Here is a 56,434-nt window from a genome sequence, read left to right on the forward strand (position 1 = left end):
TCGAGCTCGTGCAACAGGATCCGACCGTCAGCCAGGTCAAGCTGATCGCCGAGCCGTGGGACGTCGGCCCGGGCGGCTACCAGGTCGGCAACTTCCCACCGCAGTGGACCGAATGGAACGGCAAGTACCGCGACGCCGTCCGCGACTTCTGGCGCGGCGAGCCGTCGACCCTCGACGAGTTCGCCTACCGGCTGTCCGGGTCCGCCGACCTCTACGAGCACACCGCGCGCCGCCCGGTCGCGTCGATCAACTTCGTCATCGCCCACGACGGGTTCACGCTGCGAGACCTGGTGTCCTACAACGAAAAACACAACGAGGCCAACGGCGAGGACAACAACGACGGCGAGAGCCACAACCGGTCCTGGAACTGCGGAGCGGAGGGGCCGACGGACGACCCGGGCGTCAACGCGCTGCGCGCCCGCCAGCAGCGCAACTTCCTCACCACGCTGCTGCTGTCGCAGGGCGTGCCGATGATCTGCCACGGTGACGAGCTGGGCCGCACGCAGAACGGCAACAACAACGGGTACTGCCAGGACAACGAGCTCACCTGGATCGACTGGGCGAAAGCGGACAACGGCCTGCTGGAATTCACCTGCATGGTGTCGGCGCTGCGTGCCAACCATCCGGTCTTTCGCAGGCGGCGGTTCTTCTCCGGCGAGCCGCTGGGCCGCCGCGGCCAGGACGGCCTGCCCGACATCGCCTGGTTCACCCCGGAGGGAACCGAGATGACCGAGGAGGACTGGGGCGCGGGATTCGCGAAATCCGTCGCGGTGTTCCTCAACGGGCACGGCATCCCCGACCGGGACCCGCGGGGGCAGCGGGTGCTCGATGACTCCTTCCTGCTGTGCTTCAACGCCCATTACGAGCCGATCGAATTCACCTTGCCGCCAAAGGAATTCGGTGCCTCTTGGCAACTCGTGGTGTTCACCGGGCCGGAGGAGGAGACGCCCGCGGAGGAGGTGCCCGGAGGAGGCACGCTCACCGTGGACGCGCACACCGCCGTGGTCTTGCAGGCCCCCGACGGTGGCTGACGCGCCGCCCGCCGCCGTCTGATCAGGCGGGCACCGGTGACCTTCGCCCCGAGATTGGTGACCTTTTGCCCCCAGACATCGCATTCCTTCTCCCGCACACTGTCGGTTGCGCGGCCGCGGGGGAAGGAAGGGGCAGCGATGGAGAGGCCGAGCCCCGAGGCGTGCCTGAACGACGTGGCCTGGTGCAGACGGATCGCCCTGGGGATGGTGTTCACCCTCGCCGCGCTCACCTGGGTCGGCTGGGCGGCTGGCATCGACCGGCTGACCCGGATCGATTCGAGCTGGCCGCAGATGATGCCATGGACCGCTGTATGGCTGGCGGTGCTGGCCGCGGCGATTGCAGCGCAGTCGGGACGTCCGTCGCGGCGGCGCGTGTGGGTTGGGCGTGGCCTGGCGGTAGGTGTGAGCGCCCTTGCCGGCATCACCCTGGTGGAGTACGCCACCGGTCGGCCGTCGTCCGGCCTGGACCTGGCGTGGTTCGGGGACGCGGTGCGCGCGTCGCAGCAGACGTGGCCCGGGCGTCCCAGCCCGCAGACGTCCGTGTCGGTGCTGCCCCTGGCGGCCGCCGCGGCGCTGACCCGAGCGGACCGGCGGACCCGCGTGGTGTGGCCGGCATGCATGGCCGCCGGCGCGGCCATCCCGTTCGTCACAGTCGGCGCCTACCTGTTCAACGCACTGGCGCTGGTGGGCTACTCGCCTTCCACCGGCCAGGCGCTCATGACCGCCTTCGCGCTGTTGCTGCTCGCCGCGGCGACGTCCCTGGCGCGCCCCGACCGGTTTCCGGTCGCCTGGCTGCTCGCCCGGCCCGACCGGAAAACACTGCTCCGGTTGGCGGCCCTCCTCGCCGGCTTTCCGATCGTCGTAGCGCTGGCAAGGCCGCTCTTTCTGGGGCTCGGACTGGGCCAGCACGCGGAATGGACCTTCTCGATATTGCTGGGCACCGCCACCGTCGGGGCGATCACGTTCTTCTTCATCCAGCGCGAGCAGAGGCTGCTGATAGAGCAGGAGCTGGTCAGCAAGGAACGCGCCGACGCCGAGATGCGCTACCGCATCCTCGCCGACAATGCGGTTGACATCATCGTGCACCTCCGGGACGGCGAGATTGTGTGGGTCTCACCGTCCGTCGAGGCCGCGTTGGGCCGCCCACCGCAACACTGGACCGGCTCCGATTTCGACCGCCACATCCATCCGCGTGACCTCGAGACGGTCCTCACCGCGCTGGACAGAGTCGCTGCCGGCGAATCGGTCCTGCAACGGTTCCGGGTGCGCTCCGCCGACGGCGATTACCACTGGGTCGAGGGCCATGGAAAACCGTACGTCGACGCCGAGGGCAACACCGACGGCCTGATCGCCGCGTTGCGGATCATCGACGACCAGGTCGAGGCGGAGCAGCGGCTGGAACGGATGGCACGGTTCGACATCCTTACCGGCCTGGTTAACCGGGCGGAGGCCATCAGCCGATTCGAGACCGCGATGCAGACACCACGACCGCTCGGCACATACGTCGGGGTCCTGTTCTGCGACGTCGACCACTTCAAGGAGATCAACGACACCTGGGGCCACGGCGTCGGCGACTGCGTGCTGGCAACGCTGGCCGCGAGGATCCGTGAGAGTGTGCGCAGGAGTGACACGGTGGGCCGGATGGGGGGTGACGAGATACTCGTCCTCCTGCCCGACATCCACAGCATCGACGAACTCGCCCAGATCGCCGAGAAGATTCGTTGCCGTGCCGCCGAACCCATCGGTGTATCCGGGAAGACGCTATCGGCGACGCTGAGCATCGGCGCCACGCTCGCCCTGCCTGGCGAGTCCGTTGACGCGATCACCGGCCGGGCGGACGCGGCCATGTACCGGGCCAAGCTGGGGGACCGGAACACCGTCGTTCACAACTAAGTCGCCGAGCCCTCGCCCTGCGACGAGTGATATCCGGTAGGTTTTTGCCGACGGCAGCTCGTTACAAGAGAGGGCAAATATGTCAAGGACAGTGGTGGTGGGCGCCTCGAGCGGACTCGGTCGCTGCATCGGCGTCGGCCTCGCCCAGCGCGGCGATCAGGTCGCGCTGTTGGCCCGGCGCCGCGAGCGCATCGAGGCGGCGGCCAGGGAGGCCGGCCCGGGCGCGATCGCCATCGAGTGCGACGTCACCGACGAGGCGTCGTGCCGGTCGGCGATCGCCGCCGCCGCCGACGCCCTCGGCGGCATCGACAACATCGTCTACACCCCCGCCGTCGGGCCCCTGGTCCGCATGGTCGACACCGACGCCGCGACCTGGCGGCGCATCTTCGACACCAACGTCGTCGGCGCGGCGCTGGTGACGGCCGCGGCGGTACCGCACCTGACGGTCTCCGCGGGCAAAGCGGTCTACTTGTCCTCCGACGCGGGCACGTTCGGGCCGCCATGGCCGGGGCTGGGCGCGTACGGGGTGAGCAAGGCGGCGCTCGAGCGGATGGTCGACGCGTGGCGGGCCGAACACCCGGACATCGGCTTCACCACCTTCATAGTCGGGGAATGCCCGGGTGGCGAGGGGGACGCGGCCACGGGAATGAACATCGGCTGGGACATGGACCTCGCCATGAAGGCCGTGCCGCTGTGGGCTTCCCGCGGCTGCATGCCCGGCAAGCTGATGCCGGTCGAGGATCTCATCGACGTGGTGCACACGATCCTGCGGACGAACGCCGCGACCTCGATGCCGGTGGTGGTCGCCAGGGGCGCCCCCGCCAGCCCCGCCGCGTTCGCGGATTCCGCACAGTCCTAGCTTCGGGTCGCCGCCGTCAGTCCTAGCGGCCCAGCTTCTCGCGGACCAGGTCGGTCAGGAAACGCCTGGCCGAGGTCGGCCGGAAGGCGCGGGCCGCCCCGGTGAGCGCCTCGCGCGCGTCCGGTGGCAGCTCGATGTCGGCGGCGGCGACGTTGAACTCGAGCTGCTCGACGCTGGACGCGCCGGGGATCGCGACGACGCCCGGATAACTGATCAGCCAGGCCAGCGCCACCTGAGCGGGCTTGGCGCCTACCGTGGTCGCGACGTCGCGGAGCGTTTGCAGCAGCGGCTCGACGCGGCGCAGGTTCTCGGTGCCGAACAGCGAGTTCAGCGCCCGAATGCCGCCCGGACGGTTGTCCGGGCCGTACTTGCCTCCCAGCAGGCCCTGCTCGAGCGGGCTGTAGGCGATCACGATGCGGTTCTCCCGCTCGGCGAAGGGCACCAGGTCCTCCAGCGCCCCGGCGTGGGCCAGCGAGAAGTGGACCTGGTTGCTGACGACCGGCCGCCCGAGCGCGGCGTCGGCCTTCCGCCACCGCTCGAGCGAGTAGTTGGAGACGCCGACCGCGCCGATCTTGCCGCTGTCGAGCAGGTCGCGCATGCCCGGCATGATCACCGTGTCGGGGACCAAGGGGTTGGACTGGTGGATCTGGTAAAGCGGGATGCGGTCCAGCCCCAGTCGCTGCGCGCTGGCGCGCTCGCGCTGCCTGATCACCGCGGGGAAGGGCGCGACGGGCATGATCTTGCTGGCCACCGCGACATCGGCGCGCTCGTCACCGAGCGCCTCGCCGAGGATCCGCTCGCTCTTGCCCAGCCCGTACACCTCGGCGGTGTCGAACAGCGTCACCCCCAGGGCGCGGGCCCGGCGCACGATGTCACGGGCGGCGCCCGCCGCGTATCCCTCGCCGTAGCCCCATTCGCGTGACCCGAATTGCCAGGTGCCCAAGCCGATCCGGCTGACCCGGCCCACTCCTTCGACTTCGAGATACTTCATGCGCCCACCCTAGCCAGGGATCTTGCCCAGCACGTAGTTGGCGATGCCCACGCCGGCCAGCCGCGGTTGGCCGCTGTCCGTCGTGCCGCTGCAGGAGACCATCAGGTCGACGATGACGTTGGCCTTGGCCGCGATCGCCCGGGCCGAGCGGATCTGGAGTCCTCGTGGCGTCAGGTCCAGCGTGGTGATGCCGTTGGCGGCGTCGGCGGGTGTGCCCACCGAAAACGGGAGCGCCTCGCCGTTGGCCGGTGTCAGCGTCACGGTCAGGCCGCCGCACCGTCGCCATCCCGATTGCAGCGCCCCAAGCTGCGCCTGGGCCGCCGCCGGGTCGCGGAACGCCACCACCGCCTCGATGACCTGGGTGGACTTGAGGAAGCTGCGTGAGTCCCGGAACTCCGCCGCGCGGTATCCGGCCACGCCGGCGCCGGCATAGGCGTCCGGTGTGCCGGGGGCGACGCTGCCCCAGCACTCCGGCCGGTCGATGGCCCCTTCCGCGTTGGAGCGGCCCATGTTGTCCCACGTCTGGCCGGCCTCGAGGTTCTCGTCGGTGGTGAGGTTCTTGAGGGCATCGGCGCCGGGGAGAAGCGCGGCCAGGTCGTCGGGCGCGACCGGGCCGGGGGCCGCCGGAGGCGCCGCGCTCGTGGAGGTGGTGGCCGGCGCCGCGGTCTGGGTGGACGGGGCCCCGCCCAGCGTGGCCCACGCGGTCAGGGCGACCACGGTGACCGCGATGAATGCATACGACAGTGCCAGCCCCGCCAGCGCGCGGTCGCGGCCGGGCTCGCCGGTACGGCGGATCTGCGCCAGCCCGGCGTGTCCCAGGATCGCCCCGACGGGCGCGAACACGAACGCGAACACCAGCGACAACGTCGCCAGCACGTTGACGGGCGGGCGGTAGGGCGCCGTCGGCGGCGGTGTGAAGACCGGCGGCTCCATCGGGGGCGGTGCGGGCGGGACCCGGCCAAGCGGGTCGTACGTGTACGGGTTCTGCCAATACGAGTCCTGCGGGTCGGTCACGCCAGCGCCTCCTTACCGGCCGCACCTGCCCGCAATGTAGCCGACGATGCGACGCAGCGTCACAGCCGCGGCTTGGCGACGCTGACCACATACGGCGCGTCGGCCAAGGTCAGGTACACCCGATGCGGCCCGATCGCCATGCCGGACACGGGCGCCGCCTGGGCCGCCGGCGGCAATCCCGCCCGGTAGCCGATGACGCGGATCACCGGGATGCTGCGCGCCGGGAAGCCGGTGAAGCTGGCCGTCTCGAGCACCACCACCTCGTGGTCCGTGGCGGCGTAGATCCGGGTGTCGTCGGTGCCCAATTCGCGGACCGGGGACGGCAGTCGGGTGCTGGCCAGCACCGTCAAGCCCTCGCCGCCCCGGCGCGAGTCCACCGCGTACAGCGTGTTGTCGTCGTGGCCCGCGACATAGCTGCGCGTCACCGCGGCGCCGTCACCCGCCGAGACCGCGACGTTCATGCGCAGCGAGCCGCGCTCCTCGGCGGGGGACGAAGACCCTTTGTAATGCCGGATTCCGGACGGCGCATACACGTGGTAGTCGAGCTCGCGGCCGCGGTTGGCGCCGTCGATGGTGTCCGCGGGATCACCGGCGACCGGGGCGGTGGGCAGTTTCCGGAAGCCGTACTGATCCACCGGCGTCACCGACCTGCCATCCGACGACAGCGCGAGCAGCGTCCGCAACCCGGCGTCTTCGGACAGGTACGCCGGGGCGGGTCCGGCATCGAAATCGCCGACCTGGCGCAGGCTTTCGAGGTCGACCTCGGCGACCCGGCCGCGCTCGGGTTGCGGCACGAACACGATCCGGTCGTCTTTCTGGCTGATCTGCAGATTGCGCCCGACCGCCATGGGCGCCGACATCCGCGTCTTGGCGTCGCCCGGGCGGTCACCGGCGGTGACCTCGGCCAGCCGGTGATCGCCGGTGAGCCCGACGAGGGCATGCGCACGATACGACCAGACCGGATCGCGCAGGGGCGCGGCGACCGACCAGATCGCGACGTCGGGTTCGCTCTCCAGCGACGCTCCCGGGGCCGCGCAGCCGGCCGTCACGATGAGCGCGCCGAGGATCGCCGCCCGACTGCGGAAACCGGTAGTCACAAGCGTTCTCCTTCTTTATGACTTGGTGGGGAACTACCCACTGGTGGGCGGCCGTACCCGTTTGGTCGCGGATTTCGTCGGGTAGCCGCAAGAGAGCGCGCAACAGCCCGCGCGCCGAAGCCGAGATGGGAAGGACACCATGGCTGAGACCGCCATCAAGTCGCCCACCGATGTGGTCGACTTTCTCGTCAGTCAACACCAGCAGATCAAGTCGTTGTTCGCCGAAACCCTGGCGGCGTCGGGGAAGGAACGCGAGCAGGCGTTCGTCGAACTCCGGCGACTGCTGGCCGTGCACGAGACGGCCGAAGAGGAGATCGTGCACCCGCGGGCCAAGCGGAAGCTTTCCGAGGGCGCCGCGGTGGTCGACAAGCGACTGCACGAAGAGCACGAGGCCAAGACCGTCCTGCAGAAGCTGGAGAAGCTCGACGTGGACAGCCCGGAGTTCACGCAGGTGCTTACGAAACTGCGCGACGCGGTCGTCGATCACGCCGAGCACGAGGAGCACGACGAGTTCTCGAAGCTGGGCCAGGAATTGAGCGGCGAGGAGCTCGAACGGATGGGCCGCGCGGCCAAGCTCGCCGAGGCGATCGCACCGACGCGGCCGCACGCCGGTGTCGAGTCGCCGGCGGCCAACCTGGCCGCCGGACCGTTTGCGGCGATGCTGGACCGGGCCCGCGACGCCATCGTCGGCAAGGGCTAGCACGACTCACGGGGTGCCCCCACTCGGAGGGGAGGGGCACCCCGCCCCGCGTTGAGGGGAGCACCATGACCGCGACCAAGGCGCCGGGCGCCGAGCGCTACCTACCTGAGCCCGAGCAACGGGGACTGGACGCGCTGCGAGCGGCGGCCGAATGTTGTCGCGGTTGCCAGCTTTTCGCCGATGCCACTCAGACGGTGTTCGGCGACGGAAACGCGGGAGCGCCCATCATGCTGGTCGGTGAGCAGCCGGGCGACCAGGAGGACCTCGCGGGCGAGCCGTTCGTCGGACCGGCCGGGCGGCTGCTGGACCGGGCCCTCGAAGACGCGGGGATCGATCCGGGGCTGGCGTACGTCACGAACGCGGTCAAGCACTTCAAGTTCACCCGCAAGGGCGGCAAACGACGGATCCACCAAAAGCCCGGCCGTACCGAGGTGGTCGCCTGCCGCCCCTGGCTCATCGCCGAGATCGAGGCGGTGCGACCGCAGGTCATCGTGTGCCTGGGTGCGACCGCCGCGCAATCCCTGCTGGGGGCCGACTTTCGGGTGTCCGCCCAGCGGGGCCGCGAAGTGCGGCTGCCCCCATCCCTCGTTGATGTCGACCCGGAGCCGACCGTGGTGGCGACGGTGCACCCGTCGGCCGTGCTGCGCGACCGCAGCGACCAGCACGACGAGGCCTATCGGCTTTTCGTCGACGACCTGCGCAGCGCGCGCGCCGGCGTCGTTCGCTGACGGACCGCTGCTCATCCCTTCTTGTGCGGCATGAACTCCTGCGCCTTGGTTTTCAGGCCGACCTTGACGAAGCCGACGCGGTCCTCGTCGCCGGATAGCACCGCGGTGGTGGCCGACTTGAACTGGTCCCAGGTGGCGTGCGGCGGGATGGGCGGCATGTCGGCGTCGGTGAAGACGTCCATCACGGTGGGACGGTCGGCCGACAACGCATTGCTCCAAGCGCCTTCGAGTTGGTCAGGGTCCTTGATCGTCATCGCGTTCAGCCCCAGGCTGGCCGCGAACGCGGCGAAGTCGACGTCCGGAAGTGCCTGGGATTCATGGAATTTCGGTGACCCCGCCATGGCCCGCATCTCCCAGGTGACCTGGTTGAGGTCGTTGTTGTGCAGGATCGCGATGATTAGCCGGGGGTCCGCCCACTCCTGCCAGTACCGCTTGATCGTGATCAACTCGGCCATGCCGTTCATCTGCATGGCGCCGTCGCCGACGAACGCGATGACGGGCCTGCGCGGATGGCCGAATTTCGCGCCGATCGCGTACGGCACACCGGGTCCCATGGTGGCTAGGGTGCCGGACAGCGAGCCCCGCATGTTGCCGCGGAAGCGCAGGTTGCGGGCGTACCAGTTGGCCGCCGACCCGGAGTCGGCCGTGACGATCGCGTCGTCCGGCAGCTTCGGGGAGAGCTCGGAGTACAGGCGCATCGGATTGATGGGGTCCGCGCTGACGTGCGCTTCCTTGTCCATCGTCTCCCACCAGCGCGTCACATTCTTCTCGATCTCTTCGCGCCACGACCGGTCCTCTTTGCGGCGCAGGTGCGGAATCAGGGCCTTCAGCGCGGTCTTTGCGTCGGCGACGAGGTTGACCTCGTACGGGTAGCGCATGCCGATGAGCCGGCCGTCGACGTCGATCTGCACGGCCCGGGCCTGCCCGAATTCGGGCAGGAACTGCGTGTACGGGAAGCTGGACCCCACGGTGAGCAGCGTGTCGCAGTCCCGCATCAGCTCGTAGCTCGGCCGCGTTCCCAGCAGGCCGATAGAGCCGGTGACCCAAGGCAATTCGTCCGACAGCACGTCCTTGCCCAGCAGGGCCTTTGCCGCTCCGGCCCCGAGGAGGTCGGCGACCTGCGCCAACTCCTCGTGCGCCCCGCGCGCGCCGGTGCCCACCAGCATGGCCACCTTCTTGCCCGCGTTGAGGACCTCGGCCGCCCGCGCGATGGCCCCGTCGTGGGGGGCGATCTCGGGGTACTCGATGCCCAGGCTGGAGGGCACCATCTTGAACGCGTGCTCAGGGGGCGAGTACGGCAGCTCCTGCACGTCGCTGGGGATGATCAACGCCGTGGGCGCGCGTTGGGTCATCGCGATGCGGATCGCGCGGTCCAGCACGTTGGGCAATTGCTCTGGGACGGTGACCATTTGGACGTAGTCGCTGGCGACGTCCTTGAACAGGCTCAGCAGGTCGATCTCCTGCTGGTAGTTGCCGCCCATCGCGGTGCGGTTGGTCTGCCCGACGATGGCCACCACCGGAACGTGGTCGAGTTTGGCGTCGTAGAGGCCGTTGAGGAGATGGACCGCCCCGGGCCCAGACGTGGCCGCGCAGACCCCGACCCGGCCGGTGAATTTCGCGTAGCCGACCGCCTCGAAGGCGCTCATCTCCTCGTGGCGCGACTGGATGAATTTCGGCTTGTTGTCGGCGCGGGCCCACGCGGCGAGCAGGCCGTTGATGCCGTCGCCGGGGTAGGCGAACACATGCTCGATGCCCCACGTCCGCAGTCGCTCGAGTAGATAGTCCGAGACCTCTTGCTTAGCCATTGATGTCCTCCCAGACAGACGGTTTCGAATGATGTTCGCTAGGTGCGCCGGGCCGCGCAGGAGCCACGCTGACGCGTGGCTTGCTGCGATGACCCGCGGCCGTCTGTTTCGACCGCAACCTGGCACGCATGGGCCACCAGGGCAATTCCCACACGTCCGGCATACCCACGATCGCCGCGCTTAATCGTCGGTTTTGTCTACCCGGCCCGGGCTGCGAGCCACCCGTCCAGCTTGACTCACGCGCTCTTGGGCAGCGCGGACGATCCGGACGCGCTGTGGCCCTTGGCCACCCGCCGGATCAGCATGCGGGTGGCTTTGTCGAGGATCTCCTGGGCCCCGTCGGGGTTGCGGGCGCGTTCGGCGCGCCGCGTCGCGGCGGCGATCGTCAGCCCCTGCTCGTAGCCGGTCACGACGCGTGGGTCGACGTAGGAACCACGGGCCACCGCCGGGGTGTTGCCGAGCTCCTCGGCGACCTCCTTCATGACCGCGGATTCCACGCGTTTGGCCACCCGCCGGGAAACGGCCGGATCGGCGTCGGCAAACGCGGTGGCGGCCAACACCGTCCCGTGCCAGGTCCGCAGGTCCTTGACGGTGTATTCGTCGCCGACGAGCTCCTTGAATCGGGCGTTGAGGTCATCGGATCGCACGTCTATCCAGCCGGATGCTGTGCGGCACACCAGCAGTCGTTCCGTTCGGTTGGGCCGGCGCATCAGCGCACGCACCGCCCCGACCACTTCGGGGTCCTCGATCTCCACGGTGCGCCGCACGCCGCTCTTGGCGGGAAAGTCGAATTCGACCGCGTCGCGCCGAACCACCACGTGATCGCACAGCAGGGTCGCCAGGCCGTACGACTCGTGCTCCTCGGCATACTGCTCCCCGCCGGCGCGAAAATACCCGCGATCTAGAAGGCGCAATGCGAGCGCCAGCACCCGTTTGCGGGTCAACCCGCTGCGCTTCAGGTCTTTCGCGATCACGGCGCGCCACTGTGGCAACCGGGTGGACAATTCCAGGACGCGGTCGAACTTCTCCTCGGCGCGCTCCTGCTGCCATGCGGTGTGGTAGAGGTACTGGCGGCGGCCGGCGGCGTCCACGCCGACAGCCTGAATGTGCCCGCTCGGGTGCGGCGAGATCCACACGTTTTTCCAGGCCGGTGGAATGACCAGATCCTTGATCCGCTGCAGGGTTTGGGGGTCGGATAACGGTTCGCCGTCGGGTCCGTAATACGCGAAGCCCTTGCCCCGACGCTTGCGCGCGATGCCGGGCTTGCTCAGAACGCTGCGACGCAGCCGCATCATGTCCCTCCAGTTACGTTCGCTGACCGGACAATTACCCGCAGCGGGAACCGTTCACACGTTGCAGGGAAACGACCCGCCACAGCCTCGTGACGGGTCGTTTCTTCATCGCAGCGGAATCAGCCGGCCATGAACTCCTGGTAGGCCGACTCCAGGGTCGGCGGCAGCGCCTTGACATTGCACTGCCGTTCGGTGTCGCCGATCGGTGCCAGGATGCCGCGCAGGTCGTAATACTCCTGCGGATGGGCCGTGAAGTAGCCCCGCAGATTCGACTCGGCCTCCGGACGCGGCTGGCCGTAGGCGGCGGTGACCACCTGGTTGGCGCCCGGGTGCGCGGCCAGGTATTGCTCGGCCGAGCCCTGCACGGACGAAACCGTGGCGTTGACCCCGCCGGGGCTGCAGTCGGGCGCTGCGACGGCCGACGGAGCGCCGACGAGACCCATGGTGATGCCCCCGAGCAGGCAGCCTGCACTGATGCCGGCCAGGCGCCGGCGCGCGACGATACTGCTGATTTTCATGATCAGTGTTGTCCTTCAGAATTGCGAATTCACTTCGAACGAGGCTCCCGATCCTCGAAACCCAAAGTAGCGGAAGTGGAAAGTGGTCGTGTTCGCTCAGGACGAACGGAGGACCTAAGCCCACCGACTTGGCCACGGAACGCGCGCGTTCACTAAGTGAACGATCAAATCCGCTCGCCAACGCTGAGAATTCTTACGGAAAACGTGGCGGTTCTTAAGCAACCGTAATAAAGATCGTGACGGAATCGTGACCGTATACCGCCTTCACCCCGCGCGACTGGCGCCCTGGATCAGCCGGAGAGCTTCGCCGACCGAGTCGACCATGTGCAGGCCGAGGCCGGTGACCAGGCGGGTGAGCCGACGCAGCGCGACACCGCCGACCACGCTGCACTGCAGCCGGGCGAGCTGGCATTCGTCCTGGACGAGCAGCAACGTTCGAAGGCCGGCGCTGCCCAGGTAATCCACGCGGCTGAGGTCGAGGATCAGCGGGGCCCGCAGCCGCACGAAGCGGCGGATCGCCTGGGCGAGGAGGTCCGAGTTGGACGCGTCGATTTCCCCCCGGACGCGCAGGACCGTGGCCAGACCGTGCGCCTGCACGTCCAGTTGCGCTCCGGCGCAATCGATTTCATAGCAGTGGAGTCGTTCTTCGACTCGGTAGGGTTGAGTGTTCATATCGTCGCCCCGCCAATTGTCGTGGTGAGTGGTGAGCGACCAGTGCCCAGGCCGCTCGCAAGAGGGCGGCTGTGGATTCAACCTGAGGCGACCATAACGCCAATACCGTCGCCGGCGCACCGGAATGCGGAAGGCCGGCGAGAACTCTTCGTTTCCTGGATTCGCGACGTTCAGACCCGGGAGAAATCCGGCCTGTGCACCGATGCGTGCGCGCTCTCGTCGCCGTCCTTCGCGTGGCCGTCGGTGCTCGCCGGCGGCAGCGAGCTCAGCCAGGACTCGACGCCGGGGCCGACTACCACCGCACGCTCGCAGGCCAGCAGCGCGCCCGTGGCGAGCGCGGGAACGCGAGGCTGCACCGCGCGCACGGTACGGTTGTCTCCTTGCCGGGCAAGCACTTTCGAAGTCAGTTCCGGCAGCCGGATGGTGTCCGGACCGGTAATGGTGCGCGGCGTATGCGTCTGTGCCAGGGCGGCCTCGACGAGTACGTCGGCGACGGTGTCGGCGGCGATGGGCTGAATCAACCAGTCCTCGACGATCACCTCGTCCCCGTCAGAATCCACGGGCCCCGCGGGGCCGGTGGCGGATTCGTACCAGGGGGTGGACTTCACGACCGTGGTCGGGACCGGGCCGTCGAGCAGAATCTCTTTCGCCGCCCGTTTGGCCTCGAAGTATTCGAGCCCGTCTAACACCGGATCGTCGATGCCGGCCATCGTCGAGACCACCAGACGCTGAACCCCCCGGGCGGCGCACACGCCCATGACGTTGCGGGAGGCGGTGGCCAGCGTCCGGGTGAAGTTGGGCTGCCCGTCGTCCGCCGCGGGGTTGGATACGTCGATTGCGACGTCGACTCCGTCGAGCGCCCGATACAGGCTCTCCCCGTCGAGCAGGTCGACGCCGTGTGCGCGCGAAACCTCGATGATCGCGACGTCGCGGGCCTTGAGCCTGGCGACGACACGCGACCCGGCTGTGCCGGTCGCTCCAATCACGGCGATGGTGGTCAGAAGCCTCACCTCTTTTCTTCGGTCGCATTACTACCCGGCCAATCGGGTTTGAAACGGTCCGATTCGGCGGTAATCGGTGATCCCGCGCACACGGGCGGGGGCGTTTGACGGGCCGGCCGGCGGGAACGCGGTAGGGGCGAGTTGCACAGTAACCAGAGGAAGGTCGACCCATGGGCGATGACAAGAGCGGACCGCAGGAAGCCGTCACCGGCGCCGTCGAGGGCGTGAAGGGCAAGGTCAAGGAGGTCGGCGGGGCCGTACTCGGCCGCGACGACGTGGTCAAGGAGGGCCAGGCCCAGCAGGACAAGGCCGACGCTCAGCGCGACGCGGGCAAGAAGGAGGCCGAAGCCGAGTCCGCCCGGGCCGGCGCGGAGGCCGCCGAACAGCGCCAGAAGGAAAACCAGTAAGTCGTTTGGCGAAGGGGTCCGGTCCCAGTTGGGGGCCGGGCCCCTTTTCTGCGCCCCCATGCGGACGCGTTTCAAACCACCTCGCCCGTGCGCCCGCGCTCGGCTACGCGCCGCTGCTGGCGCTGCTGCCGCGACGGGTGTCCGACGACGAGGTCACGGCCATCGCGAAGAAGCTGCTCGGCCCCGAGCGTCGTTCGATCACCAACCTTGATGTCGGGGTGGCGATCACCAGGGTCACCGACGAGCTGCCCTCGATAACCGAGATTGAGCGTGTCCGGCGCCGGCTCACGTCGCCGGGCCGGGCCGGCCACCATCCCGCCTGAGGTCGACGACCAGCGGCCGATGGTCGGAGATGCCCATCGGCTCGGCCTCGACGGCGCTGCCGCGCAGGCGGCGATCGTCGGTCAGGATGTGATCCAGTTGGCGGTCGGGGGCGTCCGCGGGGAAAGTCGCGGCTGCGGCCAGCGCGCGCATGCCCGACCAGCGACGCACGGTCTTGGGTGTCATGTTGAGGTCACCGGTCAGCAGCCGCGGGCCCGGGAAGCCGCGCAGGTCGTGTACCAGCCGGCGCAGCTGGCGCCGGTTCCAGCCGGGCACGAAGGACAGGTGGGTGTTGGCCACCGTCAGCCCGCCCATCGGGGTGTGCAGCTGCGCGATGACCGCCGCCCTCGGCTCTTCGTCGACCACCATCACCCGGTTGGGTCCTGGCAGGTACATGGGAAATCGCATCGGAATGCGGGGCAGCCGCACCACCTGCCAGCTGGCCACCGGGTATCGCGAGAGCAAGGCGATTCCGTAGGCCGCGGTGCCGGGTTGCTCATGACCCGTCGCGGCCATCCACGTCGCCCCGGGGGTACCGGAGATGGCGGCCACGAACCGGTGTTCGACGGCGCCCATGGCCTCGGCCGCCACCGCCGTCAGATCGGCGCGATCGGACCGCGGTTGATCGCAGTCGACCTCTTGCAGGCTCAGCACGTCTGGATCGAGGCGCCGCACGCAGTCACGCAGCCGCTGGACTTCCACCCCGTCACCGACGGTGCGGCCGTGCAGGATGTTGAAGGTCGCCACACGCATAGGGTGCTCCTACCCACTTTCCCGCCCGTGCAGTCACGTGCCGGCAAACTCGGTCAGCGGAAGACGACTTCTCCGACGGTGAGCAGTCGCTGCAGGACGAACGGCGGCAATACGGGCGGAGTTTCACCGCGGCCCGGCCGCAGTTGGCTCCGATAGCATTGCGCCGCTTGGCGTTTGCGGCTGACGGCCCAACCGGGGGTCGGGATCGAGCGGGCGCGGCCCCACGGCACCGCGGGATCGGCCGGGCTGGCCCAGTGCCACATCCAGACCGGGTATTCCAGTAGCGCGACGCCGGTGCGGGCGCATGCCGCCGCGGCGGCGCGCCCCACGGCTTCATAGTCGGGCTGCCCGTCTCCCCGCCAGGTGGCGGCGCACCAGGCGCCGGAACCGACCGACCGCAAGATGTCCACGAGGGCTCCGGTGAGCCGATCCTCGTGGTTGGCCAGTTCGCCGTCGGGCAAGCCCAGGCGCACCGGGGGCGGCGCACCCAAAATGGTTGTGGCCCTGCGGAGTTCGTATCGGCGCGTCGTCGACAGGCGAATCCGGCCGGACGTTGTCGCACCAGGCTGGGCGGCACCCCCGTCGCTGACCGACACCACCCGGACGTCGACGCCCGATGCGATCAGTTGGGCGATCGTCGCGCCCAGGCCGAGGGTCTCGTCGTGCGGGTGGGGCGCCACGACGATCAGGCGCCGGCACTCCGCCAGGTCCAGCGCCGGCAGGGGTCCGTGCTCCAAAGCGGCCAGCCACAACGGCGTCGGGGTGCCACCATGGGTCAGCGGTTTGGCCACGAACCGGGCGCTGTTGCTGGGGGGCGCGGCTCTCACGGCGTCCTCAGCGCTGGCGGCCCGCGAGCTGCCCGAGCTCGGCGAGATCGCGCTCGGCATGGCTTTGCCGGATATAGATGCTCAGGTCGGCGACCCGCTGGGCGTGCCTTCCGTCCTGGCAGAGCGGACCCGGTCCCAGCGCGCGGCCGGTGCGGGTGATGGCTTCGTCGACGGCGTGTTCCGCGACGGTGCGGACGCGGCGGGCCAGCAGTTGGGCGGTGCCGGTCCGGTCGAACGGGTCGGAGTCGACATGTGCGGCCGCCGCGGCCAGGATCGCGTCGCCGGCGGCCAGCGCGGCGTCGACGGCGCCGAGGTGAGCCAACGAGTACGCATCGGCGGATTCGCTGCGGGCGCAACGGTATAGCGGATCGGCGACCCTGCGCGCGCCGCCGAGCCAACAGGCCGCCACACCGATGGCGCCGTGCCAGAAGCCGGGCCTGCTCAGATAGTCGCCCGGATCGCCCACGGCGACGGCGTGCGTGTTGGTGAACTGCACGGGTCGAGTGTCACTACCCGCCATCCCGGCGTTCCACCAGGTGCTGGGTAGCGGCTTGACGCTTGCGTCGGTCACCTGCACGGCGAACAGGCCCCGCGTCCCGTCTTCGAGACGGGCGGTTACCAATGCGTGCGTGCAAAACCCGGCTCCCGAGCACCAGACCTTCGTGCCCGTCAGGGTGAACGCCCCTTTGACGTCGGTGGCCGTGAGCACCGCGTCCGGCGCTTCGGCCGCCCAAACACCCCACAGCTGACCGGATTCCGGGGGTTTACCACCCAATTCGTGAAGTATCGCGACCGCATCGACGTGGGCTTCGGCGACCCGGGCCGCCACGATGTTCTCCTCGGCCAGCGACGCCAGCCGTTGCCAGCGTTCCGCCGTGCGCCCGGAAGCGGGCAATGGCAGCTCGAGCCGTCCCGACTCGAGCCAGTGCCTGACCAAACCCGCCGTCACGCGCAATCACCCGCCGCCGATCTCCCCAGTTGCCTGAGGCGGTGATCGAACCCGTGTGGCGCCCGAGCCTGGGTTCGCGCCGGTGTGATGAGGCGGAGTTCGGTGTGGCGGCCGACGACCCGCTCGTTGTGAGCAGGGATCACGGCGTCGGCAGCATAGGCGCGGATCCAAGCGGTTGACACAACAGGAAGATTTGCCCAAATCGCCGCAAGTTAAACGGGCTTACCACCTCTGGCGCCGTATCCGCGCAGGTTGTACCGGCCGCCAGCGGGGTATGACTCATGCACCATGGCACCCATCGAGGCCCCCGCGTCCAGCACGCAGCTGCGGGAAGCGCTGCGCGGTGCAGCGTCGGCGCTGAAGGAGAACGGCCCTCGGTTCGCGCTGGCCGGCAGTTACGCATTGTGGGCATATGGCGCGCCCGAACCTACGCACGATGTGGACTTGGTGGTCGCCGAGGCCGACGTGGACGACGCCGTGGCCGCACTGAGCGATGCGGGGTTCGCCGTCGAGCGGCCCCCGGAGGATTGGCTCTTCAAGGCGCGCACCGGCGACACGGTCGTCGACGTGCTGCACCGCGTCAACGGCGTGCGGGTGGAACCCTCAGTCCTGGACTGCGCCGAGCAGCACGACGTGTTGGCGATCCGGATGCCCGTGCTGCCGCCGACGATGGTGCTGATCCAGCAATTGCGCTCGCTGGGCGAGCATTATTGCGACTTCGCCAAGCTGCTGCCGGCCGTGCGCGCCGTCCGCGAACGCCTGGACTGGGAACGAATCAGGACATGCACCGCCGACAACGATTACGCGGTCGCCTTCCTGGTGTTGGTCGACCGGCTCGGCCTGACGGATCAGTGATTCCGCAGCTTGGCTACCAACTTGTCCTTCGTGAGGCTTGAATACCCCGACATGCCAAGCTCTTTCGCGCGCTTCTTGAGCTGCGGGACGGTCCAGTCCTGGTAGGACCCCGACTTGCCGCCCTTGCGCCCGACCGAGGACTTGCCCCGCGCGGCCGCCGCATTGGAGATCCGGGCCGCCTTCTCCTTCGAGTCCCCCTGCTTGCGCAGGTCCTTGTACAGCTTCTCGTTCTTGATCGACGAATTCGGCATGGTTCATCCTCCTGTTCACGATGAGAGATCCCTGGCGTCCTGGTCAGGATGCCCGCCCGGGTGGCAGCGAAAACCCAGGTCTTCGCCTTCGCGCTATTCCTCGCCGAGTGGGTTACCTACGATTGATGCGGGTAGTCGAGGGGTAATGATTACGGCGACCAGCGACAATGGCGATCTGCGTGGCGTGGTGGCGATCGGTGCCTCCGCGGGGGGAGTGGAAGCGCTGTCACGCCTGGCGTCGGGGCTATCCCCGGACGTGCCCTACGCCTACCTGATCACGCTGCACATTCCCGCCGGCGCGCCGAGCGTCCTGGCCCGCATCGTCGACCGCAGCGGCCCGCTGCCGGCCGTCCCGGCCGAAGACGGAGCGAAGCTCGAACCGGCGCACATCTACGTGGCCCGACCCGACCGCCACCTGCTGGTCCTCGACCACCACGTCATGCTGTCGCAGGGGCCGACAGAGAACGGACATCGGCCCGCGATCAACGCGCTGTTCCGCTCGGTCGCCCTGGCATTCGGCCCCCGCGCTATCGGCATCCTGCTCTCGGGTGTGCTCGACGACGGCGTGCTGGGCCTGGCCGCGATCCGCTTGCGAGGGGGCACCACCATCGGCCAGTCGGCCGAGGACGCGTTGTTCCCAGCGCTGCCGACCCACGCCCGTGATGCCGGCGTGCTGGATCAGCAGGCCGCGGCGGCCGACATCGGCGCCCTGCTCAAAGAGCTGTCGCACCGAGTGATGAAGGATTCGGAGATGGAGCGCGACGCCACAATGGAACTAGAGAATCGCATCGCCATGATGTCGCGTTTCGCCACCGGTTTCGACTCCGAACAACTAGGCAGCCCATCGGGGTACACGTGCCCGGACTGCAATGGCTCGCTGGTTTCCGTCAGCGAGGGCAACTTCCGCTGCCGGGTGGGTCACGCCTGGACGGCCGACGCGTTGCTCGCCGCGCGGGACGACGAAGTCGAAGGGGCGCTGTGGGTGGCCCTGCGCAGCTTGCAGGAGAAGGCCCGATTGTCGCGACAACTCGCCGACAAGGCGGGGACCGGTCCGCTCAACCGACGTTACACCGACCTCGCCGAACAAACCGAACGGGCGCTGCGAGTGCTCAGCGACAGGCTGTCGGCCAACGCCCCGCAGGGCGGTGAGGCCGGTGACTGAGCCGCTGCCGGCCATCCGCATCGATGCCGAAGCGCAGGAGGATGTGCCGATCCTGGTGGCAGAGGGGGTGTTGGACAGCTCAACGTATCGAGGTCTCCGCGACACCGTCATCAAGGCCGCCCTCGACGAGCCACCCGCGGTGATCGTCGATGTCGACCGGCTGTCCGTGCCGGCGGCCTCGGCCTGGACGGTTTTCACCAGTGCCCGCTGGCACGTCAGCATCTGGCCGGACATCCCGATCCTGCTCGTCTGCTCGGACCCGCATGTACGACGGGTGATTAGCAAGGGCGGGGTGGTGCGATATGTGCCCATCCATGCCAGCCGGGAGTCGGCACTGGAAGCCGTCCGCAGCCGGTCAATCCAGGTTCGCCGGCGGGCGCGCACCGAGCTCCCGCGCTCGGCAGGCAGCCTCGCCCTCGCCCGCGGCGTCGTCACCGATTGGCTCACCGAGTGGGAGTGCCGCGAAGTGATTCCGGTTGCTTCCACCGTGGCCACCGTCTTCATCGAAAACGTCCTCGACCACACCGACAGCGCGCCGGTGCTGATCGTCGAAAGCTACCGGGACGCCGTCACCGTCGCGGTGGAGGATTGCAGCGACCGCCTGCCCGGCCGGCACGAAGACGCCGATCGCGGCGCCGAGGTCGTGTCCGGCCTGGCGATCGTCTCCGCGCTGTGCCGAACGTGGGGCAGCACCCCCACGTCGGCGGGCAAGACGGTCTGGGCATTGGTCGGTCGCGAGGATCGATTCTGACGACCGGCGAGTAATGTTCAAGTCCTTCGGCCAGGCTGGATGCGGACGGGACTTGAATGGACGGCACGACTGACGAGGCTTTTGAGGCCCTGCTGCGCTACATGCGCGATTCTCGCGGCTTCGACTTCACCGGCTACAAGCGCACGTCGCTGATGCGCCGCGTCCGCCACCGGATGGACCAGGCCGGCTACTCCTCCTTCGAGGAATACCTCGACTTCTTGCAAGCCAGTTCCGACGAATTCGCCGCGCTCTTCAACACCATCCTGATCAACGTCACCGCGTTCTTCCGTGACGCGGAGGCCTGGGAGTACATCGGTTCGGAAGTCATTCCCCGGATGCTGGCCGAGCGTGGCCCGGACGACCCGATCCGGGTATGGAGCGCGGGTTGCGCCTCCGGCGAGGAGGCCTACACGCTGGCGATGCTGCTGGCCGAGAACCTCGGGCCCGAGGCGTTTCGTCAACGGGTCAAAATCTATGCCACCGACATCGACGAGGACGCGCTGAGCGAGGCGCGCGCCGCTTCCTATGACGCCAAGGCCGTCGAGCCGGTGCCGGCCGAGTTGCTGACGCGCTACTTCGAACAGGTCAACGGCCGCTATGTTTTTCAGAAGGAATTGCGCCGTGCGGTGATCTTCGGCCGCAACGATCTGGTCAAGGATGCGCCGATCTCCCGCGTCGATCTGCTGGTGTGTCGCAACACCTTGATGTACCTCAACGCCGAAACACAGCGAAACGTTCTGGGCCGCCTGCATTTTGCGCTGGCCCCTCAGGGAACGCTGTTCCTTGGGCACGCCGAGATGCTGCTCAGCCACGGCGACCGGTTCACCCCGCTGAATCTGAAGCACCGAATCTTTCGCAAGGCCGTCGGAAGCCACGCCGGCGTGGAGCGCTACGACCCGGCCGGGGCATTCTATGAACGCAACGAGGACCTGACGGGCTTGACCACGGTGCGCGACTTGGCTTTCCGCGCCAGTCCGGTTGCCCAGATCGTGGTCACCGGCGAGGACACCGTCGCGATGATCAACCAGCAGGCCGAGACCCTGTTCGGGCTCTCGGCCCGCGACATCGGCCGGCTGCTGCGCGACCTGGAAGTGTCCTATCGTCCGGTGGAGCTGCGCGCCTACCTGGAGCAGGCCAAGGTGGAGCGGCGGTCGGCGCGGATCCAAGACGTCAAATGGCAGCGCCCGGGCGCCGAGACGGTGTGGTTCGAAATCCACGTCAACCCACTCGTCGACGCCGAGAACGGTCTGCTCGGCGTGTCGATCGTGTTCTTCGACGTCAGCGCGACGCGCGCCCTGCTGGACAAGGTGGTGCAGACCAACCGCCAGCTGGAAGCGGCGTACGAAGAGTTGCAGTCCACCAACGAGGAACTCGAGACCACCAACGAGGAACTGCAGTCAACCGTGGAGGAATTGGAGACCACCAACGAGGAACTGCAGTCCACCAACGAAGAACTCGAGACGATGAACGAGGAACTGCAGTCCACGAACGACGAACTGCACACCATCAACGAAATGTTGCGGGAACGCAGCCTGGAATTGGACGAGTCGAAGAACTTCTTGGATTCGCTGATCGACTCGATTCACATGGGAATGGTTGTGGTGGACCGCGAGATGAAGGTGATCCTGTGGAACCGCGGTTGCGAAGAGCTTTGGGGCCTGCGGTCCGACGAAACGATGGGAAGCAAACTGACCAGCCTGGACATGGGAATGCCACTGGACAGCGTCCGGCCGCTGATCGGCCACGCGTTCGTCGACGCCGAAAGCTCAGGTGAGGCGGAAGTGGACGCGGTCAACCGGCGCGGGCGGCGGACCCGGGTGCGCGTCACGTGCACGTCGTTTCGTTCGCGCGAGGGAGCGGTCGGGGGCGCGCTGCTGCTCATGGAGGTGGTGAGCTAGCCACCCCACCGCGCGGCCGCTTCCTCGGCCGCTTGGTGGGCCAACTGGGCCCGGCGCCGTGACTCGGCGGCCCGGCGCCGCGCCGTGGCCACCGTTTGGGCGGTGGCGCCGGATCCCGCCGATAGATCGCTGCGTCTGCGGCTGAGTTCGGCGGCGCGCAATCCGGCCAGTTCCGCGCGCGCTGCCGCGGTGTTGGCGGCGTCATCGCGCGACAGCCGTGGGCCTCCCGGTGCGGGGTCGGCTTCCTGCGCTCCCGGCTCCGGGCAATCATCGCAACCGCTCTCCGGCTGGAGCTCGGACAGCGGCACGCCCTCGACGACGCCGGCCAGGGCGCGACCGATCTGGTGAATCGGCAACACGAGGTCGGCCCCGGCGCGCGCCGCCGCCACCGGCATCGACGAGTACAGGGCGGTGTCCCGGCTCTCCGCGATGACGACGGCGCCGGCCCGCTTCAGCGCGGCGGTGCCCGCCGCCCCGTCCTGCCCCGATCCGGACAACACCGCGGTCACGCTGCGCGGTCCATACGATTCGGCGACCGACCGCAGCAGCACGTCGAAGCGGCGCGCCCTGAGATCCTTCGTCGCGAACAGGCGACAACGGCCTCCCGGTGTCAGTTCCAGGTAGCTTCCCGGCGGACACACGAGCACCTGTCCCGGCGCGAGGACCTGCCCGTCGCACGCCCAACTGACCGGGTGCGCGCTCAGCCGGCGGAGAATCGCCGGCAGCACGCTGTCGTGGTCACCGAGGTGTTGCTGCACCACGACGGCGGCGGGAAAGTCGGCCGGGAGATCACTCAGCACGGTCGAGAGCGCGGACAGACCACCCGCCGATGACAGCAGAACCACCAGCTCGACGACGGGCCGATGCGTGTCGCTCGCCACCCCTCCAGTTTTCCAAATCGGCCGCCGTCCCACAGTCCGGCGAGCGATCCTTTCCGCTGCGGCTCCGGGCACTGCTATCCGAAATACGAAACTGCGGCGCCACAGGCGAAGTGGCAGGGAGGTACCGTTTCACCGATATTGGGCCGGGTACGCAACCACGCCAAGGGCGACGCAAAGGGGGTTCGAAGTGAGGATTGCGATCGTCAGCGGCGACGACATCGTCGATGACGACCCACAGCAACTGTCCGCTGCGCTTGCGGCCCGTGGCCACGAGGCCGCCCGATTCGTCCGGCACAACAGCCGACGTGCAGAAACCAGCACGAATGGTCACCGCACGGTAGCAGTGCCCGCCGGGCCCCGCGCAGCAACGTCCGTTTCGGAGGTGCTTCCCTACGTCGGCGACTGGGCGGGCGCGCTCGTGCGGGAATGGGCCGCCGAGCGGCCGGATGTCGTGCACGCATACGGCTGGCTTGGCGGTTTGGCCGCCCAACTGGCCGCGCGGCGGCAACAGGTGCCGACCGTCCAGAGTTTTCTGGGGTTGGCGGCCACTAGTGGCCCCGGAGGCGCCGCCGGACCTCCACCGGAGAGCGAACGGCTGCGCATCGAACCGCTACTGGCGCGCAGCGCGACGTGGGTGACGGGGGAGAGCGCCGACGACGTCGATGCCCTGAGCCGGCTGCGCCGCAGCCGGGCTCGGGTGTCCGCTTTGACCGGCGGGGTCGACGTGGAGCGGTTTAATTCCCGCGGTCCTGCGCTGGCCCGCACCGACCTGCATCGCGTCCTCTGTCTCGCGCCGAATCCGATGCCGTGCAACGGCTTCGACATCGCCATCAGGGCGATGCCCAGGGTTCCGGCCACGGAGCTGGTGGTTGCCGAGACCGAAGCCACCAACCCCGATCACGACAAGGCGCGGGCCAGGCTGCAGCAGCAGGCCGCCAAGTTGGGGGTGGCCGAGCGGGTCCGGTTCGCGGGCACCGTCGGCGGTGACGAATTGCCGATGTTGCTGCGTTCCGCGGACGTGGTCGCGTGTACGCCGCGACAGCCACCGCGCGCGACCACGGTGCTGCAGGCGATGGCCAGTGGCGTGGTGGTGGTGGCGTTCGGCGTCGGGGTGCTCAAGGACGCCGTGGTGGATAATGTCACCGGGCTGGTGCTGCCGCCGCAAACCCTTGGCGGCTTGTCAGCTACCTTGAGAAACCTTCTGGCGCAGCGTTTTCAGAGCGAGAGCATGGGTGCGGCGGGCCGCAGCCGCGCGCTGTCGCGTTATGCCTGGGATCGGATTGCGCTTGACTCGCAGAACATCTACCAACAGGCGCGGACCAGGTGTCTGGCGCCGCAACGCTTGCAGTCGTCAGGTGTCCGGTGATGCAATGATGACACCGTGCACGGCCCTTTGGGGACGCCAACTATGACGACCATGACGAGCGCCACCGAGAACACCGGCACCGGCGTGCTCGCCGGTGCAGTCAGCCAACCGCCCGAAACGGGCCAACCCGGAGTCGGCACCGACCTCGCGGGCGACGCGGGGCGGCGCGCGCGGGGTTCGGCGTCAGCACTTCGGAACGACCAGTTCCGCACCATCGACGCGCAGACCGCGCGCCAATTCTTTGCCAAGGCCTACCATCCCGGCTGGCGCGTCACCGGGCTCACGGGCCGCTCGGCCGTCTCCCATCGGCGCTGCGAAGCGGGTTCGTTAACGGTGGACGACGTGACGATTCAGAGTCGCGTCGCGGTGGAGATTCCGGCCTCTGACACGGTCGCCGTCATCCAGCCTCGCGCGGGCTCGATGAGCGTTGCGGGCGGTCCCCTCGCCACGGTCGACTTCCCGATACTGATCGCCCACGACATGCCGTGCGTGCTGCAGTGCAACGGGGCGCGGTTCGATGTGGTGAGCATCGCCCCGGACGTGCTGCACAAGGTCGCCGCGGATTGGCGCGCGCCGTTACCGCAGCAAATCCACTTCCTGGACTGGCGCCCACGCTCGCGCGCGGCGGTGCGGGCGTGGCATCGGACGCTGGACTACGTGACGTTGACCTTGGCCGACCCGGACACCGCCCACCAGCCACTCATCGTGGCCGGGCTCGCTCCGCTGGTGGCCGGTGCGCTGCTCGAGTGCTACCCGTCCAACGTCACCGAACAGGATCTGGCCAACGAGCCCGCGCTACCCGAAACGCTGAAGGACGCCGTCTCTTTCATCCATCGTCACGCCGCCGAGGACGTCAGCATCAACGACGTCGCGGCCGCCGTGCATTTGACGCCCAGGGCGGTGCAGTATCTCTTCCGGCGTCAACTTGGCAGCACTCCAACGGAATACATCCGCCGGGTACGCCTCAGCCGCGCCCATCAAGAGCTGTTGGCCGGGGCGCCGTCCCACACCACTGTGACGGAAATCGCCCAGCGCTGGGGGTTCGCGCACACCGGCCGGTTCGCGGTGCTGTACCGGCAGACGTACGGCCAGAGCCCGCACACCACCCTCCGGCACTTGACCCCCCGGTCGTGACCACGACACGCCGCTAAGCCCCAGGTCAGACCGCCGCGTTGAGCGGATGTCACCGTCTCGCCATCCTCGTTGAACCCAACACGCCGAAAGATGTTTTTCGCGCGCGGAGTCGTACGCGAAACCGCCTGGTTGAGCGCCGATTTCGGGTCACGCCGTGGGCCCACGGCGCCGCTTGTGCGCACGGACCGCCGCCATAGCCGGTAGGCTGTTGTCAGGTTGAGTCCCCAGCTGCCGTATCAACGGGCGCCATTCGGACACCGTCGTCGCCCGCCCTGCTCATCACAATCCCCTTGAAGGGCGCACTCAACATGATTGCTTCAACAGATCTTTATACACCTGACCGACATACCCCCGGGCTGCTCGGGCAACCGCGCAACCGCTACCAAATCGATTGCGCCGGAGCGCAAATCCATGTCCACGCGCGTAGCGTGGCCACCATCCTGCGCATCGAAGGCGAGGTCGACGCATCCAACACCGACCTGATCGCCGGGGCCATTCGCCGCTTTGCGCAGCTCAGGGCGCCGTTGGTCCTCGACCTCGCCGGCCTGGACTTCATCGCCGCCTCGGGCCTGCGAGCGCTGCTGGCGCTCAACGAGGAGCAGCGGCGGGCCGGGCTGCGTTGCTGCATCGTCAGCGGCGTGGCGCTGCGCCGGCTCACGCAGGTGCTGCCCGAACTCGGGCTGCCGATGGCCGACTCGGTCCCTGCGGCCGTCGCGCACATCGAAGGCGTCAGCACGGCCCGCCGTCGGCTGGTGTCGGACCCGGCCCGCCAGCACGAACCGCAGCGTGACGCGCCGATTCGGCTCCGCGGGCTGGCTTCCTAACGGCTCAGCCGGTGCATCAACTGTTCCGCGGCGTACCGGCCACTGGACACGGCGCCGTGCACGGTGGCCGGGTTGTTGACGCCGACCGCTTCGCCCGCCAGATAAAGCCGATCGCTGATCGGTTCCTGCAACCGGCGCCGGTCGTCCAGGCCGGAGCCGGGGGCGTGAAATGAGTAGGCGCCGCGCGCATACGGGTCGGCGCTCCAGTTCGATGTCTTGACCTCGACCGGCGAGACGTCATCGCCGAACAGCCGGTGAGCGACGGGCAGCGCGGTGGCCAGCAGATCTCGGGGTGAGGAGGCCTCTACCGCGCGGCCGCGGTCACCGGGGTTGAATGCCAACATGATTGGGGCCGCGGCTGCCGGGAGGCTGAACCACTGGGCCCACCAGCCCGCGTCGGCGGCCAAGTATTGATAAAAGGCGTTGTCCACCGTCCAACCGCGCCGGTTGAACCGGAAGAAACTCTTCGACAGCACCCCGAAGCCCAGCGCCTCGACCGCGTGGCTGTGCTGGTCGGGAAGGGGCGGATCGAAAGCGATGGCACCGGCTTTCAGCACCCCGAGGGGAACGGTGACGATCGCGGCGGGCGCCTGGAAAGACCGGTTTTTCGTCCGCACGACGACGGAATTGTCGCGCCGCGCGATCGCGGTCACCGGCGTGTTCAGCTCGACCCACAGCCCGTCGGCGAGAATCCTCGGCAGGGCGTCGTAGCCGTTGGTGATGACGACCTGATCGCCGCCGGTGTAGTCGCCCTCGTCAAAGGTGATGGCGGACAGCTGATCCGCGTCGGCGGCGAACTCGTCCTCGATTTCGGTGGTGAGGTAGAAGGCCAACTGGGCGCGGTCCGAGACGGACAGTACTTCGCCGCCGGCCGCGGCGTCGACCGCGGCCGCCAGGCTGCCGGCGTCGAATTGATAACGCGCCCGCTCCACGAACACGCGCCACAGTGTGGGGTCGTAGTCGAGCGGTGGAAGTTTGGGATCGACCACGAGTTTGACCCAGCTGTAATAGTCGGTCGTGACCAGCTGGGCCCGGGCCTGCCGCGCCAGCTTCACCAGCGGGTTGTCCGACGTGCCGTGGATCCACGACGCGCCCATCTCCAGCGGCACGCCCCAGTCGCGGTCGGTGTGGACCCGGCCGCCGATGCGGTCGCGGGCTTCGATGATGCGAACCGGCCACCCCGCATCCGCGAGGCTGCGGGCGGCGGACAGTCCGGCCATCCCGGCGCCGATGACGAGCACCGACCGGGTATCCGGTCGCGGCGGGCGCACGGCCGGCGGACGCCACGGCGCGCAGGCGGCCATCAGCCCGCCGCCGACCACGAACGTGGTAGCCGCGATGAATTCCCGACGCGATATCGGGTACATGGGTGTTAGCGTCTCACACCGAAAACGGTTTGCCGGATTTACCGAATCCGAACGGACCTTGGGGATAAACTTCCGACAGTCCTTAACTGTGGCGACGGGCCAGTGTTCGAGGGGAGAGCGACGATGAGTCCTCGGCGATCGGCTCGCACCGTCGACCCGTACCCCGATGTGTTGCCGCCCAGCCGGACCGTTCCCGTACGGGCCACCGACGGCACCCGGCTACACGCCGAGGTGTTCGGTCCGCCCGACGGGTACCCGATTGTCCTGACGCACGGCATCACGTGCGCCATCCGGGCCTGGGCTTACCAGATCGCGGACCTGGCCAACGACTACCGGGTGATTGCCTTCGACCATCGCGGGCATGGGCGCAGTGGCATGCCCCGGCGCAACGGATACAGCCTGAAACACCTTGCGTCCGACCTGAACTCGGTGCTGGATGCGACGCTGGCGCCGCACGAGCGCGCCGTGCTGGCCGGCCACTCCATGGGCGGCATCACCATCGCCGCGTGGTCGGCACGCTACGGGCACATGGTTCGCCGGCGCGCCGACGCCGTCGCGCTGATCAACACCACCACAGGGGACCTGGTCCGCAAGGTCCAGCTACTCTCGGTGCCGCACGGGCTCTCGCCGGCCCGAGTGGCCGCCGCCCGGGCGCTGATCAACGCGTTCGGTGGGTTCCCGATCCCCGCCGCGGCCCGCATCCCGAGCCGCTACGTGGTCGGGATGTTGGCGGTGGGCAAGGAAGCCGACCCCAGCGTCGCCAGGATCGTCCACCAGTTCTTCGAACAGACGTCGCCCGCGGGACGCGCCGGTTGCGCCAGGATGCTGGTCGCGGCGTTGGGGTCGCGATACCTCGAGCTGGACGGTTTGACGGTGCCCACCCTGGTCATCGGCAGCGAACGCGACCGGCTGACCCCCATCAGCCAGGCCCGCAGGATCGCGGGCACCGCGCCCAACGTCGTCGGCCTGGTCGAGCTGCCGGGCGGCCATTGCTCGATGCTGGAACACCCGCGCGAGGTGAACCGCCACCTCCGGGCACTCGCCGAATCGGTGACCCAGGACGTGCGGATCAGTTCATAGCAAGGCGGTGATCTCGGCGGCCGCGCGCTGACCGGACCTGACCGCCCCGTCGAGAAACCCGGTCCATTCGTCCGCGGTCTCGGTGCCCGCCCAGTGAATGGGGCCGACCGGCTCGCGCAGCCACGGCCCGAATCGCGTCCACGAGCCCGGCGGGACCGCGGCGGTGGGACCGCCGGGTGCGAATTGCTCTGCGCCCCAACGGTGATCGACATAATCGAGCGGTTTCAGGGCGTCGTCACCGAACAGCGTCGCAAAGCAGCGCAACGTGTCGCGGCGACGCTGCTCGGGGGAGAGCGAGTCGAAGGCTCGCGCGTCGACGAAGCCCATCAGGACGCCCGGCCCATCGGCGTGCGGACTGACGTCGAAGGTGATGAAAACCGGCCCCGTGTCGGACAGCGCCTGGCCGGAGAAGCCGTTGGTCCGCCAAAACGGTGTGGAATACGCCGCATAGGCCTTGCTGAGCTGGCCCTGCGGCCAGTGCTGGGCGAGTTGGTGGTACTCGGCGGGCAGTGGGGGAGCGAACTCGATCGACGCGCGATGGGCGGGCGGCACCGCGACGACTACGAATCCGGCTTCCGCCTGGCCGACGTCGGTGGTGACCGTCACCCCTGCGCCGTGCCGGTCGATGCGGCGGACCGGCGCGTTGAGCACGACCCGGTTGCCCAGCTCGGCGGCCGCGGCCTCGGCGATCTGCTGGGTGCCGCCCGGAAAACGGTCCTGTTGGGCACCGTTTTCGACGTCGAGCAGCCGATCCAGCCCGCCGGCGGCGCGAGTGTAGCGGGCCGCGTGCAGCATCGACACGTCGTCGGGTTCACACCCCCACGTCACCCGGGACACGATCGCCAGCAGGTCGTGCGACGAGGCGGTGGCGCGCACCGAGCGCAGCCAGCCGCCGAGCGACACGCCGTCGAGTTCGCACGCCCGGCGCGCGTCCCAGGGCGCCGACAGCGGGATGCTGCGGGCGATCCGGTCGAATTGCCAACGCAACCGGCCGATGTCGAGCAGCCCGGTCAGCGACAGTTTGGGGATGGTGCCGCGATAGGAATGCGTCCAGCCACGCCAGTGGATAACGTTCTTGCCGTCGTGATGGGTCGGGATGGTGGGGACGTCGAGTTCGGCCGCCAGCGCCAAGACCGCGTCCTGGGTCGGGCCGACGAATGTGCCCCCCAGATCGGCGGGCAACCCCGCCACGCTGCCGGTGAACGACCGGCCGCCGACGCGGTCGCGGCCCTCGAAGACGACCACATCGTGGCCTTGGCGGGTCAGCTCCCGCGCCGCGGCGAGTCCAGCAAAGCCTGCGCCGACCACGACAACGTCGACAATCCACGGTGGATTTGTCACGCGCACCAGTCAACCCCAATTTCCGCGATTTCGTAGGGCAATTGCCCGACACCCGCGAACGTCGACTTGTTGCGCGAGATGGCCCGAGAATCTCGGAACTCCTCGACGTTCGCGGGCTGACTAGGGGGCGACGGTCAGCCAGTCGGAGAACCCGGACGGGTCGTGGCGGCCCAGCGCGCCGTGCTCGTAAAGACCCCAGCCCTCCACCGGGTCGCGGTCGCCGTCGCGGCATACCGCCCGGCCGACATGGTCGATCACGCCGAAACCGGACCGCGCGACGATCGCCGGGTCGGCCATGTCATAGGTCAGGCGTTCGACGAACTTCTCGCCCTTCCACATGCCGTGCAGCCAGTCCGAGTCGCCGCCGTAGCCGCCGCCGACGTGGATCGGCACCGGCAGCTTGGACTCGACGTCGAAGTGGACCCCGGTGCCGTCGGGGGCGGTGGCGTCGATGGTGGCGCCGGTGGGGATGCGGGTGCCGGAGCGGTAGTGGATCTTGACCCGGGGCCAACCCAGCTGCTCGACGCGGCCGTCGCGCCAGATGCGGGTGCAGTCGTTGAGCGAGCGGAAGCCGTTGGGCTCCTCCTGGATGATCAGCACGATCGCGAATTCGTCGAACGCCATCGGCACGTACAGCCACCACATGCCCTCGAACGGTGGGTCGGCGGGCCGCCCCGCCGGCTCGGGTTCGCCGATCGGCCTGATCCCCCAGGACCGGTCGCGGCTGCCGAGCCAGGTCGCGGGGTCGACGGGGATCTCCTCGCCGTCGACGGCGATCCGACCGCTCCAGCTGCCCAGCTGGGCGAACCGCTGCGCGTCCAGCGTCACCCGGTTGCCGGACCGCAGGACGTGCGGCTGCTCCTGCACGACGTCGAACAGGCCCTCCCAAGTGAGATCGGCTGCGATGCCTTCGGTTTCGTCGAGGACCAACCGCAGCTTGCGCAGCGGCTCGATGACCTCGATCCGGTAGCCGTTGACGTTCTGGTTCAGGCGATCGGAGTCGATGGCGTCGCACAGGTGCACCGCGGTCTGGGTGTCCCCGCGGCGGACGAGGAAGAACGCGTCCTTGACGCCGAGGTTGGGGTAGTAGCCGATACCGCTGATGACGAAGATGTTCCCGGTGCGGTCGTGGGCGTTGAAGTAGGAGCGATCGTAGAAGTTGCGGTCCGAGGGACCCGGCCACGCGATCGGCCGCGGAATCTGATGTACCGGGAACTCGTCGAGCGGGCCGAGCATTATTGCTCCTCTCCGATAAGACCCTCGCCAATTAAACGGCGCATCAACCCGGCGTGGTAGAACAGCGACTCGACATCGTCGGGTTTCTCGGTTTCGCCGAAGTGCACCCGGCGCGCGCCGGTGCGCATGAACACGCAGGCCCACATGACGCCCGAATACACGTAGAACCAGCGCAGGTCGCCCACCCCCACGCCGGTCAGCCGCTGATAGGTGGCGCGGACGTCGTCCTCGCGCATCACCTCCGGCAGGCCCGGCAGGCCCGCCAGGCCGGTCAGTTCTTGAAACACCATGTGCGCGTAGATCATCCACGCCACGTCGAGCTCGCGGGGCCCGAGCGTGACCATCTCCCAGTCCAGCACCGCGACCGGCTGGAAGTCGCGGTACAGCACGTTGCCCACCCGGGCGTCACCCCAGAGCAGCACGGGTTCACGTGCGGCCGGTTCGGCCGGCCAGTTGTCCTCCAGCCAGGCGAAGGTCCGTTCCAGCAGCGGCGAGCGGCCGATGTCGGGCACCGAGAAGTCGTACCAGGACCGCACCCAGTTGAAGTGCCGGCGCAGCGCGGTGTCGCCGGCTTGCCCCTCGGAGAGGAAGCCGAACGTCTTCTCCGCGTTGGGGATCGAATGCAACTTGGCCAGCACCCCGACCGTTGCGTCCTGCAGCTCGCGCTGGCGTTCGGCGGGCGCGTCGGCGAACCAGTTGTTGCCGAATGTGTAAGGCATGACGTCGGGCGGGACCACGCCGTCGACGTAGTCCATCACGAAGAAGGGGGTGCCCAGCACCTCGCCGGTGGGCTCGAGCCAGCGCACCGGCGGAACGGGGACGTCGGTGAGTTCGCCGACCTTCCGGATGACCTCGAATTGGTGGTCAAGCCGGTAGGTGGGGAACACCTGCACGTCTTCGGCGGCGGGCGCCACCCTGGTCACGAGCTTCTGCTCGACGCGCTTCCCGTCCTCCTGCCAGCGAGTAGAGAGGATGATGGTCTCCGACGACATGCCCGTCGAGTCGACGCCGCTCTCGACGGTCACCTCCGGCGCCGCTCCTTCGGGCAGGATGGTCGACAGCCATTTCGACATCACCGCGGGCAGCGTCGTGACGTCTCGGCTGGACCGCTGCAGCCGGTCGACCTTGTCGAGCACGGGTTCGTTGGCCACGGGGGCCCCCATTCTTTGAGACTTGATTCTCTTTGAGACTTCGGCGCGGCAATTACGATACGGTAGGTAGCGTTATGAAAGCAGACCCGCCCGCCATTGACAAGGCCCCCGGCGCCGGCCGCCCGCGGGACCCGCGTATCGACTCCGCCATCCTAGCGGCCACCGCGGAACTGCTTGTCCAAATGGGCTATTCAAACTTGAGTCTGGCGGCGGTCGCCGAGCGCGCGGGCACCACGAAGTCGGCGCTGTACCGCCGGTGGTCGAGCAAGGCCGAATTGGTGCACGAGGCGGCCTTCCCGGTGGCGCCGACCGCGCTGGAGGCGCCGGCCGGGAACTTCGCCGCCGACATCCGCATGATGATCGAGGCCACTCGCGACGTCTTCACCACCCCGGTCGTTCGCGCCGCCCTACCGGGCCTGGTGGCCGACATGACGGCCGATCCCGCCTTGAACGCCCGGGTGATGTCGCGGTTTGCGGACCTGTTCGCGACGGTGCGGGTGCGGCTGAGTGACGCCGTCGAGCGGGGTGAAGCGCACCCCGATGTGGACCCGGACCGGTTGATCGAGCTGATTGGGGGAGCCACGATGCTGCGCCTGCTGCTGCGCCCGGAGGACGAACTCGACGACGCGTGGGTGGAGCAGACCACCGCCATCGTCGTGCACGGGGTGACGCGATGACGGGGCGGCTGGCGGGGCGGTCCGCGATCGTCACCGGCGGCAGCCGCGGACTGGGCCGGGCGATCGCGCTGGCCCTCGCGGCGGAGGGCGCCGCCGTCGCGGTGGCGGGTCGCACCGAGCAGGTATGGGACGAGCGGTTGCCCGGCACCATCGGCGAAACGGTGGCCGACATCGAGTCGGCCGGCGGCCGCGCGGTGGCGATCCGGGCCGACCTGACCGACCGGGAAGATATCGCCCGGCTGGTGGTTGCGGCGCGAGAAGCCCTGGGGCCCATCACGATCCTGGTCAACAACGCGGCCTTCACCGCGCCCGGCCGTCCTCCGGCGCCGGGCGCCGAACCGCGCCCCAAGTCCGCCACGCCGGCGAGCGGCGCCGTCAAACCCGGCTGGCCGGGATTCGTCAGCATCCCGCTGGCCGCGTACCGCCGGCATTTCGAGATCGCGGTCTTCGCCGCCTACGAGCTCATGCAGCTGGTGTGCCCGGACATGATCGAAGCGGGCGCGGGGTCGATCATCAACGTCACCTCGGTCGCATCGAGGATCCCCGGCAACGGGCCCTACCCGGACCGCAGCGGGGGCGTGCTGCCCGGCTATGGCGGCTCCAAGGCGGCGCTGGAGCATCTGACCCAGTGCGCCGCATACGATCTCGCCGATCATCAGATCGCGGTCAATGCCCTGTCGCCATCGAAACCGATCCTCACACCCGGGCTGGCCTACTATGCCCGTGAGTTCGACGAGACCGCCGCTGCCGACGAATTCGCACGCGCGGCAGTCGAATTGACGTTGGTCGATCCCGAAAGAGTCACCGGTCGCACGATCGGCCATCTGCAGGTTCTCGACGGCAGCTTCCGGCCCTTCGAGCCCGACTAGGCCCGCGTCTTCGCCGTGACCGCGTTGATGATCACGGCGTGCAGGCGCTGCCATTTCGGGGACTGGAATCCCGCCTGCAGCAGCAGCTTCTCGGCGCGGTGCCGGGTGCGCGCCTTGCCGCGACGTCCGACGGCCAGGGTCGGCACCAGCCACAGCGAAAACTGATCGACGAGCACCAGGCTGCCACCCGGCCGCAGCACTCGGGCGCATTCCAATAGGCCAGCCAGCTGGTTGGACCAGTGGTCGAATGATGTGGTGCTGACTACGAGGTCGAAGGCGTGGTCGGCATAGTCGAGCTCCTCGGCAACTCCACGGGAGAAACTCAGTCGCGGATCGCGCGCGAGAGCCGTTGCCACGTCGACCATTCGAGGGGCCGCGTCGATCCCGGCGAGGTGTTTGGCGTTCGGGTAGCGGCGAGCCAGCCGTTGCAGCAGGTAGCCCGTGCCGCACCCGACGTCGAGCACATACTCGGGGGCGGTGACCGTCGCCACGGCCAGTTGCGCCGTGCGGTCGGCGATCTCGTGGTGCAGCCGGCCGCGCCAGCCGCGGTCGTAGCCGGCAGCACGATCGTCGAACGCGGCGACATCGCGGTACGGGGGCACACGCCGAGTGTCCCACCGGGCGGGGCCGTTTGGCGAGACGCTCGCGGCGCGTCACCTGTCGTCCGTATCGGGTGGATCGGGGTCGCGATTCTCCCGCTCTCGGTTACCTCCGTGTGCCATTCGCCGCGGCTCGCCGCTGCGTGGTCGCATCCGCAGGCGAAAAACAGCTTGTCCGCGTCGGTTCGGCCACCGTCCGCCCAGTCCGGCGAATGGTGCACCTCGCAGTGGTAGCCGGGTTCGAGGCAGTTGGGTCGGGTGCAACCGCGGTCGCGGGCGTGGCAGATGAGTCTCTGGTCGGCGGTGGCGATGCGCTTCTGGCGGCCCAGATACAGCGGGCGGCTCGTGTGGTCGTCGAACACCGCCAGATAATGAATACCCTTGGCCGCCATGCGAATCAAGTCCGGCATCGGCAGCCTGGAACCGCCGCCGGTTGCGGCGGGCGCAGGCATGGGCACCGTCGAGTCGACGACCGCGTGTGCGGCCCGGTCGAGTTCGGCCAACGTGGTGCTGAAGATCACGGTAACGGGGTGACCGCGGTGCGCCCCGAGCCGGCCGGACGCGACGGCGGTTTCGAGCCCCAGTTTGAGCGCGTCGTGGCAGCGCTGGGCCGGCGTACGCCGGTCGCGAGTTTCGGCTTCGCTTCCCGCGGCGTCGGGTTGGTGGCGGCCGGGCCGTACGGCCGCTTCGACGGCTTCAAAGTAAGCCTGGGCCTCGGGGTCAAGCAGCCCGGACAGCCGCGACATGCCGTCGGGCCCCTGCGGGCCCAGGTGCAGCCGCCGGCGCCGGGCGCGATCCTCGTCGTTGAAGAGGCCGTCAGGATTGAGATGGTCGGCAATCCGCCGGCCGAGCCGGGCCACGACGCCGGCGTCGAGTTTGGCCGCGTGCCGCACCAGGGCGACCTCGGCGTCCGCCGCGTCCGCGAGCGACACGCAGGAGGGCAGAATATCCACCGCCGTGCATACCGCCCGGATGTGGTCCTCGCCCACCGCACCGTCGGACACCGCGGCCGCCAGTGCCGGTAGCTCCGGCGGTACGGGCGGGCCAGTCAGCGACCGCCGCGGCCGGATCCGGGCCGCGAGCCGGGAGCGGCGGGTGATCTCGTTGGGCGTGATGCGCAGCCGCGCCCACAGCTTGTCGCGCACCCCCGGCACGAACCCGCCTCCGTCGGGCGGGTCGGCGATCTCCGCGAACAACCGGTACATCAGCCCGCGGTTGGTGCGTTTCTGGGTTTCCAGCCGTTCGGCGACCTCGACCCGGAAGTCGTTGCCGACCACATCCGACGACGTCGCGCGCAGCACGTCGTGCGCGGCATCGATCGCGTCGAGAGCGGCACCGATCCGCTCTCGCGCCTGTTCGGCGCTCATCCGGAAGCCCACGAACCCAACGCTATCGAACAGACATTCGACAAGGAGTGCCCGAGCGCGGTTTTGTGGATGAATCGCCGACTGTGGATAACCCGCGGCCCGGCGTGCCAGGATGAGGCGAGGCCAGTGCCGCAACAAACGAGTGGTGTGCCAATGCCTGGTATGGACAAGCCCACGGGGCGGGTCGTCGCCCTGATCGTGCTGCTGCTCGTCGTCTCCGCCGCGCTGCGGGGCTATCTGCCGGCCGCGCACCATGAGGAGCGCGGCGAGGCCGTCGGCGGCCGGGCGGCGCTGGTCTTCGTGGTGGCCGCCCTCGGCGTGACTCTCGCGCTGGTGGCGATCGCGGTCATCGCCCGGTTGCGGGACCCGCGCGCGACGGCGCCCCAAGTGGGCCAGCTGTCGGAGCTGCTCGGCACGGGCAGGGGCCGGCCGAGCTGGCGCGTGGTGCTGATCGCGCTGGCGGTCATCGTGGCCTGGCTGCTGATCGTGATGGTGGCCACCCACCTGTTGGCGCCCCACGGCGTCGGTCAGGCGCAGCCCCCACAGGCGACCGGCGCTCCGCCGGCGGAACATGGCAACGCCCCGGCGCCGCAGCGGCCGCGTTCGCACAACGGGGACATGTTCGGCATCCTGCTCGCCGCCACCGTCCCGATGATGCTGATCATCGTGACGGGGACGGTCGTCATGTCGCGGCGGCGGTGGCGCGCGGGGACGCCGGGCGCCGTCATCGACGACGATCACGCCGAATCTCCTTCGCCGCCAACACGTTCGGAATCTCTGGTGCGGGCGGCCGAGCGTGGGCTGGCCGAGATGACCGACCTCAGCCGGGAGCCCCGCGAGGCGATCATCGCCTGTTATGCGGCGATGGAGCGCGAACTCGCCAACGTGCCCGGCGCCGCCCCGCAGGACTTCGACACCCCGACCGAGGTGCTGGCCCGGGCGGTCGAACACCGTGCGCTGCATGCCGACAACGCCGTGCAATTGGTGAATCTGTTCGCCGAGGCGCGATTCAGCCCGCATGTGATGAACGAGGGCCACCGCGACGTGGCGGTGCGCGTGCTCGAGATGGTCCTCGACGAACTGGGCTCCCGGAGTCTTGTATGACCAGAACGCTGGCCCTGGGCATCTGCCTCATCGTCGGAATCGAGTTGCTGGCGCTGATGCAGCACGACCGAAGGTTGGTGTTGGCCGCCTCGGGTGGTGCCCTGGCGCTGGTACTGCTCACCGTCCGTCGCGTGCTGGGACGCGGAATGGGGGCCGAGCCCGACGAGGGTTCCGACGATCTCGGGGATTCGTTGCGGCGCTGGCTTTCCAACACCGAGACGACGATCCGGTGGTCGGAGTCCACCCGGGTGGACTGGGACCGGCACCTGCGTCCGATGCTCGCGCGCAGATACGAGATGACCACCGGCCAAAGGCGATCCAAGGACCCCGTGGCGTATCAGGCGGGCGGTCAAATGCTCTTCGGGGCCGAATTGTGGGAATGGGTTAATCCGAACAACGTCGCACGCACCGGTGACCGGCGCCCCGGTCCAGGCCGTGCGACGCTGGAAGAGATTCTGCGAAAGTTGGAACAGGTATGACGCTGCCGGCGGCAACAACCACAGCGCACTGCGAGGCGGTGCTCGACGAGATCGAGCGCGTGGTGGTGGGCAAGCGTTCCGCGCTCACGCTCATCCTCATCGCGGTGCTCGCCCGCGGCCATGTGCTGATCGAGGACCTGCCGGGCCTGGGCAAGACGCTGATCGCCAGATCGTTCGCCGCGGCGCTGGGGCTGCAATTCACCCGCGTGCAGTTCACCCCCGATCTGCTGCCCGCGGACCTGCTCGGTTCGACGATCTACGACATGCAGTCGGGTCGTTTCGCGTTCCGGGCCGGACCCATCTTCACCAACCTGCTGCTCGCCGACGAAATCAACCGCACTCCGCCCAAGACCCAGGCGGCGCTGCTCGAGGCGATGGCCGAAGGCCAGGTCAGCATCGACGGCGAAACACACCAGCTACCAAAGCCTTTCATCGTCCTCGCAACCGACAACCCGATCGAGTACGAGGGCACCTACCCGCTGCCGGAAGCGCAGCTCGACCGGTTCGCGATCCGCCTGGAATTGCGCTATCTCTCCGAGCGCGACGAGGCCGCGATGCTGCGCCGGCGCCTCGAACGCGGGTCGGTGGAGCCGACCGTCGGTCAAGTAGTGGATGCCCACGACCTGCTCGCGATGCGCGAATCGGTCGAGCAGGTGACCGTGCACGAGGACGTGTTGCGCTACGTGGTGTCGCTGGCCAACGCCACGCGGCACCACCCGCAGGTGGCGGTGGGCGCCAGCCCGCGCGCCGAGCTCGACCTGGTTCAACTCGCCCGCGCCCGCGCGCTTTTGCTCGGCCGCGACTATGTGATCCCCGAAGACGTCAAGGCGCTCGCCGTCCCGGCGGTCGCGCACCGGATCACCTTGCGCCCGGAGATGTGGGTGCGCAAGATTCAGGGCGCCGACGTCGTAGGGGAGTTGCTGCGCCGCTTGCCGGTGCCCCGCACGGGCCACGGGGACGCCGGATGAGCGCGACGTGACCCACCCGCCGGTCGAGTTCCGCTGGCGCGCATCGCAGTTGACGCGGGCCATCGCGACCTGCGCGGGGCTGGCGCTCGCGTTCGCGGTGATGGGCGGGCGGTGGCAGCTGATCGCCTTCGCGGCACCGCTGCTGGGGGTGCTGTGCTCGATCAGCTGGCAACGGCCCGTGCCGACGATCCGCGTGCACGGCGAGCCCGATGCACAGCGGTGCTTCGAAAACGACCTGGCGCAAGTGAGCATCTGGGCGACGGAAGAGGGCGGGCCGATGGGGTTTTCGGCGGTCGAGGTCAACATTCCGGCCGTCGAGGGGATGCAGCTCGAAGTACTCGACTCGGACTCCCGCCGGACCAAAAGGGTTGCGGCGACCGCGGAACGCTGGGGCAGGTACTTCATTCGGGCCCGGGTCGACGCGGTCGCGCGCGGCGGGCTGCTGTCGGGGACGGCCACCGTCGACGCCGCCGAAGTCATCGTCTTTCCGCTGACGCCCCCGCAGTCGACGCCCATCCCGCAGACCGAGCTGCTCGACCGCCTGGGCGCCCACCTCACCCGGCACGTCGGCCCCGGCGTCGAATATGCCGACATTCGCGCCTACGTGCCCGGAGACCAACTGCGCGCGGTGAATTGGCCGGTGAGCGCGCGCCGCGGCCAATTACACGTCACTCAGCGCCTCACCGACCGCGCCGCCGACGTGGTGGTGCTGATCGACACCTATCGCCAGCCGGCGGGCCCGGCGACCCGTGCCACCGAGCGCGTGGTTCGCGGCGCCGCGCAGGTCGTACAGACCGCGCTGCGGCACGGAGACCGCGCCGGAATCGTCGCCCTGGGCGGTAACCGCCCGCGGTGGCTGGGCGCCGACATCGGGCAGCGCCAGTTCTATCGGGTGCTCGACACGGTGCTCGGTGCCGGCGACCGATTCGAGAAGACAACGGGCACGTTGGCGCCACGCGCGGCCGTTCCCGCCGGTGCGATCGTCATCGCCTTCTCCACGCTGCTCGACACCGAATTCGCGCTCGCGCTGATCGATCTACGCAAGCGGGGCCACGTCGTCATCGCCGTCGACATCCTCGACAGCTCCCCGTTCGAGGGCGAGCAGGATCCCCTGGTCGACCGGATGTGGACGCTGCAGCGTTCCGCCATGTACCGGGACATGGCCACCGTCGGCGTCGACATCGTTTCGTGGCAAGGAGATAGCGGCCTGGAGCAGTCCATGGGTGTGCTGCCGGACCGCCGCCGGAGGGTGCGGGGGCGGCTCCGTGGCTAGCGATCGCACGTCGGCATTGCCGCGGCTGTGGGCCCCGGTGTTCTCTGTCGCGTTCGGCCTGCTGATGGTGGGCCTGGCTGCCGACGGGTCGCACGGACGCGCCGTGGCCGCCTGGGCAACAGCGCTGGGCGCGGTTTTGGCGGGGACGGCGTTTCGTCCCGCCGCAACGCTTGCGGTGCTGCTGTCGGTGCTCACGATCACGCTGTCCGACCCGCCGTTGGTGTTCGTCGCGCTGTCGGGGCTGAGCGCCGCCGCCTACCTGGTCTGCCGCCACGCTGTCGGGGGGTCGGCCGGTGCGGTGCTCGGCAGCTGGCCGACTGCCGTTGGCGCCGTGGGGTTCACGTTCGCGGGGTTGGTCGCGACGTCGTTCCCCTTGCAGCTGCCGTGGTTGCCGTTGGCCGCGCCGCTGGCCGCTCTGGCCGTCTACGTCCTGGCGGCGCGCCCGTTCCTGAACTGATCTCAGTGCAGCAGTTGGGCGGCCTGGTCGGCGAGGTCGAGCACCGGCTGCGGGAAGATGCCCAACACCACGGTGATCGCGGCGCACACCGCAATCGCGGCCTTGCTCAAGATTCCCGGCGCCACCACATGGGGGGTGTCGTCGGTTACCTCGGTGAAGAACATCGACACGATCACCCGCACATAGAAGTAGGCGGCGATCCCACTGGCCACCACACCGATGATCACCAGGGGTGCCGCACCACCCTGCGCCGCGGCCTTGAACACGGCGAGCTTGCTGACGAACCCGCTCGTCAGCGGGATGCCGGCGAAGGCCAGCAGGAACATCGAAAACATCACGCCCACAATCGGTGAGCGCTGCCCGAGCCCGGCCCAGTGCGACACGGCGGCGTCCTCGACGCCGTCGGCATCGCGGATCAGGCCCACGATCGCGAACGCGCCGACGGTGCTGAAGCTGTAGGCGAGCAGGTAGAACAGCGTGGACGAAAGGCCCGCCTGGTTGTCGGCGATCACGCCGGTGAGGATGAACCCGACGTGGGCGACCGAGGAATAGGCCAGCATGCGCTTGACGTCGGTCTGGTTCACCGCGGTGATGGTGCCCACCGCCATGGTGAGGATCGAGATGGCCCACAACACCGGGCGCCATTGGTCGTGCAGGGGCGGCAGCGCGACGTAGATCACCCGCAGCAGGGCGCCGAAGGCCGCGACCTTGGTCGCCGCCGCCATGAACCCGGTGATGGGCGTGGGCGCGCCCTGGTAGACGTCCGGAATCCAGGAATGGAACGGAACCGCACCCACTTTGAACAGCAGGCCGACGGACAGCAGCGCGACGCCCACCAACGCCATCGAGGTGTCTCCGTGCGCCGCCAACGCGTCGCGGATGCCGGTCAGCAGCAGCGTCCCGGTCGCGCCGTACAGCAGCGCCACGCCGTACAGGAAGAACGCCGACGAGAAGGCGCCCAGCAAGAAGTACTTCATCGCCGCCTCCTGCGACAGCAGGCGCCGATGACGGGCCAGGCCGCACATCAAATACAGGGGCAGCGAAAGAACTTCGAGCGCAACGAACATCGTCAGCAAGTCGTTGGATGCGGGGAAGACCATCATGCCGCCCACGGACAGCATCGCCAGTGGGAACAGCTCCGTCTGCGCGGCCCCGGCCCGCTCCGCGTCACGCTCGGCGTCGCTGCCCGGAACCGCGGACGCCTGCGGGGTGAAGGAATCCAGGCCCACCGGCCCGGCGGCGCCCGCCGCCGCGAGAACCTTGCTGTCCGCCTTGGTTTGCGTGCGTTCGGCAATGAAGATGACCGCCAGCACCGCGACCAGCAGCACCGTGCCCTGCAGGTAGAGGGTCGGCCGGTCGACGGCCATCGCGCCCAGCACCGTCGCGCGGCCGGAGGCCGGAATCGACTCGGCCACTTTCACCACCGCGACGAATGCCGCTATCAAACCGGCCACGGCCAGCGTCACCTGGGCGTGATAGCGAATCCGCCTGGGCAGAAACGCTTCCGCGAGGACGCCGACGACGGCGACGCCGAACACGATGAGCGTCGGGCAGAGCAGGAAGTACTCGATGCTGGGGGTGGGGAGCGTCATCATCGCGGTCCTTCGGCTGTCCGGGGTGCGCGGTTGACCGCCGGCACGCTCGGCGCGGGATCATGCTGACCGATGGTGGTCATGGTGTTCTCGACGGCGGGGTTGATGATGTCGAGCACCGGCTTCGGGTAAACCCCGAGGACGAGCAACAGCGCGATCAACGGGGTGACGACCAGCAATTCGCGCGCGCGCAGGTCGCCGATCTTCTCGTTGCCGGTGAGCACCGGTCCGGTCATCATTCGTTGGTAGAGCCACAGCATGTAGATGGCGGACAGCACCAGCGCGGTGACACCGAAGGCGGCGGCCAGCCAGTACCGGTTGAAAGTGCCCAGCAGCACCAGGAATTCGCTGATGAATGGTGCCAGGCCAGGCAGCGACAGGGTGGCCATGGCCGAGACGAGGAACGTCCCCGCCAGGATGGGCGCCACCTTCTGCACGCCGCCGTAGTCGGCGATCTTCCGGCTGCCGTGCCGGGATATCAGGAAGCCTGCGATCAGGAAGACCGCCGCCGTGGACAGGCCGTGGTTGAGCATGTACAGCGTCGACCCGCTCTGCCCCTGGCTCGTCATCACGAAGACGCCCAGAATGATGAACCCGAAGTGCGAGATGGAGGTGTAGGCGATCAGGCGCATGATGTCGGTCTGCCCGATGGCCACGACCGCGCCGTAGATGACCCCGATGACGGCCAGCACGACGATCAGGGGGCGGAAATAGGTTGAGGCGCCGGGGAACAGCTGCAGGCAGTAGCGCAGCATGCCGAAGGTGCCGACCTTGTCCATCACCGCCATCATCAGCACCGCGGTGGCCGGCGTGGCCTCCACCGCGGCGTCGGGCAGCCAGCGGTGGAAGGGCCATAGCGGCGCCTTGATGGCGAAGGCGAACATGAAGCCCAGGAACAGCGCCTTGAACACCGCGGAGTCGGCGCCGTAGCGGCCGGAGGCGACGCCCGCGACGATTTCGCGGAAGTCGAAGGTGCCCGAACCGTGCTGCGCGGTCACCACGTACAACCCGATTACCGCGGCCAGCATGATCAGCCCGCCGAACAGGTTGTACAGCAAGAACTTCACCGCCGCGCGTGACCTGCCCACGCCACCGCCGAAGCCCCCGATCAGGAAGTACATCGGGATGAGCATGGCTTCGAAGAAGACGTAGAAGAGCAATACGTCCAGCGCGACCACCGAGATCAGCACCATCGACTCGATGGCCAGCGTCAGGGCGACATAGGCGTGCACGCCACGAGGATTGCGCTCGCCGCCGTCATTCCAGCCGGCCACCTGCAGCACCGGGATCAGCACGGCGGTGAGCAGCACCAGCACCACCGCGATACCGTCCACACCGAGGGAATAGGTGGCGCCGAACGCCGGTATCCAGGAATGGCTTTCGACGAACTGGTAGGTGGTGCCACCGGACTTGAAGCCGAGGGTGACGACGACCGCAACCGCCAGCGTGAGGACGCCGACCACCAGGCCGGTCCACTTGGCGAGCCGGCGCAGCCCCGGCGGCAGCAGGATGACGAGCACGGAGCCGGCCAGCGGCACCAGCCACAGGATGCTCAGCCACGGAAGGTTTTTCACCACAGTTTCACCGCCAGGATCAGCGCGACCACCAGGACCGCGCCCGTGAGCATCGACAATGCGTAGTTGCGGGCGAAGCCGGTTTGTAGCCCCCGCAGGCGATTCGAAGTCCGGCCCACCAGCGCGGCCAGCGCGTTGACGGAGCCGTCCACTCCCGCGTTGTCGACGTCGACGAGCGCTTGGGTCAGTTCGGCCCCGGGGCGCATGAACACGCCCTCGTTGAAGGCGTCGCCGTAGAAGTCCCGGCGCGCGGCGGTCGTGACCGGCGACACCGAAAGCGGTGCCACCCTGGGGATTTCCGCGGTGGCGTACAGCCGGTAGGCGACCGCGATCCCGACGACGACGACGCCCAGCGCCAGGGCGGTGCTCACCCACGTGGGAAAGGCATGGGTCACCTCTTCGTGTTTCCCGACGACCGGCTCGAGCCAGCGTTGCAGGGTGCCCCGCCATGCCAGCAGCCCACCGGAGAACACCGAGCCGACCGCGAGCAGGATCATCGGCCATGTCATCAGGCCGGGCGCCTCGTGCGGATGGGTGTTTGGTGCCCAACGCTTTCGGCCGAAGAAGGTCATCAGCATCACGCGCGTCATGTAGAACGCGGTGACGCCCGCGCCCAGCAGCGCGGCCCCGCCCAGCACATAACCGCGGACGTCGCCGGCGCCCAGCGCCGCCTCGATGATGGCGTCCTTGGAGAAGAAGCCCGCGAACGGGGGAACGCCGATGATCGCCAGATACCCGAGGCCGAAGGTGGCGAATGTGATCGGCAGCGCCGCGCGCAGTCCGCCGTAGCGGCGCATGTCCTGTTCCTCGTGCATCGCGTGAATCACCGCGCCCGAGCCGAGGAACAAGCCCGCCTTGAAGAAGCCGTGGGTGAGCAGGTGCATGATCGCGAACGCGTAACCGGCCGGGCCCAATCCGGCGGCGAGCACCATGTAGCCGATCTGGCTCATCGTCGAGGCCGCCAGCGCGCGCTTGATGTCGTCCTTGCCGCAGCCGATGAACGCCCCGAGCAACAACGTAACGGCGCCGACGACGACGACGGCGGTTTGAGCATCGGGCGCCAAATTGTAGAGCGGGTTGGACCGCACGATGAGGTAGACCCCGGCGGTCACCATGGTGGCGGCGTGGATCAGCGCGGACACCGGGGTGGGGCCCTCCATGGCGTCACCCAACCAGGCCTGCAGCGGGACCTGCGCGGACTTGGCGCAGGCGCCCAACAGCAGCAGCAAGCCCATCGCCGTCAGCGCGCCGCGGCCGGCGGCGGGCGCACCGGCGAACACCCCGGCGTAGGACAGCGTGCCGAAGGTGCTGAACATCAAGAACATTCCCAGCGCGAGCCCGGCGTCCCCGACGCGGTTCATCACGAACGCCTTCTTGGCCGCGGTGGCCGCCGTCGGCTTGTGATACCAGAACCCGATCAAAAGGTAGGAGGCCAGGCCCACGCCCTCCCAGCCGACGTAGAGCACCACGTAGTTGTCGGCGACCACCAGCAGCAGCATCGAGGCCAGGAACAGGTTGAGGTAGCCGAAAAACCGTCGGCGGTCCGGGTCTTCGGCCATGTAGGAGACCGAATAGATGTGGATCAGCGACCCGACGCCGGTGATCAGCAGTACGAAGCACACGGAGAGCTGGTCGATCTGCATGCCGAGGTCCACCTGCAGTTGGCCGACCGGGATCCAGCTGAACACCGTCTGGTGGATGACCCGGTCGTCGGCGCCGCGGCCGAGCAGCTCGTTCAGCAGGCTCAGGCCGACGCCGAACGCCGCGAGGGCGGTGGCGCAGCCCAGCCAGTGCCCCCCCGCGTCGGTTCGTCGACCGCCGAACAACAGGATCGCGGCCCCCGCCAGCGGCAGCGCCACCAGCAGCCAGGTGTAGTGAGTCATGTTGGCCCCATATTGGCGTTGTCAGCCTTTGAGTAGGTTCGCGTCGTCGACCGACGCCGATTTGCGGGCACGGAAAATCGTCATGATGATGGCCAGTCCGACGACGACCTCGCACGCGGCCACCACCATCGTGAAGAACGCGATCATCTGCCCGTCCAGGTGGCCGTGCATCCGCGCGAACGTGACGAACGCGAGGTTGACCGCGTTCAGCATCAGCTCGACGCACATGAACATCACAATGGCGTTGCGTCGCAGCAGCACACCCGAGGCCCCGACGGTGAACAGCAGCGCCGAAAGGTAGAGGTAATTGGCCGGATTCATGAGGTGCCGCCTTGGGATAGGGAGGGGCTCGCCTGACGGGAGGGGGTTTCCTTGCCGTCGGCGCCGCGGCTGCGCAGGATCGGCGACACCGAAAGCTCCGAGTACGACCCGTCCGGCAGCAGCGCGGCCACGTCGACGGCGTTGTGGCGCGCGTAGACGCCAGGGCTGGGCATCGGGGTCGGGTGCCCGCCGGGCTGGAATCTCTCCTGCGAGAGTTCCCGCTGCGTCTTGCGGCGCTCGAAGCGCTCGCGGTGGGCCAGCACCATCGCCCCGATGGCCGCGGTGATCAGCAGCGCGCTGGTGAGTTCGAACGCCCACAGATAGCGGGAGAAGATCAGCGCGGCAAGCCCTTCCACGTTGCCGTTGGCATTGGCGGCGGTCAGCCCCGCGAATCCACCGGTCGCGGCGGTGCCAGTCGCGGCGATCAGTAGAACGCCGAACCCGACGCCGGCCAGCACAGCGGCGATGCGCTGCCCGCGCAGCGTCTCCTTAAGGGACTCGGCGGAGTCCACGCCGATCAGCATCAGCACGAACAAGAACAGCATCATCACCGCACCGGTGTAGACCACGACTTGGACGACACCCAAAAACAGCGCGTCCTGGATCATGTAGAACACGGCGAGGATGATCATCGTCATCGCCAGGAACATCGCCGAGTACACGGCGTTGACCGACAGCACCACGCCGATCGCGCCGATCAGCGCCAGCGCGCCCAACACCCAGAACGCGACCGCTTCACCGGTGGAGGTGCGGACGATCGTGTCGGAAGCCAGATTGGCAGCCAGCAGCTGGCCCGTTACCGCAGTCACCGGGAGTCCCCGGCCTTCTCGGTTTCGCGCAGGCCGTTCGCGGTGACGTTGCCCAGGTAGTAGTCCTTGTCGGTGGCGCCGGGCGCCCTTGGGTGCGGCGGCGCGAGCATGTCCTGCAGCAGCGGCGCCAGCAGCCGGTCCTTTTCGTAGATCAGGTCGGCGCGGTTGTCGTCGGCCATCTCGTAGTCGTTCGTCATCGTCAGTGCCCGGGTCGGGCAGGCCTCGATGCACAGGCCGCAGCCGATGCAACGCAGGTAATTGATTTGGTACACCCGGCCATAGCGTTCTCCGGGCGAATACCTGAGCTCCTCGGTGTTGTCCGCGCCCTCGACGTAGATCGCGTCGGCGGGACACGCCCACGCGCACAGCTCGCACCCGATGCACTTCTCCAGTCCGTCCGGGTACCGGTTGAGCTGGTGACGCCCGTGATAGCGCGGTGCGATGGGGCCCGGCTTCTCCGGATACTCCTCGGTGACGCGCTTTTTGAACATCGATGCGAACGTCACGCCGAATCCGGCGATGGCGGCTAATGGCCGCCGAAGAAATTCAGCCACGTGCTTTCTCCTTGCTCGCAGCCGCCAGGGACTTCATCGGCAGCGGCGGTGTCGGGAATACCGGTGCGGAGATCTGTCCGGCCGGTAGTTGCTTGGCCTGGCGGCGCAGCTGCCGCTCCAGCGCGCGAATGCCGGGCGTGGCGAACGGCTTTCGCGACAGCAGCACCAACGCCGTGGCGAACACGACGCTGCAGGCCACCAGCAGCGGGGTCCAATGCGCATACCCCTGGTTCTGCAGGGTGCGGATCACGGCCGCGATCAACACCCAGACCAGCGAGGCCGGGATCAGCAGCTTCCAGCCCAGCCCCATGAACTGGTCGTAGCGCAGCCGGGGCAGCGAGGCCCGCAGCCAGAAGTAGATGAACAGGAACGTCCACATCTTGGCGGTGAACCAGAGCACCGGCCACCATCCGGTGTTGGCGCCGGCCCACATGTTGATCGGCCACGGCGCATGCCAGCCTCCGAAGAACAGGACGGTGGCCAGCGACGAGACCGTCATCATGTTGACGTACTCGGCCAGCATGAACATCGCGAACTTCAGCGACGAGTACTCGGTGTGGAAGCCCGCGACCAGCTCGCCCTCGGCCTCGGGCAAATCGAATGGCGCCCGGTTGGTTTCGCCGACCATCGAGATGAGATAGATGACGAATGATGGCAGCAGCAAGAACACGAACCAGACCCGGTCCTGCGCGGCAACAATCTGCGATGTCGACATCGAGCCGGCGTAAAGGAACACCGCCGCGAACGACAGCCCCATCGCCACCTCGTAAGAGATGACCTGGGCGGTGGAGCGCACCCCGCCGAGCAGCGGGTAGGTGGACCCAGATGCCCAGCCGCCCAGCACGATTCCGTACACGCCGATCGCCGACAGTCCGAGAATGAAGAGCACCGCGACCGGCAGATCGGTCAGCTGCAGCGGTGTGCGGTGGCCGAACACCGACACCACGGGGCCGAACGGAATGAACGCGAAGGCGGTGAACGCCGGGATCGTGGAGATGACCGGCGCCGCGAAGTAGACGAACTTGTCGACGCCGCCCGGGGTGATGGTTTCCTTGAGCGCCAACTTGATTCCGTCGGCCAGGCTCTGCAGGGCGCCCCACGGTCCCGCCCGGTTCGGCCCGGGCCGCCGCTGCATCCAGCCGAGGATCTTGCGCTCGAGCAAGATCGCGACCAACACATTGAGCATGAGGAACACGAAGATGGCCAGCGCCTTGCCCAGCACCAGCCACCAGGTGTCGTGTCCGAAGGCGGTCAAGGAGTTCGTCATGATCCCATTCCGATCTTCACTGTGCTGCCCAGGGTTACGCCCAGCTGGCGGTGGACGGCGCAGCCGGGCGAGTTCAGCGGAAGCCACACCACCCGGTCGGGCATGTCGGTGATGATCAGCGGCAGACTGATCGATCCGCGCGGCGTGCTGACCGTGACCGCGTCACCGTCGGCGGCGTCGATTTCGGCGGCCGTGTCGGCCGACAGGCGCACCGCGGGTTTGCGCGCGGTGCCTGCCAAGTGCGGTTCGCCGTCCTGCATCCGGCCGTTGTCGAGCAGCAGCCGCCAGCCGGTCAACACCGCCTCGCCGGCAACCGGTTCGGTCCGCTCCTGGGCCGCGACGGCGGGCCCGGCGGCCCAGCCGCCTTCCCACATTCCCAGCGCGGACAGTTCCGCGCGGGCCGCTTCGGCGGTCGAGAGCCCCAGATAGACGCCCATCTCCTCGGCCAGCGCGTCGAGCACCTGGTGGTCCGACTGGCCGGCGCGCTGGGCGGTGCCGTGCAGTGCGGGTTCGAACGGGCGGTAGCGGCCCTCCCAGTTGACGAACGCGCCGGCTTTCTGGGCCGTCGACGCCACCGGAAACACCACGTCGGCGCGTTCGGTAACCGCGCTGCGCCGCAGCTCCAGGCTGACGACGAACCCCGCGGACTCGAGCGCGGCCAGCACCGCTTCGGGGTCGGCGAAGTCATCGGGTTCGACACCGCCGACCAGCAGGGCGCCCAGCGCCCCGTCGGCGGCCGCGGTCAGGATGCCGTCGGCGTCGCGCCCGCTGCCGGAAGGCAATTGGTCAACATTCCACGCCGCGGCGATCTGCGCGCGGGCGGCCTCGTCGGCAAGGGGGCGACCGCCCGGCAGCAGGGCGGGCAGCGCGCCGGCCTCCAGCGCGCCGCGCTCGCCGGCCCGGCGCGGTACCCACGCCAGCCGGGCCCCGGTGGCGTCGGCGAGCCGGGCAACGGCGGACAATCCGCCGGGCGCCGTGGCCAGGCGCTCACCGACCATGATGACCGCGCCCGGAGTGGACAGCAGCTCGCCCACCTTCCCGGTGGCCAGCCCGTCCAGCGCCGACGCTTCAGCCCCGGGCGCCGTTTTTATGAGCTTCCCGGACATCTTCTCCAGTGCCCGGGTGGCGAATGGCGCGACCGCGTATACCGGCAGCCCGCGCTTGCGGGCGGCCTTGCGCAGCCGCAGGAATACGATGGGCGACTCGTCTTCCGGCTCGAACCCGACCAGCAGCACTACCGGCGCCGATTCCAGATCGGAATAGCTGACGTCGCGCCGGCCGGCGATGCGTGCCGCGAGGAAGTCGGCCTCCTCGGCCGAGCTCGGACGGGCGCGGAAGTCGATGTCGTTGCTGTCCAAGATGATTCGGGTGAACTTGGAGTAGGCGTAGGCGTCTTCCAAGGTGGCCCGGCCACCGACGAGCACACCCGTGCGTCCGCGGGCCGCCTCGAGACCCCGGATCGCCGTCGCAATCGCGTGCGACCACGACGCGGGCACCAGCTCGCCGTCCGCATCTCGGATCAGGGGAGTGGTGATCACGTCCGCCTGGGTCGCGTAGGTGAACGCCCACCGGCCCTTGTCGCAGTTCCACTCCTCGTTGACCTCGGGGTCGTCGCCGGCCAGCCGGCGCAGCACCTTGCCGCGCCGGTGGTCGGTGCGCTGGGCGCACCCGGACGCGCAGTGCTCGCAGACGCTGGGGCTGGACACCAGGTCGAAGGGGCGGGCCCGGAAGCGGTAGGCGGTTCCGGTCAGCGCGCCCACCGGGCAGATCTGCACCGTGTTCCCCGAGAAATACGAGTCGAACGGCTCATTGGCGTAAATCCCGATCTGCTGCTGCGCGCCGCGTTCCAGCACGTCGATGAATTTGTCGCCGGCGATCTGGTCGGAGAACCGGGTGCAGCGCACGCATGAAATGCACCGCTCCCGGTCCAGCAGCACCTGCGACGAGATGTTGATGGGCTTCGCAAAGCGCCGTTTGCTGTCGTGGAAGCGGCTCTCGGGCCGGCCGTTGGACATCGCCTGGTTCTGCAGCGGGCATTCGCCGCCCTTGTCGCACATCGGACAGTCCAGCGGATGGTTGATCAAGAGCAGCTCCATCACCAGGTGCTGCGCCTTGTCGGCGACCTCCGAGCTCAGTTGGGTGCGTACCACCATGCCGTCGGTGGCCGCCACAGTGCACGAGGTCATCGGCTTGCGCTGACCCTCGATCTCCACGATGCACTGCCGGCACGCGCCCACCGGGTCCAGCAACGGGTGTTCGCAGAACCGCGGGATCTGGATGCCCATCAACTCGGCGGCACGAATCACCAAAGTTCCTTTGGGAACCGTGATCTCGTTGTCGTCGATGGTCAACGTCACCATCTCCGCGTCCGCGACATTCTTGTCGGTGTCGGCTGTCTGGGTCATCAGTGCCGCTCTCCATTCGAAGCGAGCATGGACTTTCGGGGGTCGAATGGGCAACCGCCGCCCTCGACGTGGGCGACGTACTCGTCGCGGAAGTATCGAATCGACGACTGCACCGGCATCGCCGCGCCATCGCCCAACGCGCAGAACGACTTTCCGAACAGAACGTCGGCGATGTCGAGGAGCGTGTCCAGATCCTCCTGGGTGCCCTGGCCGTTTTCCAGCCTGTCGTAGATCGGGACCAGCCAGTAGGTGCCCTCCCGGCACGGCGTGCATTTGCCGCACGACTCGTGCTTGTAGAACTCCGACCAGCGCCGGGCCGCGCGCACCACGCACGTCGTCTCGTCGAAAATCTGCAGCGCCTTGGTGCCCAGCATCGACCCGGCCCCGCCCACGCCCTCGTAGTCCAGCGGCACGTCGAGGTGCTCCTCGGTGAGGATCGGTGTCGACGACCCGCCCGGCGTCCAGAACTTGAGCCGATGCCCGGCCCGCACGCCGCCGGCGTATTGGAGCAACTCGCGCAACGTGATACCCAGCGGGGCCTCGTACTGACCCGGGCGGGTGACGTGTCCGGATAGCGAATACAGCGTGAAGCCGGGCGATTTCTCGCTGCCCATCGAGCGGAACCACTCGACGCCGTTCAGAATGATCGGCGGCACGCTGGCAATCGATTCGACGTTGTTGATCACGGTGGGGCAGCCGTAGAGGCCGGACACCGCGGGGAACGGTGGCCGTAGCCGCGGCTGGCCGCGCCGGCCCTCCAGCGAATCCAGCAGCGCGGTTTCCTCACCGCAGATGTAAGCGCCCGCGCCCGCATGCACCACCAGCTCCAAATCGAAGCCCGAGCCGTTGATGTCGCGGCCCAGGTAACCGGCGGCGTAAGCCTCGGCCACCGCGTTCTGCAGGCGGCGCAGCACGGGCAGGACTTCCCCGCGCACGTAGATGAACGCGTGGTGGGCACGGATCGCGTACGCGGCGATGATGACACCCTCGACGAGGAGATGCGGTGTCGCCAGCATCAGCGGCATGTCTTTGCACGTACCGGGTTCCGACTCGTCGGCGTTGACCACCAGGTAGTGCGGCTTGGCGGCCGCGCCGGTGTCGCCCTGGGGGATGAACGACCACTTAGTCCCGGTCGAGAAGCCGGCACCGCCGCGCCCGCGCAGCCCGGAGTCCTTGACGGTTGCGATCACGTCGTCGGGCGCCATGCTCAGCGCCTTCTTCATCGCCTCGTAGCCGTCGTGACGCCGGTAGGTCTCGAGTGTCCAGGATTCGGGGTCGTCCCAAAAGCGGCTGAGGACCGGGGTTAGCGGCGTGGCCTGAGCGCTGGTCATGACTGGCTCTCCGGGGGAGTCGGTGCCTCCATGCCGTGTTCCTTCGCCACCTTCAGACCTACCAAGGTGGCCTCACCCGCGCCGCCCTGGCCTTGGTCGGGGCGCTCGTCGGGCAGGCCGGCCAGGATGCGCGACGTCTCACGGAAGGCGCACAGCGGAGCGCCGCGGGTGGGCGGTCGGGGCTCACCGGAGCGCAACGAATCGACGAGTTCGCGTGCGGATTCGGGCGTCTGGTTGTCGTAGAACTCCCAGTTGACCATCACCACCGGCGCGTAATCGCAGGCGGCATTGCACTCGATGTGTTGCAGGGTGACCGAGCCGTCGGTGGTGGTCTCGTCGTTGCCGATGCCCAGATGCTCTGTCAGGGCGTCGAATATCGCGTCACCGCCCATGATGGCGCACAGCGTGTTGGTGCACACACCCACCAGATAGTCGCCGGTCGGCCCGCGGCGATACATCGTGTAGAACGTCGCCACCGCCGCGACCTCGGCGCCGGTCAGTCCGAGCTGCTCACCGCAGAACTCCAGACCCGCCGGGGTCAGGTAGGAGTCTTCGGCCTGCACCAGGTGCAGCAACGGCAGCAGCGCCGAGCGCGTGTTGGGATAGCGGCCGATGATCTCCTTGGCGTCGAGCTCCAACCGTGCCCGCACCTCCGGTGAATATGATTGCGGCGCACCCTCGACGACGAACGCGTTGGGTTCCTCGGGCGGTGGTCCGAGCCGGAGGAAGACCGGCTGTCCCTGCGGTCCGGTCACCGGTCCACCCCGCCCATGACCGGGTCGATGCTGGCGACCGCGGTGATCAGGTCGGCCACCATGCCGCCCTCGCACATCGCGGCGACCGACTGCAGGTTGGTGAAGGAGGGGTCCCGGAAGTGCACCCGGTAGGGGCGGGTCCCGCCGTCGCTCACCATGTGCACGCCCAACTCCCCGCGCGGTGATTCCACCGCGGTGTAGACCTGGCCCGGCGGCACCCTTATGCCCTCGGTGACCAGCTTGAAGTGGTGGATCAATCCCTCCATCGAGCTGCCCATGATCTTGGCGATGTGCTCCGGTGAGTTACCCATGCCGTCCGGTCCCACCTTCAGGTCGGCGGGCCAGGCGATCTTGCGGTCCTCGATCATGGTCGGTCCCGGCTGCAACTTGTCCAGACACTGCTCGACGATCTTGACCGACTCCCACATCTCGTTGACGCGAATCATGTAGCGGCCGTAAGCATCACACGTGTCGGCGGTCATCACGTCGAATTCGTAGTTTTCATATCCGCAGTACGGTTCGCTCTTCCGCAGGTCGTGCGGCAACCCCGTGGCGCGCAGGATCGGCCCGGTGATGCCCAGCGCCATGCACCCGGTCAGATCCAGGTAGCCGACGTCCTGGGTGCGGGCCTTCCAGATGGGGTTCTCGTTGAGCAGATCACCCATTTCGCGCAGCACCTGGCGCAGCGGCTTGAGGGCTTCGGCGATGTCGTCTTTTGCGTTGGGCGGCAGGTCCTGCGCCACCCCCCCCGGCCGGATGTACGCGTGGTTCATCCGCAATCCGGAAGCCATCTCGAACAAATTCAGCACGATCTCGCGGCCACGGAAACCCACGAACATGGGCGTCATGGCGCCCAGCTCCATGCCACCGGTGGCCAGCGCGACCAGATGCGAGGAGATCCGGTTGAGCTCCATCATCAACACCCGGATGACGTTGACCCGCTCCGGTATCTGATCGGTGATGCCGAGCAGCTTCTCCACGCCCAAGCAGTATCCGACCTCGTTGAAAAACGGTGACAGGTAATCCATTCGGGTCACGAAGGTGACGCCCTGGGTCCAGAAGCGGTATTCGAGGTTCTTCTCGATCCCGGTGTGTAGATAACCGATCCCGCAGCGCGCCTCGGTGACGGTTTCGCCCTCGATTTCCAGGATCAGCCGCAGTACCCCGTGGGTGGACGGGTGCTGGGGCCCCATGTTGACGACGATGCGTTCGCCGGGGTCCGCCTTGCGCGCGGCCTCGACGATCTGGTCCCAGTCCTGACCGCCGGCGACCAAAACGGTCTCTGGGCTTTCGGCGCCGCCTCCACCGTTGGTCGAGTCAGTGATTGTGCTCATCAGTTGTACGCTCTCCGCTCGTCGGGCGGGGGTATCTGCGCTCCCTTGTATTCGACGGGGATGCCGCCGAGGGGGTAGTCCTTGCGCTGCGGATGCCCATGCCAGTCGTCGGGCATCTCGATGCGGGTCAGCGATGGATGCCCGTCGAAGATGATGCCGAAGAAGTCGTAGGTTTCGCGCTCGTGCCAGTCGGTGGTCGGATAGACCGAAAACAGCGACGGAATGTGCGGATCACTGTCCGGCGCAGCCACTTCCAAGCGGATGCGGCGATTGTGCGTGATCGACTGCAGCGGGTAGACGGCGTGCAGTTCGCGGCCCGTCTCGTGCGGGTAGTGCACCCCGCTGACGCCCAGGCACATCTCGAAGCGCAGTTCCGGTTCGTCACGCAAACGCTGCGCGACCTGCGGCAGCAGCTCCCGGCGAACGTCCAAGGTCAGCTCGTCGCGGTACACCACGACTTTCTCTATCGCGTCGTGGAATTCGACACCGTGGCGCTTGAGCGCCTCGGCCAGCCGGTCCACCACCTCGTCGAAATATCCGCCATAGGGTCGCGGAGTGCTGCCCGGGAGCGTGACCTCGCGCACCAGCCGGCCATATCCCGACGTGTCACCGGTGTCGTACACACCGAACATGCCGTGCCGAACGTCAATGACTTCCTCGTCGCCACTGCTTATCGCTTCCTGCGGGTCCTGGCGTGGTGAGCTCATCGCAGCAGTCCGCGCATCTCGATCGTGGGCCTCGCCGCCAGCGCCGCCTGCTCGGCTTCGGCGATGGCGGTTTCGCGGTTGACGCCCAGCGGCATCTCCTGAATCTTTTCGTGCAGCTTGAGGATTGCGTACAGCAGCATCTCCGGCCGCGGCGGGCAGCCGGGCAGGTAGATGTCGACCGGGACGACGTGATCGACGCCCTGCACGATCGCGTAGTTGTTGAACATCCCGCCCGACGACGCGCACACGCCCATGGACAGGACCCACTTCGGCTCGGCCATCTGGTCGTAGATCTGGCGCAGCACCGGCGCCATCTTCTGGCTGACCCGCCCGGCCACGATCATCAGATCCGCCTGGCGCGGCGTCGCGGAGAACCGCTCCATGCCGAACCGCGCGAGGTCGAATCTTGGCCCGGCGGTTGCCATCATCTCGATGGCGCAGCAGGCCAACCCGAACGTCGCCGGCCACAACGAGTTCTTGCGGACGTAACCGGCCACCTTCTCGACGGTTGACAGCAGAATCCCACCGGGCAGCTGTTCTTCGAGACCCACGTCTACCTCAATCCCACGTCAGGCCGCCGCGGCGCCACACGTAGGCGTACGCCACGAAAACCGTGAGCATGAACACCACCATCTCGACCAACGCGAACGTTCCGAGCGCGTCGTAACTGACCGCCCAGGGATACAAGAACACGATCTCGATGTCGAAGATGATGAAGAGCATTGCGGTCAGGTAATACTTCACCGGGAACCGCTGCCCGGGCGTCGCGTGCGGGCCACTCACCGATGTTTCGGTCGGCTCGATGCCGCATTCGTATGCGGCCATCTTCGACTTGTTGTAGCGCGACGGCCCGGCCAAGCTCGCGATCACGACCGATCCCACGGCGAAGGCCGCGGCTATCCCGCCGAGCACCAGGATGGGTATGTAGACGTTCAAGTCGCTCCAAGATCTCCTCGTACGGGTCGCCGGTGGGGCGGCCGGGCGGGGGCGGGCTGCTGTGATGTACCCGGACTGCGGGCCACCACAGTGACCTTCCCAACATAGCGTCGCGAAGACGGGTGTGTTTTGCCGGGGTGGGGGTATTCGCCTCGTTTTTGTGTCGCCGCAACCGGGCGGCTCGGCGCCCCGCGTGGCAAGGGGCGTGCCAACGCGTGTTCCGCGCCCGCGGTTGGGCTGGTAGCCGCGGTATTACCGCAGGTGAAAGGGCTAGCGGGTGGGAGTGCGGAGCAGTCCGAGCACCGTACGGCCCAGGACGATGGGATCGATGGGATGCGGCACCGCGGCTTCGGCCCGCGACCAGTTCGCCAGCCAGGCGTCGTCCGGACGGCCGGTGAGCACCAGGATCGGTGGGCACGTGGCGAGTTCGTCTTTGAGTTGCTTGGCGATTCCCATGCCGCCGGTGGGCGTGGCCTCCCCGTCGAGAATGGCCAAGTCGATGCCGCCCTCGTCCATCTGGCGCACCACCATCGGGGCGGTCGCCACCTCGAGGTAGGTCAGCTCGGGCAGGTCCGGATGCAGATGCTTGCCCAGCGCCCGGATGACTTGTTCGCGAGTCTTGGCGTTATCGCTGTAGACCAGGATCCGCAGGGCAACGCTGGATTCGGGGCTGGAGTCGGACACGGTGCAGATGCTACTGGTGTCGCACCGGCGTCACTGGGCAGCCCGCACGAAGACCGCATCGGCCGCCGCCGTCGCCGTCGAGCCGATCATGCCGAGCCGGTTCCAGCCCAGGTCGAACTGGGTGCGATCCACCTTGGTTTCCCCGGCGATCCGGATCGAACCGTCGTCGAGCTCGGTGATCGTGGCGGACAGGGGCAGCGGTGCGGTGATGCCCTTGATGGTGAAGGCGGCGCGGAGGTCCGCGGCCTTGCCTTTGGTCGGGTGCACCGCGGTGATGACGACGCTGATCTCCCCGAAACGCTCGACGTCGAAGAAGTCGGCCGAGCGCAGGTGC

General features: G+C 68.3%; 55 protein-coding genes and 2 pseudogenes (1 of these 57 cut by a window edge). 22 read left to right on the forward strand and 35 right to left on the reverse strand.

The window, feature by feature from the left end; genetic code table 11:
- From A5678_RS10970 to A5678_RS10980, 3 genes and pseudogenes are all read left to right on the forward strand, one after another.
- A pseudogene (locus A5678_RS10970) lies at positions 1 to 1,031 on the forward strand (glycogen debranching enzyme); the annotation flags it as partial.
- 138 nt (positions 1,032 to 1,169) lie between these two features.
- Positions 1,170 to 2,924: a sensor domain-containing diguanylate cyclase gene (locus tag A5678_RS10975; protein ID WP_068042019.1), complete on the forward strand. Its 1,755-nt coding sequence runs from the start codon at positions 1,170 to 1,172 to the stop codon at positions 2,922 to 2,924.
- 91 nt (positions 2,925 to 3,015) lie between these two features.
- On the forward strand, positions 3,016 to 3,783 hold the full coding sequence (locus tag A5678_RS10980) for an SDR family oxidoreductase (RefSeq protein ID WP_082945499.1): 768 nt from the start codon (positions 3,016 to 3,018) through the stop codon (positions 3,781 to 3,783).
- 22 nt (positions 3,784 to 3,805) lie between these two features.
- Here the strand turns inward: A5678_RS10980 and A5678_RS10985 are convergent, their stop codons facing one another.
- The 3 genes from A5678_RS10985 to A5678_RS10995 are packed head-to-tail and all read right to left on the reverse strand — an operon-like array spanning position 3,806 to position 6,885.
- Complete coding sequence (locus tag A5678_RS10985) at positions 3,806 to 4,774, reverse strand: aldo/keto reductase (RefSeq protein ID WP_068042025.1); 969 nt, start codon at positions 4,772 to 4,774, stop codon at positions 3,806 to 3,808.
- Between the two features lie 9 nt (positions 4,775 to 4,783).
- Positions 4,784 to 5,788, reverse strand: a complete 1,005-nt coding sequence (locus A5678_RS10990; RefSeq protein ID WP_068042028.1) for a sensor domain-containing protein — start codon at positions 5,786 to 5,788, stop codon at positions 4,784 to 4,786.
- 59 nt (positions 5,789 to 5,847) lie between these two features.
- The gene (locus tag A5678_RS10995; protein WP_068042031.1) at positions 5,848 to 6,885 is read right to left on the reverse strand and encodes a hypothetical protein; all 1,038 of its coding nucleotides are present in this window, start codon (positions 6,883 to 6,885) and stop codon (positions 5,848 to 5,850) included.
- A 139-nt stretch (positions 6,886 to 7,024) separates the two neighbouring features.
- On the opposite strand from A5678_RS10995, the gene A5678_RS11000 reads away from it, so the two are divergent.
- Complete coding sequence (locus A5678_RS11000) at positions 7,025 to 7,585, forward strand: hemerythrin domain-containing protein (protein WP_068042034.1); 561 nt, start codon at positions 7,025 to 7,027, stop codon at positions 7,583 to 7,585.
- A gap of 65 nt (positions 7,586 to 7,650) precedes the next feature.
- Positions 7,651 to 8,313 carry a UdgX family uracil-DNA binding protein gene (locus tag A5678_RS11005; RefSeq protein ID WP_068042037.1) on the forward strand — a complete coding sequence of 221 codons (663 nt, stop codon included), beginning with the start codon at positions 7,651 to 7,653 and terminating at the stop codon, positions 8,311 to 8,313.
- Between the two features lie 11 nt (positions 8,314 to 8,324).
- On the opposite strand, the gene A5678_RS11010 is transcribed toward A5678_RS11005, so the two are convergent.
- The 5 genes from A5678_RS11010 to A5678_RS11030 all read right to left on the reverse strand — a co-directional run bounded on the left by A5678_RS11010 (position 8,325) and on the right by A5678_RS11030 (position 13,610).
- Positions 8,325 to 10,118: a thiamine pyrophosphate-requiring protein gene (locus tag A5678_RS11010; protein WP_068042041.1), complete on the reverse strand. Its 1,794-nt coding sequence runs from the start codon at positions 10,116 to 10,118 to the stop codon at positions 8,325 to 8,327.
- 236 nt (positions 10,119 to 10,354) lie between these two features.
- On the reverse strand, positions 10,355 to 11,410 hold the full coding sequence (locus A5678_RS11015; protein ID WP_068042507.1) for a DNA topoisomerase IB: 1,056 nt from the start codon (positions 11,408 to 11,410) through the stop codon (positions 10,355 to 10,357).
- Positions 11,411 to 11,529: 119 nt separating this feature from the next.
- Positions 11,530 to 11,928 (reverse strand): heme-binding protein, encoded by a 399-nt coding sequence (locus tag A5678_RS11020; protein ID WP_067949848.1) that lies wholly within the window; start codon positions 11,926 to 11,928, stop codon positions 11,530 to 11,532.
- Between the two features lie 264 nt (positions 11,929 to 12,192).
- Entirely contained in the window at positions 12,193 to 12,600 is a 408-nt protein-coding gene (locus A5678_RS11025) for an STAS domain-containing protein (protein ID WP_068042044.1), read from the reverse strand.
- Between the two features lie 170 nt (positions 12,601 to 12,770).
- Positions 12,771 to 13,610 carry an SDR family oxidoreductase gene (locus tag A5678_RS11030; RefSeq protein ID WP_068042046.1) on the reverse strand — a complete coding sequence of 280 codons (840 nt, stop codon included), beginning with the start codon at positions 13,608 to 13,610 and terminating at the stop codon, positions 12,771 to 12,773.
- A 161-nt stretch (positions 13,611 to 13,771) separates the two neighbouring features.
- Between A5678_RS11030 and A5678_RS11035 the strand changes: the two genes are divergently transcribed.
- Positions 13,772 to 14,008 (forward strand): general stress protein CsbD, encoded by a 237-nt coding sequence (locus A5678_RS11035; protein WP_068042049.1) that lies wholly within the window; start codon positions 13,772 to 13,774, stop codon positions 14,006 to 14,008.
- A gap of 5 nt (positions 14,009 to 14,013) precedes the next feature.
- Complete coding sequence (locus A5678_RS26450; protein ID WP_082945501.1) at positions 14,014 to 14,331, forward strand: DUF3349 domain-containing protein; 318 nt, start codon at positions 14,014 to 14,016, stop codon at positions 14,329 to 14,331.
- Here the strand turns inward: A5678_RS26450 and A5678_RS11045 are convergent.
- The 3 genes from A5678_RS11045 to A5678_RS11055 are packed head-to-tail and all read right to left on the reverse strand — an operon-like array spanning position 14,294 to position 16,858.
- Complete coding sequence (locus A5678_RS11045) at positions 14,294 to 15,082, reverse strand: endonuclease/exonuclease/phosphatase family protein (protein ID WP_068042055.1); 789 nt, start codon at positions 15,080 to 15,082, stop codon at positions 14,294 to 14,296. The two genes, A5678_RS26450 and A5678_RS11045, sit on opposite strands and share 38 nt — an antisense overlap.
- A 53-nt stretch (positions 15,083 to 15,135) precedes the next feature.
- Positions 15,136 to 15,909 carry a PIG-L deacetylase family protein gene (locus tag A5678_RS11050; RefSeq protein WP_068042509.1) on the reverse strand — a complete coding sequence of 258 codons (774 nt, stop codon included), beginning with the start codon at positions 15,907 to 15,909 and terminating at the stop codon, positions 15,136 to 15,138.
- Positions 15,910 to 15,916: 7 nt separating this feature from the next.
- Entirely contained in the window at positions 15,917 to 16,858 is a 942-nt protein-coding gene (locus A5678_RS11055) for an acyl-CoA dehydrogenase (protein ID WP_068042058.1), read from the reverse strand.
- Between the two features lie 288 nt (positions 16,859 to 17,146).
- Here A5678_RS11055 and A5678_RS11060 point away from each other — a divergent pair, with 288 nt between their 5' ends.
- Positions 17,147 to 17,713, forward strand: a complete 567-nt coding sequence (locus tag A5678_RS11060) for a nucleotidyltransferase (RefSeq protein WP_068042061.1) — start codon at positions 17,147 to 17,149, stop codon at positions 17,711 to 17,713.
- On the opposite strand, the gene A5678_RS11065 is transcribed toward A5678_RS11060, so the two are convergent.
- Positions 17,707 to 17,964: a hypothetical protein gene (locus tag A5678_RS11065; RefSeq protein ID WP_007168278.1), complete on the reverse strand. Its 258-nt coding sequence runs from the start codon at positions 17,962 to 17,964 to the stop codon at positions 17,707 to 17,709. The two genes, A5678_RS11060 and A5678_RS11065, sit on opposite strands and share 7 nt — an antisense overlap.
- A gap of 145 nt (positions 17,965 to 18,109) precedes the next feature.
- Here A5678_RS11065 and A5678_RS11070 point away from each other — a divergent pair, with 145 nt between their 5' ends.
- The 3 genes from A5678_RS11070 to A5678_RS11080 are packed head-to-tail and all read left to right on the forward strand — an operon-like array spanning position 18,110 to position 21,775.
- Positions 18,110 to 19,126, forward strand: coding sequence for a chemotaxis protein CheB (locus A5678_RS11070; RefSeq protein ID WP_068042064.1), 1,017 nt, complete (start codon positions 18,110 to 18,112; stop codon positions 19,124 to 19,126).
- Positions 19,119 to 19,877, forward strand: coding sequence for an STAS domain-containing protein (locus A5678_RS11075; protein ID WP_068042511.1), 759 nt, complete (start codon positions 19,119 to 19,121; stop codon positions 19,875 to 19,877). Before A5678_RS11070 ends, A5678_RS11075 begins: the two co-directional genes overlap by 8 nt.
- A gap of 56 nt (positions 19,878 to 19,933) precedes the next feature.
- A complete protein-coding gene (locus A5678_RS11080) occupies positions 19,934 to 21,775 on the forward strand; it encodes a CheR family methyltransferase (RefSeq protein WP_068042068.1) in 1,842 nt (613 codons plus the stop codon).
- Here the strand turns inward: A5678_RS11080 and A5678_RS11085 are convergent.
- A complete protein-coding gene (locus tag A5678_RS11085; protein WP_082945502.1) occupies positions 21,772 to 22,656 on the reverse strand; it encodes a chemotaxis protein CheB in 885 nt (294 codons plus the stop codon). The genes A5678_RS11080 and A5678_RS11085 overlap by 4 nt on opposite strands.
- A gap of 187 nt (positions 22,657 to 22,843) precedes the next feature.
- Between A5678_RS11085 and A5678_RS11090 the strand changes: the two genes are divergently transcribed.
- The 3 genes from A5678_RS11090 (at position 22,844) to A5678_RS11100 (ending at position 25,980) form a co-directional block, all read left to right on the forward strand.
- Positions 22,844 to 24,022, forward strand: coding sequence for a glycosyltransferase (locus A5678_RS11090; protein ID WP_068042074.1), 1,179 nt, complete (start codon positions 22,844 to 22,846; stop codon positions 24,020 to 24,022).
- A gap of 42 nt (positions 24,023 to 24,064) precedes the next feature.
- Entirely contained in the window at positions 24,065 to 25,156 is a 1,092-nt protein-coding gene (locus A5678_RS11095) for an AraC family transcriptional regulator (RefSeq protein ID WP_068042077.1), read from the forward strand.
- Between the two features lie 428 nt (positions 25,157 to 25,584).
- Entirely contained in the window at positions 25,585 to 25,980 is a 396-nt protein-coding gene (locus A5678_RS11100) for an STAS domain-containing protein (RefSeq protein ID WP_231983633.1), read from the forward strand.
- Here the strand turns inward: A5678_RS11100 and A5678_RS11105 are convergent.
- Positions 25,977 to 27,347 (reverse strand): NAD(P)/FAD-dependent oxidoreductase, encoded by a 1,371-nt coding sequence (locus A5678_RS11105; RefSeq protein ID WP_068042079.1) that lies wholly within the window; start codon positions 27,345 to 27,347, stop codon positions 25,977 to 25,979. The genes A5678_RS11100 and A5678_RS11105 overlap by 4 nt on opposite strands.
- A gap of 123 nt (positions 27,348 to 27,470) precedes the next feature.
- Between A5678_RS11105 and A5678_RS11110 the strand changes: the two genes are divergently transcribed.
- Positions 27,471 to 28,427, forward strand: coding sequence for an alpha/beta fold hydrolase (locus A5678_RS11110; protein WP_068042082.1), 957 nt, complete (start codon positions 27,471 to 27,473; stop codon positions 28,425 to 28,427).
- On the opposite strand, the gene A5678_RS11115 is transcribed toward A5678_RS11110, so the two are convergent.
- The 3 genes from A5678_RS11115 to A5678_RS11125 all read right to left on the reverse strand — a co-directional run bounded on the left by A5678_RS11115 (position 28,422) and on the right by A5678_RS11125 (position 32,155).
- Positions 28,422 to 29,768 carry a flavin monoamine oxidase family protein gene (locus A5678_RS11115; protein ID WP_068042517.1) on the reverse strand — a complete coding sequence of 449 codons (1,347 nt, stop codon included), beginning with the start codon at positions 29,766 to 29,768 and terminating at the stop codon, positions 28,422 to 28,424. The two genes, A5678_RS11110 and A5678_RS11115, sit on opposite strands and share 6 nt — an antisense overlap.
- Positions 29,769 to 29,888: 120 nt before the next feature.
- Positions 29,889 to 31,004, reverse strand: a complete 1,116-nt coding sequence (locus A5678_RS11120) for a hypothetical protein (protein ID WP_068042085.1) — start codon at positions 31,002 to 31,004, stop codon at positions 29,889 to 29,891.
- Positions 31,004 to 32,155 carry a phosphotransferase family protein gene (locus A5678_RS11125; protein ID WP_068042519.1) on the reverse strand — a complete coding sequence of 384 codons (1,152 nt, stop codon included), beginning with the start codon at positions 32,153 to 32,155 and terminating at the stop codon, positions 31,004 to 31,006. Before A5678_RS11125 ends, A5678_RS11120 begins: the two co-directional genes overlap by 1 nt.
- A gap of 74 nt (positions 32,156 to 32,229) precedes the next feature.
- On the opposite strand from A5678_RS11125, the gene A5678_RS11130 reads away from it, so the two are divergent.
- Together A5678_RS11130 and A5678_RS11135 are read left to right on the forward strand one after the other, a co-directional pair.
- Positions 32,230 to 32,832 (forward strand): TetR/AcrR family transcriptional regulator, encoded by a 603-nt coding sequence (locus A5678_RS11130; RefSeq protein WP_068042087.1) that lies wholly within the window; start codon positions 32,230 to 32,232, stop codon positions 32,830 to 32,832.
- Positions 32,829 to 33,701 carry an SDR family NAD(P)-dependent oxidoreductase gene (locus A5678_RS11135; protein ID WP_068042090.1) on the forward strand — a complete coding sequence of 291 codons (873 nt, stop codon included), beginning with the start codon at positions 32,829 to 32,831 and terminating at the stop codon, positions 33,699 to 33,701. The genes A5678_RS11130 and A5678_RS11135 overlap by 4 nt, the downstream gene beginning before the upstream one ends.
- Here A5678_RS11135 and A5678_RS26460 read toward each other — a convergent pair.
- The gene (locus A5678_RS26460) at positions 33,698 to 34,303 is read right to left on the reverse strand and encodes a class I SAM-dependent methyltransferase (protein ID WP_082945503.1); all 606 of its coding nucleotides are present in this window, start codon (positions 34,301 to 34,303) and stop codon (positions 33,698 to 33,700) included. The genes A5678_RS11135 and A5678_RS26460 overlap by 4 nt on opposite strands.
- Positions 34,304 to 34,386: 83 nt before the next feature.
- Positions 34,387 to 35,679: pseudogene (locus A5678_RS11145) on the reverse strand (HNH endonuclease signature motif containing protein); the annotation flags it as partial.
- 141 nt (positions 35,680 to 35,820) lie between these two features.
- Here A5678_RS11145 and A5678_RS11150 point away from each other — a divergent pair.
- The 5 genes from A5678_RS11150 (at position 35,821) to A5678_RS11170 (ending at position 39,948) form a co-directional block, all read left to right on the forward strand.
- Positions 35,821 to 36,771, forward strand: coding sequence for a DUF4129 domain-containing protein (locus A5678_RS11150; protein ID WP_068042095.1), 951 nt, complete (start codon positions 35,821 to 35,823; stop codon positions 36,769 to 36,771).
- The gene (locus tag A5678_RS11155) at positions 36,768 to 37,250 is read left to right on the forward strand and encodes a hypothetical protein (protein ID WP_068042099.1); all 483 of its coding nucleotides are present in this window, start codon (positions 36,768 to 36,770) and stop codon (positions 37,248 to 37,250) included. Before A5678_RS11150 ends, A5678_RS11155 begins: the two co-directional genes overlap by 4 nt.
- Positions 37,247 to 38,218, forward strand: coding sequence for a MoxR family ATPase (locus tag A5678_RS11160; RefSeq protein ID WP_068042102.1), 972 nt, complete (start codon positions 37,247 to 37,249; stop codon positions 38,216 to 38,218). The genes A5678_RS11155 and A5678_RS11160 overlap by 4 nt, the downstream gene beginning before the upstream one ends.
- A 7-nt stretch (positions 38,219 to 38,225) precedes the next feature.
- Entirely contained in the window at positions 38,226 to 39,491 is a 1,266-nt protein-coding gene (locus A5678_RS11165) for a DUF58 domain-containing protein (RefSeq protein WP_068042104.1), read from the forward strand.
- A gap of 64 nt (positions 39,492 to 39,555) precedes the next feature.
- Entirely contained in the window at positions 39,556 to 39,948 is a 393-nt protein-coding gene (locus A5678_RS11170) for a hypothetical protein (RefSeq protein ID WP_231983649.1), read from the forward strand.
- Between the two features lie 2 nt (positions 39,949 to 39,950).
- On the opposite strand, the gene nuoN is transcribed toward A5678_RS11170, so the two are convergent.
- The 16 genes from nuoN to A5678_RS11250 form a co-directional block, all read right to left on the reverse strand.
- The gene (gene nuoN, locus A5678_RS11175; protein WP_068042109.1) at positions 39,951 to 41,540 is read right to left on the reverse strand and encodes an NADH-quinone oxidoreductase subunit NuoN; all 1,590 of its coding nucleotides are present in this window, start codon (positions 41,538 to 41,540) and stop codon (positions 39,951 to 39,953) included.
- Positions 41,540 to 43,114 (reverse strand): NADH-quinone oxidoreductase subunit M, encoded by a 1,575-nt coding sequence (locus A5678_RS11180; protein WP_197502104.1) that lies wholly within the window; start codon positions 43,112 to 43,114, stop codon positions 41,540 to 41,542. Before A5678_RS11180 ends, nuoN begins: the two co-directional genes overlap by 1 nt.
- Positions 43,111 to 44,997 (reverse strand): NADH-quinone oxidoreductase subunit L, encoded by a 1,887-nt coding sequence (nuoL, locus tag A5678_RS11185; RefSeq protein WP_068042115.1) that lies wholly within the window; start codon positions 44,995 to 44,997, stop codon positions 43,111 to 43,113. Before nuoL ends, A5678_RS11180 begins: the two co-directional genes overlap by 4 nt.
- Positions 44,998 to 45,018: 21 nt before the next feature.
- The gene (gene nuoK / locus A5678_RS11190; protein ID WP_068042120.1) at positions 45,019 to 45,318 is read right to left on the reverse strand and encodes an NADH-quinone oxidoreductase subunit NuoK; all 300 of its coding nucleotides are present in this window, start codon (positions 45,316 to 45,318) and stop codon (positions 45,019 to 45,021) included.
- A complete protein-coding gene (locus A5678_RS11195) occupies positions 45,315 to 46,103 on the reverse strand; it encodes an NADH-quinone oxidoreductase subunit J (protein WP_156746872.1) in 789 nt (262 codons plus the stop codon). Before A5678_RS11195 ends, nuoK begins: the two co-directional genes overlap by 4 nt.
- A gap of 20 nt (positions 46,104 to 46,123) precedes the next feature.
- On the reverse strand, positions 46,124 to 46,681 hold the full coding sequence (gene nuoI, locus A5678_RS11200) for an NADH-quinone oxidoreductase subunit NuoI (protein ID WP_255396909.1): 558 nt from the start codon (positions 46,679 to 46,681) through the stop codon (positions 46,124 to 46,126).
- Positions 46,674 to 47,936, reverse strand: coding sequence for an NADH-quinone oxidoreductase subunit NuoH (nuoH, locus tag A5678_RS11205; protein ID WP_197502113.1), 1,263 nt, complete (start codon positions 47,934 to 47,936; stop codon positions 46,674 to 46,676). Before nuoH ends, nuoI begins: the two co-directional genes overlap by 8 nt.
- Before the next feature lie 8 nt (positions 47,937 to 47,944).
- Positions 47,945 to 50,353 (reverse strand): NADH-quinone oxidoreductase subunit G, encoded by a 2,409-nt coding sequence (locus A5678_RS11210; RefSeq protein ID WP_068042128.1) that lies wholly within the window; start codon positions 50,351 to 50,353, stop codon positions 47,945 to 47,947.
- Positions 50,353 to 51,684, reverse strand: coding sequence for an NADH-quinone oxidoreductase subunit NuoF (nuoF, locus tag A5678_RS11215; RefSeq protein WP_068042130.1), 1,332 nt, complete (start codon positions 51,682 to 51,684; stop codon positions 50,353 to 50,355). The genes A5678_RS11210 and nuoF overlap by 1 nt, the downstream gene beginning before the upstream one ends.
- Positions 51,681 to 52,439: an NADH-quinone oxidoreductase subunit NuoE gene (gene nuoE / locus A5678_RS11220; protein WP_068042132.1), complete on the reverse strand. Its 759-nt coding sequence runs from the start codon at positions 52,437 to 52,439 to the stop codon at positions 51,681 to 51,683. The genes nuoF and nuoE overlap by 4 nt, the downstream gene beginning before the upstream one ends.
- A complete protein-coding gene (gene nuoD, locus A5678_RS11225) occupies positions 52,436 to 53,773 on the reverse strand; it encodes an NADH dehydrogenase (quinone) subunit D (RefSeq protein WP_068042135.1) in 1,338 nt (445 codons plus the stop codon). The genes nuoE and nuoD overlap by 4 nt, the downstream gene beginning before the upstream one ends.
- On the reverse strand, positions 53,773 to 54,480 hold the full coding sequence (locus A5678_RS11230) for an NADH-quinone oxidoreductase subunit C (protein WP_068042138.1): 708 nt from the start codon (positions 54,478 to 54,480) through the stop codon (positions 53,773 to 53,775). The genes nuoD and A5678_RS11230 overlap by 1 nt, the downstream gene beginning before the upstream one ends.
- A complete protein-coding gene (locus A5678_RS11235) occupies positions 54,477 to 55,031 on the reverse strand; it encodes an NADH-quinone oxidoreductase subunit B family protein (RefSeq protein ID WP_068042141.1) in 555 nt (184 codons plus the stop codon). Before A5678_RS11235 ends, A5678_RS11230 begins: the two co-directional genes overlap by 4 nt.
- 7 nt (positions 55,032 to 55,038) lie before the next feature.
- Positions 55,039 to 55,416 (reverse strand): NADH-quinone oxidoreductase subunit A, encoded by a 378-nt coding sequence (locus A5678_RS11240; protein WP_068042144.1) that lies wholly within the window; start codon positions 55,414 to 55,416, stop codon positions 55,039 to 55,041.
- A gap of 270 nt (positions 55,417 to 55,686) precedes the next feature.
- Entirely contained in the window at positions 55,687 to 56,100 is a 414-nt protein-coding gene (locus tag A5678_RS11245; protein WP_068042147.1) for a response regulator transcription factor, read from the reverse strand.
- 30 nt (positions 56,101 to 56,130) lie between these two features.
- A protein-coding gene (locus A5678_RS11250; RefSeq protein ID WP_068042524.1) for a YceI family protein crosses the window boundary here: on the reverse strand, positions 56,131 to 56,434 show its 3' portion. It continues 233 nt past the right edge of the window; the window shows 304 of its 537 coding nt (coding positions 234-537); its start codon lies beyond the right edge, outside the window; its stop codon occupies positions 56,131 to 56,133.

The organism is Mycobacterium sp. E2733 (assembly GCF_001667585.1).
In the GTDB taxonomy this organism is placed as follows: Bacteria; Actinomycetota; Actinomycetes; order Mycobacteriales; family Mycobacteriaceae; genus Mycobacterium.

What these genes read in the sequence shown, in the direction of transcription:
- A5678_RS11130 (WP_068042087.1), top strand. Translation starts at nt 32,230, where the DNA reads ATGAAAGCAGACCCGCCCGCCATTGACAAGGCCCCCGGCGCCGGCCGC.
- A5678_RS11035 (WP_068042049.1), top strand. Translation starts at nt 13,772, where the DNA reads ATGGGCGATGACAAGAGCGGACCGCAGGAAGCCGTCACCGGCGCCGTC.
- A5678_RS11015 (WP_068042507.1), bottom strand. Translation starts at nt 11,410, where the DNA reads ATGCGGCTGCGTCGCAGCGTTCTGAGCAAGCCCGGCATCGCGCGCAAG.
- A5678_RS11230 (WP_068042138.1), bottom strand. Translation starts at nt 54,480, where the DNA reads ATGAGCTCACCACGCCAGGACCCGCAGGAAGCGATAAGCAGTGGCGAC.
- A5678_RS11080 (WP_068042068.1), top strand. Translation starts at nt 19,934, where the DNA reads ATGGACGGCACGACTGACGAGGCTTTTGAGGCCCTGCTGCGCTACATG.
- A5678_RS11070 (WP_068042064.1), top strand. Translation starts at nt 18,110, where the DNA reads ATGATTACGGCGACCAGCGACAATGGCGATCTGCGTGGCGTGGTGGCG.
- A5678_RS10985 (WP_068042025.1), bottom strand. Translation starts at nt 4,774, where the DNA reads ATGAAGTATCTCGAAGTCGAAGGAGTGGGCCGGGTCAGCCGGATCGGC.
- A5678_RS11210 (WP_068042128.1), bottom strand. Translation starts at nt 50,353, where the DNA reads ATGACCCAGACAGCCGACACCGACAAGAATGTCGCGGACGCGGAGATG.
- A5678_RS11095 (WP_068042077.1), top strand. Translation starts at nt 24,065, where the DNA reads ATGACGACCATGACGAGCGCCACCGAGAACACCGGCACCGGCGTGCTC.
- A5678_RS11155 (WP_068042099.1), top strand. Translation starts at nt 36,768, where the DNA reads ATGACCAGAACGCTGGCCCTGGGCATCTGCCTCATCGTCGGAATCGAG.
- A5678_RS11160 (WP_068042102.1), top strand. Translation starts at nt 37,247, where the DNA reads ATGACGCTGCCGGCGGCAACAACCACAGCGCACTGCGAGGCGGTGCTC.
- A5678_RS11010 (WP_068042041.1), bottom strand. Translation starts at nt 10,118, where the DNA reads ATGGCTAAGCAAGAGGTCTCGGACTATCTACTCGAGCGACTGCGGACG.
- A5678_RS11120 (WP_068042085.1), bottom strand. Translation starts at nt 31,004, where the DNA reads ATGCTCGGCCCGCTCGACGAGTTCCCGGTACATCAGATTCCGCGGCCG.
- A5678_RS11045 (WP_068042055.1), bottom strand. Translation starts at nt 15,082, where the DNA reads ATGCGTGTGGCGACCTTCAACATCCTGCACGGCCGCACCGTCGGTGAC.
- A5678_RS11150 (WP_068042095.1), top strand. Translation starts at nt 35,821, where the DNA reads ATGCCTGGTATGGACAAGCCCACGGGGCGGGTCGTCGCCCTGATCGTG.
- A5678_RS11005 (WP_068042037.1), top strand. Translation starts at nt 7,651, where the DNA reads ATGACCGCGACCAAGGCGCCGGGCGCCGAGCGCTACCTACCTGAGCCC.
- nuoN (WP_068042109.1), bottom strand. Translation starts at nt 41,540, where the DNA reads ATGACGCTCCCCACCCCCAGCATCGAGTACTTCCTGCTCTGCCCGACG.
- A5678_RS11170 (WP_231983649.1), top strand. Translation starts at nt 39,556, where the DNA reads ATGGTGGGCCTGGCTGCCGACGGGTCGCACGGACGCGCCGTGGCCGCC.
- A5678_RS11065 (WP_007168278.1), bottom strand. Translation starts at nt 17,964, where the DNA reads ATGCCGAATTCGTCGATCAAGAACGAGAAGCTGTACAAGGACCTGCGC.
- nuoD (WP_068042135.1), bottom strand. Translation starts at nt 53,773, where the DNA reads ATGAGCACAATCACTGACTCGACCAACGGTGGAGGCGGCGCCGAAAGC.
- nuoK (WP_068042120.1), bottom strand. Translation starts at nt 45,318, where the DNA reads ATGAATCCGGCCAATTACCTCTACCTTTCGGCGCTGCTGTTCACCGTC.
- A5678_RS10975 (WP_068042019.1), top strand. Translation starts at nt 1,170, where the DNA reads ATGGAGAGGCCGAGCCCCGAGGCGTGCCTGAACGACGTGGCCTGGTGC.
- nuoL (WP_068042115.1), bottom strand. Translation starts at nt 44,997, where the DNA reads ATGACTCACTACACCTGGCTGCTGGTGGCGCTGCCGCTGGCGGGGGCC.
- A5678_RS11110 (WP_068042082.1), top strand. Translation starts at nt 27,471, where the DNA reads ATGAGTCCTCGGCGATCGGCTCGCACCGTCGACCCGTACCCCGATGTG.
- A5678_RS11020 (WP_067949848.1), bottom strand. Translation starts at nt 11,928, where the DNA reads ATGAAAATCAGCAGTATCGTCGCGCGCCGGCGCCTGGCCGGCATCAGT.
- A5678_RS11105 (WP_068042079.1), bottom strand. Translation starts at nt 27,347, where the DNA reads ATGTACCCGATATCGCGTCGGGAATTCATCGCGGCTACCACGTTCGTG.
- A5678_RS11000 (WP_068042034.1), top strand. Translation starts at nt 7,025, where the DNA reads ATGGCTGAGACCGCCATCAAGTCGCCCACCGATGTGGTCGACTTTCTC.
- A5678_RS11135 (WP_068042090.1), top strand. Translation starts at nt 32,829, where the DNA reads ATGACGGGGCGGCTGGCGGGGCGGTCCGCGATCGTCACCGGCGGCAGC.
- A5678_RS11060 (WP_068042061.1), top strand. Translation starts at nt 17,147, where the DNA reads ATGGCACCCATCGAGGCCCCCGCGTCCAGCACGCAGCTGCGGGAAGCG.
- nuoF (WP_068042130.1), bottom strand. Translation starts at nt 51,684, where the DNA reads ATGACCAGCGCTCAGGCCACGCCGCTAACCCCGGTCCTCAGCCGCTTT.
- A5678_RS11025 (WP_068042044.1), bottom strand. Translation starts at nt 12,600, where the DNA reads ATGAACACTCAACCCTACCGAGTCGAAGAACGACTCCACTGCTATGAA.